Source organism: Pseudomonas sp. W17, assembly GCF_040268305.1.
In the GTDB taxonomy this organism is placed as follows: Bacteria; Pseudomonadota; Gammaproteobacteria; order Pseudomonadales; family Pseudomonadaceae; genus Aquipseudomonas; species Aquipseudomonas protegens.
Window position 1 is genome coordinate 4294818 of sequence record NZ_CP158490.1, and the last position, 57671, is coordinate 4352488.

49 protein-coding genes, 1 tRNA gene and 1 pseudogene (2 of these 51 cut by a window edge) are annotated in these 57671 nt (G+C 61.9%); 25 read left to right on the plus strand and 26 right to left on the minus strand.

Going from position 1 to position 57671, the window contains the following annotated elements:
* The 3 genes from ABCR88_RS19740 to ABCR88_RS19750 form a co-directional block, all read left to right on the plus strand.
* Positions 1–747 carry the 3' portion of a carboxynorspermidine decarboxylase gene (locus ABCR88_RS19740; protein ID WP_232643286.1) on the plus strand. The gene continues 351 nt to the left of window position 1, outside the view, so only the last 747 of its 1098 coding nucleotides appear in the window; the start codon falls outside the window, past its left edge; the stop codon is at positions 745–747.
* A 30-nt stretch (positions 748–777) separates the two neighbouring features.
* Positions 778–2022, plus strand: a complete 1245-nt coding sequence (locus tag ABCR88_RS19745; protein WP_011061818.1) for a saccharopine dehydrogenase family protein — start codon at positions 778–780, stop codon at positions 2020–2022.
* Between the two features lie 200 nt (positions 2023–2222).
* On the plus strand, positions 2223–3962 hold the full coding sequence (locus ABCR88_RS19750; protein WP_350022861.1) for a dipeptidase: 1740 nt from the start codon (positions 2223–2225) through the stop codon (positions 3960–3962).
* Positions 3963–4017: 55 nt separating this feature from the next.
* Here ABCR88_RS19750 and ABCR88_RS19755 read toward each other — a convergent pair whose 3' ends face one another.
* Genes ABCR88_RS19755 through ABCR88_RS19780 form a run of 6 tightly spaced genes read right to left on the minus strand, consistent with a single transcriptional unit; the run spans position 4018 to position 9601 of the window.
* Positions 4018–4983, minus strand: coding sequence for a fatty acid desaturase family protein (locus ABCR88_RS19755; RefSeq protein WP_350022862.1), 966 nt, complete (start codon positions 4981–4983; stop codon positions 4018–4020).
* The gene (locus ABCR88_RS19760) at positions 4970–5593 is read right to left on the minus strand and encodes a phosphatase PAP2 family protein (RefSeq protein WP_350022863.1); all 624 of its coding nucleotides are present in this window, start codon (positions 5591–5593) and stop codon (positions 4970–4972) included. Before ABCR88_RS19760 ends, ABCR88_RS19755 begins: the two co-directional genes overlap by 14 nt.
* A gap of 51 nt (positions 5594–5644) precedes the next feature.
* Positions 5645–6736, minus strand: a complete 1092-nt coding sequence (locus ABCR88_RS19765; RefSeq protein ID WP_350022864.1) for a hypothetical protein — start codon at positions 6734–6736, stop codon at positions 5645–5647.
* The gene (locus ABCR88_RS19770) at positions 6733–7467 is read right to left on the minus strand and encodes a diiron oxygenase (protein WP_232643291.1); all 735 of its coding nucleotides are present in this window, start codon (positions 7465–7467) and stop codon (positions 6733–6735) included. The genes ABCR88_RS19765 and ABCR88_RS19770 overlap by 4 nt, the downstream gene beginning before the upstream one ends.
* Complete coding sequence (locus ABCR88_RS19775; RefSeq protein WP_350403189.1) at positions 7464–8486, minus strand: hypothetical protein; 1023 nt, start codon at positions 8484–8486, stop codon at positions 7464–7466. Before ABCR88_RS19775 ends, ABCR88_RS19770 begins: the two co-directional genes overlap by 4 nt.
* Positions 8487–8539: 53 nt before the next feature.
* The gene (locus ABCR88_RS19780; protein ID WP_350403191.1) at positions 8540–9601 is read right to left on the minus strand and encodes a glycosyltransferase family 2 protein; all 1062 of its coding nucleotides are present in this window, start codon (positions 9599–9601) and stop codon (positions 8540–8542) included.
* A gap of 299 nt (positions 9602–9900) precedes the next feature.
* Here ABCR88_RS19780 and ABCR88_RS19785 point away from each other — a divergent pair.
* From ABCR88_RS19785 to ABCR88_RS19800, 4 genes and pseudogenes are all read left to right on the plus strand, one after another.
* Positions 9901–10221, plus strand: a pseudogene (locus ABCR88_RS19785) (TetR/AcrR family transcriptional regulator); the annotation flags it as partial.
* Positions 10222–10506: 285 nt separating this feature from the next.
* Entirely contained in the window at positions 10507–11397 is an 891-nt protein-coding gene (locus tag ABCR88_RS19790; protein WP_350403193.1) for an amidohydrolase family protein, read from the plus strand.
* A gap of 47 nt (positions 11398–11444) precedes the next feature.
* Positions 11445–12674 (plus strand): MFS transporter, encoded by a 1230-nt coding sequence (locus ABCR88_RS19795; protein ID WP_011061835.1) that lies wholly within the window; start codon positions 11445–11447, stop codon positions 12672–12674.
* 98 nt (positions 12675–12772) lie between these two features.
* Positions 12773–14383 carry an amidohydrolase family protein gene (locus ABCR88_RS19800; RefSeq protein ID WP_015636006.1) on the plus strand — a complete coding sequence of 537 codons (1611 nt, stop codon included), beginning with the start codon at positions 12773–12775 and terminating at the stop codon, positions 14381–14383.
* 103 nt (positions 14384–14486) lie between these two features.
* Here ABCR88_RS19800 and ABCR88_RS19805 read toward each other — a convergent pair whose 3' ends face one another.
* Positions 14487–17555, minus strand: coding sequence for an FAD-binding and (Fe-S)-binding domain-containing protein (locus tag ABCR88_RS19805; protein WP_350022869.1), 3069 nt, complete (start codon positions 17553–17555; stop codon positions 14487–14489).
* Positions 17556–17715: 160 nt separating this feature from the next.
* On the opposite strand from ABCR88_RS19805, the gene ABCR88_RS19810 reads away from it, so the two are divergent.
* Positions 17716–18621 (plus strand): LysR substrate-binding domain-containing protein, encoded by a 906-nt coding sequence (locus ABCR88_RS19810; RefSeq protein ID WP_015636008.1) that lies wholly within the window; start codon positions 17716–17718, stop codon positions 18619–18621.
* Between the two features lie 209 nt (positions 18622–18830).
* Here the strand turns inward: ABCR88_RS19810 and ABCR88_RS19815 are convergent.
* From ABCR88_RS19815 to ABCR88_RS19835, 5 genes are all read right to left on the minus strand, one after another.
* Positions 18831–18906 (minus strand) — tRNA-Gly (locus tag ABCR88_RS19815).
* A gap of 65 nt (positions 18907–18971) precedes the next feature.
* Positions 18972–19532 carry a CDP-diacylglycerol--glycerol-3-phosphate 3-phosphatidyltransferase gene (pgsA, locus tag ABCR88_RS19820; RefSeq protein ID WP_011061839.1) on the minus strand — a complete coding sequence of 187 codons (561 nt, stop codon included), beginning with the start codon at positions 19530–19532 and terminating at the stop codon, positions 18972–18974.
* 32 nt (positions 19533–19564) lie between these two features.
* A complete protein-coding gene (uvrC, locus tag ABCR88_RS19825; protein WP_350024139.1) occupies positions 19565–21388 on the minus strand; it encodes an excinuclease ABC subunit UvrC in 1824 nt (607 codons plus the stop codon).
* Position 21389: 1 nt separating this feature from the next.
* Positions 21390–22031 carry a UvrY/SirA/GacA family response regulator transcription factor gene (gene uvrY, locus ABCR88_RS19830; protein WP_011061841.1) on the minus strand — a complete coding sequence of 214 codons (642 nt, stop codon included), beginning with the start codon at positions 22029–22031 and terminating at the stop codon, positions 21390–21392.
* 147 nt (positions 22032–22178) lie between these two features.
* Positions 22179–22541: a helix-turn-helix transcriptional regulator gene (locus ABCR88_RS19835; RefSeq protein WP_041120685.1), complete on the minus strand. Its 363-nt coding sequence runs from the start codon at positions 22539–22541 to the stop codon at positions 22179–22181.
* An 82-nt stretch (positions 22542–22623) separates the two neighbouring features.
* Here ABCR88_RS19835 and ABCR88_RS19840 point away from each other — a divergent pair, with 82 nt between their 5' ends.
* Positions 22624–22854: a DNA-binding protein gene (locus ABCR88_RS19840; RefSeq protein ID WP_011061843.1), complete on the plus strand. Its 231-nt coding sequence runs from the start codon at positions 22624–22626 to the stop codon at positions 22852–22854.
* A 22-nt stretch (positions 22855–22876) separates the two neighbouring features.
* Here ABCR88_RS19840 and ABCR88_RS19845 read toward each other — a convergent pair whose 3' ends face one another.
* Together ABCR88_RS19845 and ABCR88_RS19850 are read right to left on the minus strand one after the other, a co-directional pair.
* On the minus strand, positions 22877–23338 hold the full coding sequence (locus tag ABCR88_RS19845; protein ID WP_350022870.1) for a GNAT family N-acetyltransferase: 462 nt from the start codon (positions 23336–23338) through the stop codon (positions 22877–22879).
* On the minus strand, positions 23338–24093 hold the full coding sequence (locus ABCR88_RS19850; protein WP_350403199.1) for a carbon-nitrogen hydrolase family protein: 756 nt from the start codon (positions 24091–24093) through the stop codon (positions 23338–23340). Before ABCR88_RS19850 ends, ABCR88_RS19845 begins: the two co-directional genes overlap by 1 nt.
* Before the next feature lie 640 nt (positions 24094–24733).
* Here ABCR88_RS19850 and ABCR88_RS19855 point away from each other — a divergent pair.
* The 12 genes from ABCR88_RS19855 to ABCR88_RS19910 all read left to right on the plus strand — a co-directional run bounded on the left by ABCR88_RS19855 (position 24734) and on the right by ABCR88_RS19910 (position 41320).
* Positions 24734–25825, plus strand: coding sequence for a 3-deoxy-7-phosphoheptulonate synthase (locus ABCR88_RS19855; RefSeq protein ID WP_350403201.1), 1092 nt, complete (start codon positions 24734–24736; stop codon positions 25823–25825).
* Between the two features lie 214 nt (positions 25826–26039).
* Positions 26040–26321, plus strand: a complete 282-nt coding sequence (locus ABCR88_RS19860) for a peptidylprolyl isomerase (RefSeq protein ID WP_007924449.1) — start codon at positions 26040–26042, stop codon at positions 26319–26321.
* 152 nt (positions 26322–26473) lie between these two features.
* The gene (locus tag ABCR88_RS19865) at positions 26474–28336 is read left to right on the plus strand and encodes an extracellular solute-binding protein (RefSeq protein WP_041118784.1); all 1863 of its coding nucleotides are present in this window, start codon (positions 26474–26476) and stop codon (positions 28334–28336) included.
* Positions 28336–29400, plus strand: a complete 1065-nt coding sequence (gene yejB, locus ABCR88_RS19870) for a microcin C ABC transporter permease YejB (protein ID WP_350403205.1) — start codon at positions 28336–28338, stop codon at positions 29398–29400. Before ABCR88_RS19865 ends, yejB begins: the two co-directional genes overlap by 1 nt.
* Entirely contained in the window at positions 29400–30422 is a 1023-nt protein-coding gene (locus ABCR88_RS19875) for an ABC transporter permease (protein WP_350022873.1), read from the plus strand. The genes yejB and ABCR88_RS19875 overlap by 1 nt, the downstream gene beginning before the upstream one ends.
* Positions 30423–30436: 14 nt before the next feature.
* Entirely contained in the window at positions 30437–32011 is a 1575-nt protein-coding gene (locus ABCR88_RS19880; RefSeq protein WP_350022874.1) for an ABC transporter ATP-binding protein, read from the plus strand.
* 183 nt (positions 32012–32194) lie between these two features.
* Complete coding sequence (locus ABCR88_RS19885) at positions 32195–33613, plus strand: sigma 54-interacting transcriptional regulator (protein ID WP_350022875.1); 1419 nt, start codon at positions 32195–32197, stop codon at positions 33611–33613.
* A gap of 285 nt (positions 33614–33898) precedes the next feature.
* Positions 33899–35290 (plus strand): GntP family permease, encoded by a 1392-nt coding sequence (locus ABCR88_RS19890; protein ID WP_015636018.1) that lies wholly within the window; start codon positions 33899–33901, stop codon positions 35288–35290.
* A gap of 7 nt (positions 35291–35297) precedes the next feature.
* Positions 35298–36071 carry a 3-hydroxybutyrate dehydrogenase gene (gene hbdH, locus ABCR88_RS19895; protein WP_015636019.1) on the plus strand — a complete coding sequence of 258 codons (774 nt, stop codon included), beginning with the start codon at positions 35298–35300 and terminating at the stop codon, positions 36069–36071.
* A gap of 126 nt (positions 36072–36197) precedes the next feature.
* Positions 36198–38153 carry an acetoacetate--CoA ligase gene (locus tag ABCR88_RS19900; RefSeq protein WP_015636020.1) on the plus strand — a complete coding sequence of 652 codons (1956 nt, stop codon included), beginning with the start codon at positions 36198–36200 and terminating at the stop codon, positions 38151–38153.
* 299 nt (positions 38154–38452) lie between these two features.
* On the plus strand, positions 38453–40993 hold the full coding sequence (locus tag ABCR88_RS19905; RefSeq protein WP_011061855.1) for a PAS domain-containing protein: 2541 nt from the start codon (positions 38453–38455) through the stop codon (positions 40991–40993).
* A 51-nt stretch (positions 40994–41044) separates the two neighbouring features.
* The gene (locus ABCR88_RS19910; RefSeq protein WP_011061856.1) at positions 41045–41320 is read left to right on the plus strand and encodes a peptidylprolyl isomerase; all 276 of its coding nucleotides are present in this window, start codon (positions 41045–41047) and stop codon (positions 41318–41320) included.
* A gap of 353 nt (positions 41321–41673) precedes the next feature.
* Here the strand turns inward: ABCR88_RS19910 and ABCR88_RS19915 are convergent, their stop codons facing one another.
* From ABCR88_RS19915 to ABCR88_RS19930, 4 genes are all read right to left on the minus strand, one after another.
* On the minus strand, positions 41674–42582 hold the full coding sequence (locus tag ABCR88_RS19915; RefSeq protein ID WP_350403207.1) for a sugar kinase: 909 nt from the start codon (positions 42580–42582) through the stop codon (positions 41674–41676).
* A gap of 249 nt (positions 42583–42831) precedes the next feature.
* Positions 42832–44049, minus strand: a complete 1218-nt coding sequence (locus ABCR88_RS19920) for an amino acid deaminase (protein WP_019096140.1) — start codon at positions 44047–44049, stop codon at positions 42832–42834.
* Between the two features lie 47 nt (positions 44050–44096).
* Positions 44097–44861, minus strand: coding sequence for an IclR family transcriptional regulator (locus ABCR88_RS19925; RefSeq protein ID WP_350403210.1), 765 nt, complete (start codon positions 44859–44861; stop codon positions 44097–44099).
* 119 nt (positions 44862–44980) lie between these two features.
* Positions 44981–45370: a RidA family protein gene (locus ABCR88_RS19930; RefSeq protein ID WP_011061860.1), complete on the minus strand. Its 390-nt coding sequence runs from the start codon at positions 45368–45370 to the stop codon at positions 44981–44983.
* A 468-nt stretch (positions 45371–45838) separates the two neighbouring features.
* Between ABCR88_RS19930 and ABCR88_RS19935 the strand changes: the two genes are divergently transcribed.
* From ABCR88_RS19935 to ABCR88_RS19945, 3 genes are all read left to right on the plus strand, one after another.
* Positions 45839–47101 carry an AAA family ATPase gene (locus ABCR88_RS19935; RefSeq protein WP_162884066.1) on the plus strand — a complete coding sequence of 421 codons (1263 nt, stop codon included), beginning with the start codon at positions 45839–45841 and terminating at the stop codon, positions 47099–47101.
* Positions 47098–47973, plus strand: a complete 876-nt coding sequence (locus ABCR88_RS19940) for a DUF4435 domain-containing protein (protein WP_115580353.1) — start codon at positions 47098–47100, stop codon at positions 47971–47973. The genes ABCR88_RS19935 and ABCR88_RS19940 overlap by 4 nt, the downstream gene beginning before the upstream one ends.
* Positions 47974–48383: 410 nt before the next feature.
* Positions 48384–48656, plus strand: a complete 273-nt coding sequence (locus ABCR88_RS19945; RefSeq protein ID WP_350403212.1) for a hypothetical protein — start codon at positions 48384–48386, stop codon at positions 48654–48656.
* 572 nt (positions 48657–49228) lie between these two features.
* On the opposite strand, the gene ABCR88_RS19950 is transcribed toward ABCR88_RS19945, so the two are convergent.
* The 3 genes from ABCR88_RS19950 to ABCR88_RS19960 all read right to left on the minus strand — a co-directional run bounded on the left by ABCR88_RS19950 (position 49229) and on the right by ABCR88_RS19960 (position 52912).
* Positions 49229–49774: a hypothetical protein gene (locus ABCR88_RS19950; RefSeq protein WP_350403214.1), complete on the minus strand. Its 546-nt coding sequence runs from the start codon at positions 49772–49774 to the stop codon at positions 49229–49231.
* Between the two features lie 180 nt (positions 49775–49954).
* Entirely contained in the window at positions 49955–51388 is a 1434-nt protein-coding gene (locus tag ABCR88_RS19955) for an RtcB family protein (protein ID WP_350403216.1), read from the minus strand.
* A gap of 507 nt (positions 51389–51895) precedes the next feature.
* Entirely contained in the window at positions 51896–52912 is a 1017-nt protein-coding gene (locus tag ABCR88_RS19960; RefSeq protein WP_161466997.1) for a fimbrial protein, read from the minus strand.
* 307 nt (positions 52913–53219) lie between these two features.
* Between ABCR88_RS19960 and ABCR88_RS19965 the strand changes: the two genes are divergently transcribed.
* Positions 53220–53792, plus strand: coding sequence for a type 1 glutamine amidotransferase family protein (locus tag ABCR88_RS19965; RefSeq protein ID WP_152686276.1), 573 nt, complete (start codon positions 53220–53222; stop codon positions 53790–53792).
* 115 nt (positions 53793–53907) lie between these two features.
* On the opposite strand, the gene ABCR88_RS19970 is transcribed toward ABCR88_RS19965, so the two are convergent.
* The 5 genes from ABCR88_RS19970 to ABCR88_RS19990 form a co-directional block, all read right to left on the minus strand.
* Positions 53908–54375, minus strand: coding sequence for a DUF6368 family protein (locus ABCR88_RS19970; protein WP_015636028.1), 468 nt, complete (start codon positions 54373–54375; stop codon positions 53908–53910).
* A gap of 151 nt (positions 54376–54526) precedes the next feature.
* Positions 54527–54922: a hypothetical protein gene (locus ABCR88_RS19975; protein ID WP_015636029.1), complete on the minus strand. Its 396-nt coding sequence runs from the start codon at positions 54920–54922 to the stop codon at positions 54527–54529.
* 132 nt (positions 54923–55054) lie between these two features.
* The gene (locus tag ABCR88_RS19980; RefSeq protein ID WP_053159233.1) at positions 55055–56317 is read right to left on the minus strand and encodes an FAD-dependent oxidoreductase; all 1263 of its coding nucleotides are present in this window, start codon (positions 56315–56317) and stop codon (positions 55055–55057) included.
* A 10-nt stretch (positions 56318–56327) separates the two neighbouring features.
* Positions 56328–57416, minus strand: a complete 1089-nt coding sequence (locus ABCR88_RS19985) for a polyamine ABC transporter substrate-binding protein (protein ID WP_228102360.1) — start codon at positions 57414–57416, stop codon at positions 56328–56330.
* 51 nt (positions 57417–57467) lie between these two features.
* Positions 57468–57671, minus strand: partial view of an FAD-binding oxidoreductase gene (locus ABCR88_RS19990; protein WP_015636032.1) — the final stretch only. Its footprint extends 1098 nt past the window's final position; only the last 204 of its 1302 coding nucleotides appear in the window; its start codon lies beyond the right edge, outside the window — the gene reads right to left on this strand; it ends in the stop codon at positions 57468–57470.

The window sequence follows — 57671 nt, forward strand, 5'->3', positions numbered from 1 at the left end:
CTGCGGGTCAATCCCCAGGTCAGCAGTTCGGACTACCTGCTGGCCGACCCGGCGCGCCCGTTCAGCCGCCTGGGCGAGTGGGACCCGGCCAAGATCGAGCAGGTCATCGAGCAGATCTCCGGCTTCATGTTCCACAACAACTGCGAGAACGGCGACTTCGGCCTGTTCGACCAGATGCTGACCACCATCGAGGAGCGCTTCGGCCACCTGCTGCACAAGGTCGAGTGGGTCAGCCTCGGCGGCGGCATCCACTTCACCGGCGAGGACTACGCCCTGGACGCCTTCTGCGCGCGCCTCAAGGCCTTCTCCCAGCAGTACGGCGTGCAGGTCTACCTGGAGCCGGGCGAAGCGGCGATCACCCAGAGCGCCTCCCTGGAAGTGACCGTGCTCGACACCCTGTACAACGGCAAGCACCTGGCAGTGGTGGACAGCTCCATCGAAGCCCACATGCTCGACCTGCTGATCTATCGCCTGAACGCCAAGCTGTCACCCAGCGCGGGCGAACATACCTACATGGTGTGCGGCAAGTCCTGCCTGGCCGGGGATATCTTCGGCGAATACCAATTTGATCGTCCGCTGGCCATCGGCGATCGACTGTCGTTCATTGATGCGGCGGGTTACACCATGGTCAAGAAAAACTGGTTCAACGGTCTGAAAATGCCGTCCATTGTCGTGAAACAACTCGATGGCAGCATCGAGGTGGTACGCGAGTTTGGTTTCGAAGACTACCTGTCCAGCCTTTCCTGAGCGGACAGGTCACGAGGAGAAGTAAATAAATTGAAGAAGAATGTTCTTATCATTGGTGCAGGAGGTGTCGCCAAGGTGGTGGCCCACAAGTGCGCGCAGCACAACGACGAACTCGGTCGTATTGCTATCGCGTCGCGCAACATCTCCAAATGCCAGGCCATCATCGACAGCGTCAAGGCCAAGGGCAGCCTCAAACAGCCCGCTGAAATAAAAGCCTATGCGCTCAACGCGCTGGACATCGAGGCAACCAAGGCGCTGATCCGCGAGACCGAGTCGCAGATCGTCATCAACGTCGGTTCCGCCTTCCTCAACATGTCGGTGCTGCGTGCCTGCATCGATACCGGGGTGGCCTACCTGGACACCGCGATCCACGAAGAACCGGGCAAGATCTGCGAGACCCCGCCCTGGTACGGCAACTACGAGTGGAAGCATCTCGAAGAGTGCCAGCAGAAGAACATCACCGCGATCCTCGGCGTCGGCTTCGACCCGGGCGTGGTCAACGCCTATGCGGCCCTGGCCCAGCAGGAACATTTCGACCGCATCGACTCGATCGACATTCTCGACGTCAATGCCGGTTCCCACGGCAAATATTTCGCCACCAATTTCGACCCGGAAATCAACTTCCGCGAATTCACCGGACAGGTGTGGAGCTGGCAGGACAGCCAGTGGACCAGCAACACCATGTTCGAAGTCAAGCGTACCGACGACCTGCCTGTGGTCGGCTCGCAAAACCTGTACTTGACCGGCCACGATGAAGTGCACTCGCTGTCGAAGAACCTCGACGTGCCCAACGTGCGGTTCTGGATGAGCTTCGGCGAGCACTACATCAATGTGTTCACCGTGCTGCGCAACCTGGGCCTGCTCTCCGAGCAACCGGTGAAGACCGCCGAAGGCCTGGAAGTGGTGCCGCTCAAAGTGGTCAAGGCCGTACTGCCTGACCCGGCCTCCCTGGCCCCGGGCTACACCGGCAAGACCTGCATCGGTGACCTTGTCAAGGGCAGCAAGAATGGCCAGCCGCGCGAAGTCTTCATCTACAACGTGGCCGACCACGAAGAAGCCTACGCCGAGACCGACAGCCAGGGCATTTCCTACACCGCCGGCGTACCGCCCGTGGCCGCCGCCCTGCTGGTGGCCCGTGGCGAGTGGGACGTGCAGCGCATGGCCAACGTCGAGGAACTGCCGGCCAAGCCGTTCCTCAAGGCGCTGGACCTGATGGGCCTGCCGACCCGCATCAAGGACGAACAGGGCGACCGCCCATGGGACGCCAAGGCTTGATGCACTAGCCACCACAGGAGGCGCCGATGCAGGCGCCTCCTGCCTGGACGAATGTTTCGTTTGTGCGTCGCTTTTGCGTTTCTGTGCGACAGATCCCACTTCAGGGGCTCCCGCCCTGCTCCTTCGCAGTGTTAGCTTGGCAAGGTTTCTGACCAACAGCTCAGATAATCCTTACCCCCTGCAAAGGAATGCCCTCCGCAATGGATTTTTCTCTCAAGCACCTGGCTGCGGCTACCCTGATGCTCGCCAGCCTGTCGTCCTACACCTCGATCGCCCAGGCCAACATTAGCCCGCAACAAAGCGCGGCCATCCTCAAGACCTTCAATGACGCCACGGTCACGGATTTCCGCCAGTTCCTCGGCACCCTGGCCAAGAGCCCGCTGGCCAAGAGCGACCAGCTCGCCCCGACCATCGAGGCCTTCCTGGCCAACAAGCCCCTGAACGCCGAACAGCAGAACGAGATCCACCGCCTGCTGGGCCTCTACGCCCGGATCAAGTACGGCAAGGCCGCCACCGAAACCCTGCGCGAGCTGGTGGCCATCCCCACCTTCAACATCGACGGCGTGCCGCAGTACAAGAACCCCGAGTTCCTCAAGATCGCCGCCAAGATCCAGGACCTGGCCAAGGCCTTCAACCTGAACTTTCGCAACATCGACAACCGGGTCTACGAGATCTCCCTGGAAGGCAGCGGCGATGAAGTCGTCGGCATCCACGCCCACGCCGACGTGGTGCCGGTGACCCCGGAAAACTGGGTGCTCGAAGACGGCACCCGCCTCGACCCGTTCAAGGTCACCCTGATCGGCGACCGCATGTATGGCCGCGGTACCGAGGACGACAAGAACGGCATCGTGGTAGCGCTCTACGCGATGAAGATCATCAAGGAAGAGAAGCTGCCCCTGGCGCGCAACTTCAAGCTGCTGGTGGACACCACCGAGGAAACCAGCGGCGATGCCATTCCCTACTATTTCGAACACAACCCGACGCCCAACTACAACCTGGCGCTGGACGGCGGCTACCCGGTGGTGATCGCCGAGAAAGGCTACGGCACGGTGATGGCCAGCTTCGCCCGGCGCGCCGCCGAGGGCAAAGGGGCGGAGATCACCCACCTCACCGGTGGCCTGGCCACCAACCAGATCCCCTCGACCTCGGTAGCCACCCTGGTCGCCGAGCAGCCTGCGGAACTGGCCGCCAGCCTGCAAAAGGCCGGCGCCGAATATGCCAAGCAGCACGGCGGCAACTTCCAGGTCGCGGCCAAGGTGGTGGGCAAGGATGTGCAACTGACGGTCACCGGCGTCTCGGCCCACTCCTCCGAGCCCGAGTCCGGGGTCAACCCGGTGGCGCGGATGCTGGACTTCATCAACAGCCAGGACGGCAAGATCGCCTTCAAGCACAACGCCTTCACCGATGGTGCCCGCTACGCCGCCGACAACTGGGGCCTGGACTACCTGGGCAACAAGCTGGGCATCGGCTTCTCCGACGACTTCATGGGGCCGCTGACCACCTCCCTGACCCAGGTCAGCGTGGATGACAAGACCTTCAAGCTGGCGGTCAACCTGCGGGTACCCAAGGGCAAGACCCCGCAAGTGCTGAAGGGCGAAATCACCGACAAGCTGGCGGCCTGGAGCAAGAAGACCCAGGTAGCGGTGAACATCGACACCAAGATCGCCGAACCTATGTACCGCAACCCCGAGGGTGAATGGGTCAAGGCACTGCTGGCGGTGGCCAGCGAGAACCTGGGCATGGCGCACAAGTTCGGCACCTCCGCCGGCGCCACCTCGGTGCACGAGTTGCCCAACGGCGTGCAGTTCGGCCTGGCGCGGCCCGAGGTCAAGTACACCGGCCACACCGACAACGAGTTCAAGACCGTGGAGCAGTTCCTCCTGGACCTGCAGATCGTCACCGAGATGGTCGGCCGCATCGGCCAGTTGCCCAAGCTCTGACCGCCCTCACGGGCCCGCCACCCATGGCGGGTCCGCTCTCCCCTTGCTCCACGCCTCAGCGCACCGATGACCTCCAGTCAGGGTCGCTGACATCTCGCAATACCCCGCCATACCCCTGGTAGAGGTTGCCCTCGGGCAGCAACTGCGCCGTGGCCAGTTGCCGGTGCAGGCCGCCCAGGTGGTAGAACGGCACACGCACAAAGAGGTGATGCTCGATGTGGTAGTGGATGGCGTGGGGGCCGAACAGGAAGGTCTGCACGCTGGGCCGTACGATGCTGCGGGCGTTGCGGCTCTGGTCGGCGGCAACCGGCAGGCCGGCATGCTCCATGATGGCTCGCACCCGGCCCAGCAAGGGCAGCAGGGTAATCGCCGGCAACAGCCACAACCCCAGGTACAGCCAGGGGTGGCCGCTCCAGGCCAGCAGGCCGAACAGCAGGCCGTTGCTGACCAGCATGGACAGCACTTCCTCCAGGGCCTGGCGCGGCGACTTGTCGACCCGGGGCATGATCGCGCGGTAGTCACCCCGGGCGAACCTCAAGGCGCTGATGAAGTAGCCCACCCCGCACAGGTCCGCCAGCAGGCGCAGGGCCAGCTTGCCCCGAGGCAAGGGGTAATCCCCCAGGCCGAAGACCGCCACCACCGGGTCGTCATGCTCCATCGGATGCAGGTGATGCTTGAGGTGGCCGGCGCGGTAGGTGCAGAGGGACAGGAACAGCGGGCCGGCGGCCAGCCACTGGCCCAGCCGATCATTGGCTTTCTGCCCGCGCAGCAGCAGGCCGTGGGCGCTCTCGTGCATCAGCACCGCCAGCGCCAACTGGCTGCGGGCGATCAGCAGCGCGGCCAGCAGGTAGGTGACGGGGTGCGGCCAGAGCGCGGCGCAGGCGAATGCCGCGGCGATCAGCCCCCAGTCGACCAGCAGCGCCAGGCCACCGATCCAGGGCTTGAGCAGGAACAGCCCGGCGTCGGGGCCAAAGGCACGCAGGGCCCGATTCTCTCCGGCACGGGGTTCAGGTTGGGACACGGGCAGGGTTTCCTTGTCGTTGGGTGGCCAGGGCACAGGCCAGGGCCAGGAACAGGCCGCCCGCCACATCGATCAGCGTGTGCTGCTTGAGGGTCAGGGTCGAGAGGCAGATCAGCAGGCCGATGACAGCGCTCAGCTCTTTGCAAGGACGGCGCCAGAGCGCGCGACAGGCCAGGCAGGTGACTGCCACATGCAGGCTGGGAAAACCGTTGCAGGCCAGGTCCAGCTGCCACATCCGGCCCAGCCGCTGTTGCAGGAAGCCATTGTCGAGGGCGGCGATATCCGGCCTCGGCACATATTCGGGGAACAGCCAGAAGCACAACAGCGCAACGGCGAAGGCCATGCCGGTGGCGTTGCGCAGGGCCCTGAAGCCCTCCTGGCTGGCATAGGCCGCCGCCAGCAGCACAAAGGGAAAGAACAGCACATAGACGAACCAGGACTGGGCGATAAAGGGGATCTGCTCATCCAGTGGCGTGACCCAGTTGTAGCGCGGTGTCACCAGGCGCTGCAGACCCATGAACGCGCCCAGCCCCAACAGCAGGGCGAACACCGCAGCCAGGGCCTGCCGAAGGTTGGCGGCGGCTATCAGGCGCTGCAAGGTGCCGGTCATGGCTGCTGGCCTGGGGCGGGCATGGAGCGGTGACGACTCACGGCCGCGCCCTCACAAGCCGAGCAAGCGGCTGGCCCAGGCATCGATCCGTGCCTGGGCCCGCTGGTTGCCCGAGATCACGTCGGGCGCTGGCGCCGCCGCGCTCAACTGCCGCGCCGCCTCGGCCACCTGACGGCGAAAATCGGCAGGGTCGCCGCGCCAGGTCACCACCCGGTGCAGCAACTGCAATTGCCGGGCCCGGGCGGCGTTGCTGGTCTGTTCCGGCTGGTCGCTCACCACCAGGATGATCGGCCGCTGGTAGACCCGGGCGATGGACAGCGCCGCCATGCCCGGTGCCGAGACCAGGAGTTGCGCCCGGGCAGCGCGGCTGGCCCAGAGCGGATCGACCTGCAGCCAGCCACTGCGCCCGGCATAACCCTCGCCCACGCGGTGAGCGTCCAGGCCCGCATCCTCCAGGCCACGGCTCAAGGCATCGGCCAGGTCGGGCTCCCGAAAATGCGGGTTGAGGTACACCGCGGCGCCCACGGCGGCCTGTTCCGGCAAGGCTTCGGCCAGGGCCACCGGGGTCGGCAGGCGATACAGTGCCGGGGCCCGGGTATCGTCGACTTCATAGGCGAAATCGTGCTCGATGCGCGCCCGCGCCGTATCGATCTGGCGCCCGACAATCCAGCCGAACAGGCGCCCGAACTGGCGCGGCCACATGCCGGCAAAGTTGTTCAGCAGCGCCACCTTGAGGCTGGCCCCGTACACGTGCACCACCTGGCGTCGCCAGCCCGGGAGCATGCCCATGTAGAGCAGCGCCGGGTGGAAGGAATCGTTGATCACCAGGTCCACGCCGCGCAGCCGGCGCCGCAGTTGGAGGATGTCCCGCAGCATGCGCCCGGGGCGGAACAGGTAGTGGGCGACATTGCGGTTGGTGGCCTGGCGCAGCATGTTCTGCTGGCTGTCGAACTGCACCGCGTAATGCAGCGAGAGAATCTGCGCCGCAATGCCGAAGCGCTGCAGGAAGTCCTGCCCCTGCTGCGAGGTGGTCAGCACCTCGACCTCGGCCCCGGCCGCACGCAAGGCATGTACCAGCAGTTGGGCACGCATCAGGTGCCCGCGGGCATCGGCGGTCGCCAGGTAAAGAATCCGTGCACTCATCGCCCCACTCGGCCCCGACCACCGAGCAGCCAGCCGGCACCATACATCGCCAGGGCACCGGTCACGCCAAAGCTCGCATCGACGCGGCGAATGTCCTTGAGCAGGCGCGCCAGATGGCCCGCCTCATGGGGCGCCACGATGCGCCGCAGGGTGTTCTGGCACAGCCGCACGTGGGCTTTCTCGTCGGCCAGCACCCGCGCCAGCAGCGGATACAAGCCATGCCCGGCATCCAGCACCGCACAATGGCGGGTCAATACCCGCTCGGCCATCTGCTCGGCACACAGCCCGGTGGCATAGGCCGGCACCAGCAGGCCCTGTTCGAAATGCCCCGCATAACGACGGGCCAGGCGCTGCCAGCGCTGGATCTTGCGCCGGCTCAGCCAGTCCGGCTCCAGGCGGGCTTGAGCGTCGTCGCCCCGCTCGCGCAGGGCCTCGGCAAACAGGGTCACGTGGCGCTGCTCATCGGCCAGGTGCTGTGCTACCTGCCGTTCGAGCCAGGGTGGCGACTGCGGCAACAACTCATCGAGCAACGCACGCTCGGTGGCATCTTCACCGGCCAGGTACATGCGCAACAGCAGGCGTTCGCCTCGCGGGCTGCGGTGCAGGCGCAACAAGGCGGCGCGCTTGATGCGGTCCACCAGCCGCGCCTGCAGCGCCCCCAGACCCTGGGGCCGGGGCATGCTCAGGCAGTCGAAGTTGGCCTCGCCGGCAACCACTGGCCCCGCATTCATTGCGCGGGCTGCGCGGCGCTGGCGGTGGCCGTCCTGGCCCCGTGGGAATGGCGCTGCCAGGCCAGGATCAGGCCGATAAAGCTGTCACGCATGAAGGCCGTGCCGCTGGCCGCAGCGCCGGGAAAGCTCTCCTCCTGGCCGTTGTAGCGCAGGTAACCCTGGCCGTTGACCGCGCCCAGCTCCAGGCTGTCGCCCTTGTTCAAACCCCGCTGACGCACCTCCCTGAGCAACGGGCTGTCCTCCAGCGCAAAGACAAACAGCTGGCGCTGCACCACCCACAGTGGGATCTGCCCGCTCAGGGCCTGCAGGTCGAGGTTCCAGGTGCCCTGCTGCAACACCTGCTCCAGCGCTTCGCTGCCCGGCTGCCTGGTACTGAAGCTGGCACGCATCAGCGACTTCGACACTCGGCCGACGCCCAGGCCGATGGTGATGTCGCCCGCTGTCGGGTGCTGCGCATCGCTGGGGCGCACCACCACGAAATAACTGGCCAGGCGCGCCGCGATCGACGGCTGGGCCAATACGTTGCGCGCCTGTTCGGGGCTGAACAGCACGCGCTCACGGGTGCCTTCACGGACGCTGATCTGATAGGGATCGAGACTGATGTCACGGAACTTGCCACGCACCGGTGCGTGCACATAGGTATCGGATTTCCACACCTTGCCCGAACGGCGCAGCAGCACCTGCAGGCTCAGGGGCACACGCTGGCCGTCGCTGGCGATGCCGCTGCCGTGCAGCAGAATGTCGCCGATCACGGTCTTGCTGTCGTAGTTGCTGTCGGCGTCGATGACGATGGCATGGGTTTGCCGGTCGACACTGGCCCGCGCATCACTCACGTCCAGGGCGATGCGGTTGCAGTCGAGGTTGCTGGAGGCGAACGTGGCGCAGCCACTGTCCGAAGCGAAGTGGTACACCCCGCGACCGGCGAACTCGCCGGGAGCGGCCTGGGCCTGGGCACCGAGTGCCAGCAAGGCCAGGCACGCCAGGGAACGGCCGAATGAGGCAAGAGAAGGGTTCTGCATGGGGACTTCCTCTGGGCACGCGAACGGCGTGCGACGATACGGCGCGACGCGGATCAATCCAGGTTGCGGTGGTAGGACAACGCTTCACTGTGCCGGGCACTGGAGCGGCCGATGGACAGCCCGCAGCCACGCACCACTGCGCCGGCAGTGTCGAGCAACGAGATGGCAGTGACCATGGCCATGGCCCCCAGGCGCCGGGCTCCGTGCAGGGGCGGCAGGTCCTGGTGGTTGAGGGCCCGCAGGCTGTAACCCAGGCGCCCGACCATCACGCACAAAGGCCCCAGCGGCCCACTGCGCCCGAGCCATTGCAACCAGCCCGGCATGTAGGCGCGCACCAGATACGGGGTCAGGCCGACGCTGTCGCCGCCCCTGAGCCAGCGCAGCTTGAACACCTCGCCCTGGCTGTCGGGCAGCCGGTGCTCGGTGTGTGCCGCCGGCGCATAGGCCACCGCCACCCCCGCCGCTTGCAGGCGCAGGCCCATGACCTGGCAATGGGCACGATAGATGCCATCCAGGGGCTCGTAGCGATACTGCTCGAAGGTGGCACAGCGAAAAGCCACGTTGTTGGCGTAGAAGTTACGCGTGGCGCCGTGGCGCAAGGGGCTGGGGAAATACATGAAGTCGATGGCGGTCAGTGCGCTGCCGGCGACGCTCGGCGCGTAGCTGGTGCGCCCGGCCACCGCCACGGGCGCCTCGGGTTGCACAAAGGGCAGCAGCAACTCTTCCAGCCAATGGGCATCGGGCAGGCAGTCGGCATCGGCGAATACCACGTACTGGCAGCGCGCCTGGTCGACGCCATCGAAACCGACATTCTTGGCATCGTAGTAACCGGTGCCGGCATCGATCTCGATGAACTCCAGCGCACAGCCGGCCAGGCTGCACAGCGCCTGGCGCGCCTCAAGGTCGAGGCCGTCATGGGTGATGATCCACTGGGCAAAAGCCTGGGGCGCCAGACTTTGCAGGGCCAGCCGGGCAATCAACCGCTGGAGGCTGCTCAAGGCTTCGCCTGCATTCTTGCCGCCGCGCAGATTGTTGGTTTCCAACACCAGTGCGGTCTGGGCAGCAATCCCTTGCAGGCGCGTGAACAGGTCATCGCCGGGAGGCAACTGCGACATCCTGGCTGTCGTTTCTTGGCTATCCATTTCGCGGTGTCTCTGAAAAAAGCAGGGCCGCCCGGGGGCGTGACGGGCGCAATCACAGCATTATTCCGAGGATTATTCAAACACCGGCTGCGTCGGCTGTGATGCCCCGCGCAATCGCTTCTGGCCACCCATGTCATCCGCCAGGTAAGCCGCTGTCTGGCATCGCTGCAACGATTGAGGCTCTGACGGCAGAACTCGCTCCCCCCTAGAAGCGCGCCGCCAGCTGCTGATACAGCGCCATGGGCAAGCTGATTCCTTCTATTTGCGCCCGGGCCGAATTGTTCGATTCACAATTCGAGTTCGCCATGCGCAGCTGGGCCCTGCAATCCCCCGAAGTGGCGCACGAGATCCGCCAGGCCGATGCACAGCGGGTGCAGGCCCTGGCACAGATGTTCGACCGTTTCGGTTTCGCCCATGACGCCGCCGTCACCCGCGCGCGCTCGATCTACCTGACCCAGATCGGCTACATCAGCATGAACACCCAGAAACCGATGGCGCAGCGCATGCGCTACATCCCCGAGTACTTGAAGATCTTCACCGGCGTGGAGCCCCTGCCCCGGGAGCTGGACCGGTTCTTCCAGCGCAACGGTTTTTTCAGCGGCCGAGCTTTAGAACTGAGGCGGGCCGCCGCTTGGCCCGCCGGCGTTGCTCAATACCCTGTTCAGCCTGGGCCGGTTCGGCTGGGGGCTGAGCAATCTCGACCAGGCATCCCGATGACGCCCCCAACCCCGTGTAAAAAACCACGCCTGCACGCATTGACAAGGCAGAGTCAAAAACTCAACATGCCAGCACTTGTAGGACAACCAACAACCAACAACTAACAAGTGCCGCTTTTCAACCGTGATGACGCGCGAAAGGCTGTCGAGGGGATGAAATCCATGTCTCACTTGCGACCCGCCACCGACTCGCCGCCTTTGTGCGCGCCCCCTGGAGCAGAGGTCCGCGCCCCGAGCTTCGTACTGCCGGCCGGGGCATGCGACACCCATGCACACGTAATCTCCGGCGATCTTGAGCGCTATCCACTGGTACCCGACCGTAGCTACACCCCGCCTCCGGCACCTGAGGCGCTGTATCTGGAGGTGTTGCGGGCGATGGGGATGCAGCGAGGGGTTTTGGTGCAGCCGAGCGTCTATGGCACCGATAACCGGTACATGCTCGAAGTGTTGCAACGTCATCAGGAGCAACTGAGAGGGGTCGCGGTAGTAGACGAACACGTTGGCGACGACGAACTGGCGAATATGCATGCCTTGGGTGTGCGTGGTGTTCGCATCAACGTTCTGTTTCGAGGCGGAGTGAATCTGGACTTGATGGAGCACCTGGCCCATCGAATTGCCGACCTTGGCTGGCATATGCAGTTTCTGATTGATGTTCGGCTTCTAAGTGAGATTGAGGCTCGGATGGCCAAGTTGCCTTGCGCTGTCGTGATTGATCACTTCGGGCACTTCCCGGCCCATCTGGGCATTAAGGAACCGGGGTTTGAGTTGCTGCTGAGGAACGTGGCGGAGCACGGTTGGTGGGTCAAGTTGTCGGGCGCTTACCGCCTGAGTGATCAACGTCCGGACTATGCCGATACAGATGCGCTCGCCCATGCCTTGCTGGCCGTTGCCCCGGAACGAATGGTGTGGGGCAGCGACTGGCCTCACGTAGCACTCGAAAGTACGCCCGACACAAGTTCATTGCTGGATCGCTTGCTTTCATGGGCGCCCAGCGAACGCCAACGACAGAGCATTCTGGTTGATAACCCTGGCGCCCTGTACGACTTCAAATAACAAAAACAATAACCAAGCAGAACTGCGGTGCTGCCCGGAGAATAATAATGAGTTGGTTTAGCGAACTTAATACCGTTGAAAAACGCACCTTCTATTCCGCATTTGGTGGCTGGGCCTTGGACGCCCTGGATTTCATGGTGTTCACCTTTGTCATCGCCTCGCTGATGACCCTTTGGCACATTGACAAGGGTTCAGTGGGGCTACTGAGTACCGTGACGTTACTTTTCTCGTCCATTGGCGGATGGGGAGCGGGCATTCTGGCAGACCGATACGGTCGTGTGCGGTTGCTGCAGATCAGTATTCTGTGGTTCTCGATCTGCACCGTATTGATCGGCTTTGCGCAAAACTTCGAACAGTTATTTGTCCTTCGGGCACTGCAGGGGCTCGGGTTCGGAGGTGAGTGGGCCGTGGGATCGGTACTGATCGGCGAAATGGTTCGAGCGCAACATCGCGGCAAAGCCGTGGGTATCGTGCAAAGCGGATGGGCCATTGGCTGGGGCGCCGCCGCACTGCTCTACACACTGTCTTTCAGCTTGCTTCCCGAAGATATTGCCTGGCGGTCGCTGTTTTGGATCGGCATCGTTCCGGCACTTCTGGTCCTCTACATTCGTAAATATGTACCAGAGCCCGAGGTATTCCTGCGGACTAAAAAGCACCAGAGCGAAACAGGCAACTCGGTTCCTTTCTGGCACATTTTCTCACCCTCGCTCCTGCGCACCACGCTGCTATCTGCCCTGCTCTGCATGGGCGTTCAAGGTGGCTACTACGCAATCACCACGTGGTTGCCAGCCTATCTGAAACTGGAAAAGGGCCTGTCGGTCTTTGGCACCGGTAGCTATCTGATGGTCGTCATCATCGGTTCATTCTTTGGTTATGTCTGCGGCGCCTTCCTGTCTGACCGCCTGGGGCGGCGCCCCAACTTCATTATCTTCGCCGTTCTGTCGGCCATCAGTGTGGTCTGCTACATGCAGCTGAACTTGACCAACACTCAAATGCTGTTTCTCGGCTTTCCACTGGGCTTCGCAGCTTCAGGTATCTACAGCGGCATGGGCGCCTTTTTGACTGAGCTTTATCCTTCAGCAGTGAGGGCCAATGGCCAGGCATTCTCCTATAACTTTGGGCGAGCGGTAGGCGCTCTGTTTCCCGGACTCGTAGGCTTTATAAGCGCCAAATACAGCCTCGGCACCGCCATCGCGATCTTCGCGGGAGGAGCCTACTGCCTTGTCCTGGTGGTGACCTTCTTCCTCCCGGAAACCAAGGGCAAGCAATTACACTGAGCCAGCCATCATTTGTTAGAGTAACGCCCACGCAATGTTCGTTACGTGGGCGTTTGACGTTTCAAGCTTTTGAAACTGACATTTGATGACTGAGTAAAATGACTATAAAAGCAATTGGCCGACGCGATCACTTCTCGGTTGAAATTTTTCGTCACCTGGAAAGCGAAATACGTGAAGGTCGACTCCGCCCAGGTGATCGCATCCCCACGGAAAGCCGGTTAGCAGAGGCTTTTGCCGTTAGCCGAAATGTAGTGCGTGAAGCTGTCGCTCGGCTCAATTCGGCCGGCCTCGTCGTCAGTCGCCAGGGGCTTGGGGTATTTGTTGCAACCGAAGCCAACCAAAGCAGCTTCCGGATTACTCAAGAGGAGCTCACCGATAGCACCAAGCTGCGTCAACTGTATGAGCTGCGCCTGGACCTCGAAGTCGCCGCGGCCGCCATGGCCGCCAGACGCCGGTCACTCAGTCAGTTGAACAAGATTGAAGCGGCACTGGACACCCTGCGCGCCAGTATCCAAAACCGTCAGGACATGGTGGAACACAGCCTGCAGTTCAAGCGCGCAATTGCCGATGCCACAGGCAATGAATACTTTCGCAACTTCATCATTTTTCTGTGCAGCCACGTCTACGAAGCGGCGTTACTGGAGAACCACCTGGTTCGCTCCAGCGACCTTGGCGAGACGCTACTGGCTGAGCATCAGGCAATCTTCGAAGCGATCAGGCTCGGCGATCCCGACCTTGCCAGACGAGTCACCTGGCAACAAATCATCAACTCCGCCGAACGCAACGGATTGCGAGGATTGCAAGGCTGGGAAATCACTCGGATGAGTTCGCTGGGAGAGACCTACGCACCGCAATGCGCAGGCCCGGACCCTGAACCTCGTACATTGCCACGCACCTTGCCTGACGGCGCGTGCGACTGCCACTTCCACGTTTTTGGTGACGAGAATGGCCAACCCTTCTCTCCTCACCGCTCCTACACGCCACCTCCCGCTCCACTGGAGGCATTTCAGCGCGTCCAAAAAACCCTGGGGCTAAGTCGCGGGGTCATCGTCCAACCCAGCGTCTATGGGGCGGACAACAGCACAACGCTCGCGGCACTGAAAGAAGCGGGCAGCGCATTCCGCGGCGTTGTGGTGATCGATGCCGATACCGATACAGAAACCTTGTGGGCAATGCATCGCCTCGGGGTGCGCGGCGTGCGCGTCAACCTGATCTTCAAAAGCGGTGTTGAGGTATCGGATGTTGCAGCGCTGGCAGAAAAAGTCGCGCCACTTGGCTGGCACCTACAGCTACTGATCGATATCACCGAGTTCGCCGACTTGTACGAGACCGTGGCCAGCCTGCCCGTCGCAGTCGTCATCGACCACATGGGGCACATGCCCACCAGTTGCGGGCTGGGCCATCCAGGATTCACCGACCTGCTGCGGCTGTTAAAAGAAGGTCGTGTGTGGGTCAAGCTTTCGGGGGCTTATCGCTTTACTGCATCGAAGGACTTCCCTTACGACGACGTAACGCCCTACGCTCGGGCGTTGATCGAAGCGAATCCAAACCGCTTACTGTGGGCGAGCGACTGGCCACATCCTTGTATACCGGTACCCATGCCCAACGATGCCAGTCTGCTGGAGATGCTGTTTAACTGGGTTGAAAACGATGACGCGCTCATCAAGCAGATTTTGGTTGATAACCCTGCAAAGCTCTATGGGTTCTGATACCGCTCGACGATCTGCGCACATCGGTTTTCGCTGGGCCGATGGCCTCCAATCAATACCTTAAGAAACGCGAGGCGACCAAGCCGCCTCAGGCTCGCGCCAATCAGCATCCTGAAGATGGGGCGGCGGTGTCGCGCAGGAACTTCAGCAACGCCTGGAGCGGGTGCAGGACAATCTGCCCGTCCTTGCGCTTGACCTGGCTTCGACACGAGTACCCATCCGCCAGCAGGCGCCCTGCCCCATTAAGACGGGCCACCAATGGCCCCCAGGACTGTCGGTAAATAACCTCGGACGTCTCGGCATTTCGTGTTTCGTGCCCGTAGGTTCCAGACATCCCACAACACCCACTGGCTTGCACCTGCAACCTCAAGCCGACTCGCGCATAGATCGTCTGCCATAGGCCCACACTGCCCGGCTCGTTGGTTTTCTCGGTGCAGTGCGGCAGGAAGTAGTAAGTACCTTCGTCGGCGCTCACCGCTGATTGCACAAGCACCTCCACAAGCCATTCCTGAGGCAGCAGAACCGCTGGGGCCTGATCCTCACCCAGGGTCTTGACGTACTCCTGGCGGTAAACCAAGGTCATCGCTGGATCAAGCCCCACCAACGGAATCTGATATTGATGCAGTTCGCGAAGCGATCGGGCGTTGCAATGCGCGGCTTGTTCGAATGCCTTTAGAAAGCCCTGAACCTGCAGCGGCTTGCCATTGGCCGCGAACGGCGCGATGTACACCTCAAAACCGAGCCTGGAAATCAACTCGATCCAGTCCGCGAGCAGCGGTGTCTCGAAATAACGGGTGAAGGCGTCCAGCACGAGAATAACGCTGCGTTTACGCTGCGCCTCGCCCAGCCCTTCAAGAAGCGCTGGCGACGCCACGCGCACCTTCCAGCGGCGGCAGACGTCATCAAAATTCAGCAAGCTCAGCAGCGGGCTGTCGACCATACCGCCAACGCGCCGCAGAAACCCACCCACCACCCCAGAACCGATGATCCCGTTGTACAAGCGCGGCACACGGGCCAAGTAGGGAATCGTGTACTCCAGAGAACCGATGAGGTAATCCTTCAACGGGCGCAGATATCGGCTGTGGTATAGCTCGAGGAATCGCGAGCGAAAGTCGGGCACGTTGACTTTCACCGGGCACTGACCCGCACAGGACTTGCAGGCGAGGCACCCTGCCATCGCCTCGTAGACCTCATGGGAAAAGTCTTTCTGGCCCATCTTGTGCGCAACCGTATTGGCTGCACGCCTGGCGAAGCCGATCACCGTGGCCGCTAAAGGGCGAGCCCCTTGTGAAACCAACACATCGACACCTTGTTGCCCCTGCAAGCGCAGCCACTCCCGGATCAGAGAAGCGCGCCCCTTGGGCGAGTGAATTCTATTTCGAGTGCCCTTCCAGGAAGGGCACATGGCGTCATCGGGGTCGAAGTTGTAGCAGGCGCCGTTGCCGTTGCAATGGACCGCGGCGTCGTAATGCAACCACACCCGCTCATCAATCGTACGATCCAGCTCGCCGCGCAACGTGACCTCATCAACTCGAGTCAACCGAGCGTCAGGTAGCGTGTGTGGCGTGGCGATTTTTCCCGGGTTGAGTTGGTTGTACGGGTCAAAAGCCGACTTGAGTTCCTGCAGCGCCGGATAGAGTTCGCCGAAGTAGTCCGGCACATATTGCGACCTCAACCCTTTGCCATGTTCCCCCCAGAGCAAGCCACCGTGCTTTTGCGTCAGCTCAGCGACGGCATCGGAAATGGGCTGGATCAAGGCCGCCTGGGCGGGGTCTTTCATATCCAGAATCGGCCGCACATGCAGGACCCCGGCGTCAACGTGGCCGAACATGCCATATTCCAAACCATGGCTATCCAAAAGCGCCCGAAATTGCGCAATGAAATCAGCCAGGTTCTCGGGAGGAACCGCAGTATCTTCAACGAACGGCTGGGGCCTGGCGGAACCTTTGACATTCCCCAGCAGCCCCACCGCACGCTTGCGCATCGCGTAAACCCGCTTCAATGCCTCTGCACCGATGGCAAGGGTGTGCCCCAACCGCACCACACTGGTGTCCTGCTGAAGGTGCCGGACAAACTCATGAACACGCAGCTGAACCACTTCCTCATCGTCGCCGCTGAACTCCACCAGGTTGATTCCCAGGGTTGGCACATCGGGGTCTTGGGGAAAGTACTCGGCGACTCCATGCCAGACGATGTCGTTCATGGCCAGCCCGAGGACCTTGGAGTCGACCGTCTCGATGGACAATGGCTCAAGCTGCATCAACGCCTTGGCATCGCGCAATGCATCCATGAAGCCCGCGTAACGTACGTTGACAAGGATGGAGTACTTGGGAATGGGCAACACATTCAGCGTGGCTTCAACAATGAAACCCAGTGAGCCTTCGGACCCACACAGGACACTGTTCAGATTGAATCGGTCATTCGGCTCACGCAGATGCGCCAGGTCATATCCCGTCAAGCAACGGTTCAACTTGGGAAAGGTATGCTCGATGAGTTCGGCATAATCATCGGCGATCTGCGAAGCACATCGATAAATTGCCCCAACCTTGTCATCGCGATGCGCTTGCGCCTGCCAGCAATCTCGCTCCAGGACCGCACTATCGAGCCGCTCCCCGCCTATCAGAATGGTAGAAAGCGCCAGGACGTGGTCACGGGTTTTTCCGTAGGTACAGCTTCCCTGACCGCTTGCGTCGGTATTTATCATCCCGCCGATCGTAGCCCGATTCGACGTCGACAACTCCGGTGCAAAAAATAGTCCGTGCGGTTTCAACGCTGCATTGAGCTGGTCCTTGACCACACCGCTTTGCACACGCACCCAGCGCTCCTCGACGTTGATCTCAAGGATGCCGTGCATATGACGCGACAGATCCACCACAACGCCGCTCGTCAACGATTGGCCATTGGTTCCGGTTCCGCCGCCACGCGGCGTGAGTACCACCGAACTGAACGACGCCAGCGCCGCAAGACGGGCCAAGAGCTCGACATCTTGCACATTTCTGGGGAACACCGCGGCTTGAGGCAGACGCTGATAGATCGAGTTGTCAGTTGCCAGCACTGTCCTCACAGCATGATCGCGCGCAATTTCACCCTGGAATCCTTCTTTCTCAAGACGAGCCAGGAACAACTCACAGGGTTCGTTTTTAGTTTCGTGGGGAGGCAACCTGGCAATCATGGTGGAATTCCTAGCGGCGATACGGCTAATCTGAGCATTCTCGTTATGTATGCTTCCTAGCCCGAGGCCTGGCTCAGGACAAAGGCCTTTCCGCCGATTTTGTGGGGACAAGACAATTCACACAAACGTAAAACCTGCAGCTTTTCCATGAGCTTTATGAATGAACCCACGAAGACTGACCCCCTCGATGTCCCTGCTGATCGCTTTCGAGGCAGCAGCCCGACATTGCAGCTTTACCAAAGCGGCAGACGAACTTGCCCTGACTCAAAGCGCTGTCAGCCGGCAAGTGCAGGCTCTGGAATCACAGCTTGAGGTCTCGCTGTTCAAACGTGAGGGAAGAAGAATCGAACTCACCGCTGCCGGCGCGCTTTACCAGCATGAACTCACTGCCGCACTGGGCCGAATTCGAAGCGCTACCCTGCAGACAATTGCCTTCAAGGAGGAAGAAGGTCCATTGAACCTCGCGGTACTGCCGACCTTCGGTTCAAAATGGCTGCTGCCCAAAATGCATGAATTTTATGCACGTCATCCCAGGAGCCTGGTGCACGTCCACTCGAGGATCATTCACGCCGACAACCCATCCAGCGTGAGCGACATGCAGGCCATCATCTACGCGGGAAAAGGCGACTGGCCGGGCTATGTATCGCACCTTTTGCTACAAGAAAAACTGGTGGTTGTCGCCAGCCCCAAAGCGCTGCCGGACAGCCTTGAGATGTCGCTCAACGATGTCACCAATCATTTGTTGTTGAATGTCGTTTCACGACCCAATAGCTGGTCTGATTGGTTTGACCTCAACAAGCTGGACCACCAGAAAATGCGGACAGGCCCAAGCTTTGAGCTCACGGCTCACCTTATACAGGCGGTATCCGCTGGCGTCGGCATTGGGCTGGTTCCCGATATTCTGGTGCAAGACGAAATCAAATCCGGGGCACTGGTAAAACTGTTTGGCCCTATGGAAAGCGGTCGCAATTACTATCTGACCTGCGCAGCGCGCTATCAGCATTATCCGGCGCTTGAAACATTCAGCGCCTGGCTGTTATCCGAGAGCGCCATCGTAAGTGCCTGAACAGGCCAGGGGCCGGATGTTCATCACCGCTCCAGCAACGAACCGATTCAGCGCTGCCCGGATTCAAGCCTTTTGAGAAGGACTCAATTCCTGGATTTGAAAGCGCTGGATGGTGCTGGATTTCAGTGAAACCCGCAGAAACGAAAAAAGGACCCGAAGGTCCTTTTTTCGATCGCTACAGAATTCGTGGAACTCTGCAACGCTATGTTTGGAGCGGGAAACGAGACTCGAACTCGCGACCCCGACCTTGGCAAGGTCGTGCTCTACCAACTGAGCTATTCCCGCAACGTCTTGGTGTTGCGCATTTTATAGAAATCCGAATGCGCGTCAAGCCTTTGATTCAAAAAAACTTATTTTTTCTCGTTGTCAGTTTTCAGGTGCGGCCAGGCGGCTCGCAGATACTGCAGCATGGACCACAGGGTCAGGCCCGCTGCCGCCAACAGCAAGGCGTAACCTACCAGCACCCAGAAACTGAAGTCCGAGGGATTGGCCAGCAAAATCACCAGCGCCAGCATTTGCGCCGCCGTTTTCCACTTGCCCATGTTCGATACCGCCACCTGCGCGCGGGCGCCGAGCTCGGCCATCCACTCGCGCAGCGCCGAGATGACGATTTCACGACCGATGATCACCGCGGCGGGCAAGGTCAGCCACAGGTTGTGATGCTCCTGCACCAGCAACACCAGGGCCACCGCGACCATCAGCTTGTCGGCCACCGGGTCGAGGAACGCACCGAACGGCGTGCTCTGCTGCAGGCGCCGCGCCAGGTAGCCGTCCAGCCAGTCGGTGGCGGCCGCGAAGGCAAACACTGAACTGGCGGCCATGTAGCTCCAGCTATAGGGCAAATAGAACAGCAAAATGAAAATCGGGATGAGCAGGACGCGTAGAACGGTGATCAGATTAGGGATATTCATCGGCACAACTGGCTACGAGGTGATTGGGCATTCTACTCGCTGTGCAGGTTTGCATAAATCAACTCTGCGAGCTTTTTACTGATTCCCGGTGCTTTGGCAATCTCGTCGATGCTTGCACGGGACAGTTCCTGCAATCCACCAAAATGTTTGAGAAGGTCCCGCCGACGCTTCGGCCCGACGCCCGCCACCCCTTCCAGGGTCGAGGTACGCCGGGTCTTGCCACGCCGTGCGCGGTGACCGGTGATCGCGAAGCGGTGAGCCTCATCGCGGATTTGCTGGATCAGGTGCAGCGCCGGCGAGTCACCCTTGAGGGTGAATTCATGGGCTGCGTCGTTCAGGTACAGGGTTTCGAAACCAGCCTTGCGGGTCGCGCCCTTGGCCACGCCGAGCAGGATCAGGTCCGGCACCGCCAGCTCATTGAGCACATCCCGAGCCATGGACAGCTGGCCCTTGCCGCCGTCCACCAGAAGGATGTCCGGCAGCTTGCCCTCGCCGTCCTTGAGCTTGCTGAAGCGCCGGGTCAGGGCCTGGTGCATGGCGGCGTAGTCGTCGCCAGCGGTTACGCCTTCGATGTTGTAGCGCCGGTAGTCGGACTTCAGCGGCCCTTCCGGCCCGAATACCACGCAGGAAGCTACAGTGGCCTCGCCGCTGGAATGGCTGATGTCGTAGCACTCCAGGCGCTGCGGCGGCTCGTCCAGGTTCAGCACCTCGGCCAGGGCTTCGAAACGTGCGGCCACGTGCTGGCGGTTGGCCAGGCGCGCGCTCAGGGCCTGCTCGGCGTTGGTTACCGCCAGTTGCTGCCAGCGGGCGCGGGTACCGCGTACCCGGTGGCTGATGGTCAACTCGCGCCCGCGCAGCTCGTCGATGGCGGCGATCAGGGTCGGGAAGTCCTCATGGACCACGTTGACGATCAACTCGGAAGGCAGGTCGCGTTCCGGGCTACTGACAAAATACTGGCCGAGAAACGCCGACATGACTTCGGCCACGTCCTCCTCGATACCCACCTGCGGAAAGAAGTTCTTGCTGCCCAGTACCCGGCCGCCGCGCACGCTGATCAGGTGCACACAGGCGCCGCCCGGGTTGACGAAGGCCGCCACCACATCCACATCGCCCGTGCCACCTTCCATGCTCTGCTGGTCCTGGACCCGTCGCAGCAGGGAGATCTGGTCCCGCAGTTCGGCGGCCTTTTCGAAATCCAAGGTGCTGGCGGCGGCTTCCATGGCGGTGGAGAGCTCGTCGGTCAGGGCATTGCTGCGCCCTTCCAGGAACATCACCGAGTGGCGCACGTCCTCGGCATAGACTTCAGGCTCCACCAGGCCGACGCAGGGCGCCTTGCAGCGTTTGATCTGGTACTGCAGGCAGGGCCGCGTACGGTTCTTGTAGTAGCTGTCCTCGCACTGGCGGACCATGAAGGTCTTCTGCAACAGGCTGAGGCTTTCGCGGATGGCGCCGGCGCTGGGATAAGGGCCGAAATACTTGCCCTTCTGCTTCTTCGCCCCGCGATGAATGCTGAAACGCGGAAAGTCGCCGTCCGAAAGAAACACGTAGGGGTAGGACTTATCGTCGCGCAGGAGAATGTTGTACGGCGGCCGCCACTCCTTGATCAGCGTCTGCTCCAGCAGCAGCGCTTCGGTTTCATTGGCGGTGATGGTGGTTTCGATCTGCGCGATGCGCGCCACCAGGGCGGCGGTCTTGGGCGCCTGGCCGGTCTTGCGGAAATAGCTGGAGAGCCGGCTCTTCAGGTTCTTGGCTTTACCGACGTAAAGCAGGCGTGCATCGCTGTCGAACATGCGATACACACCGGGGCGGCCACTGCAGGTAGAAAGAAAGGCACTGGGATCAAACTGGTCGGTCATTTCAGAGGCTGGCATCAACCATGCCGTGACGAACCGCCAATAGCGTCAACTCGACATCGCTGCTGATCGAGAGTTTCTCGAAAATGCGATAGCGGTAGGTGTTCACGGTTTTCGGCGACAGGCACAGCTTGTCGGAGATGATCTGCACCTTCTGGCAGCCGACAATCATCAGCGCAATCTGGATCTCCCGTTCCGACAGGGCGTCGAACGGTGAATCACTGGAAGGCTGGAATGACTTGAACACCAATTGCTGAGCGATCTGCGGGCTGATATAGCGCTGGCCGGCAAATACCAGGCGGATGGCCTGGACCATTTCGTTCAGACCCGCGCCCTTGGTCAGATAGCCCGCCGCGCCCGCTTGCAGCAAGCGGGTAGGAAAGGGATCTTCCTCGCAAACGGTGACCGCCACGACCTTGATGTCCGGATGACTGCGCAGCAGTTTGCGCGTGGCTTCGAGGCCGCCGATGCCTGGCATCTTGACGTCCATCAGGACCACATCGGGCTTCAGCTCCCGCGCCTTGAGCAGGGATTCTTCCCCTGACTCCGCCTGCCCGACTACTTGCAGGCCATCGATGTCAGCCAACATTCGTGTAATGCCCGTACGAACGAGATCATGGTCATCGACTACTAGCACCCTTATCAAGCAGACACCTCGCGATATGGTCTTTACAGGTTGCCCGACACCTTAGCAAAAAAGCGGCGTACAAACCTAATCACAAGCGCTATATAAAAAACATCCGGGCGCAATAACGGTCCAACCGCCGTGCGCCTCGAAAGAGGCCAGCGCCCCTCACTCTCGTACCTGGGCCTTTCGCCTCTCGCCCTGGATCGCCGAAAGCTCGGCCAGGGTACTGGTCAGGCGGCAGATAGCATCCTGATCCTCCTTGAACAGCGCCCGATAGCAATCCAGGACCTTTTCCTCGGTCTGACTCAGCCCGCCGCTCTGGATCGGGATCCGGCTGCCGGTCAGCACATACAGCACATCCACCCCTTTTGCCGCCACCCGGGACAGATAATCCGCCTTGGGTGCACGATCACCACTTTCATATTTACCCTGGGCGTTGGCTTCAACCCCGCCTATTTCACCAAAAACTTTCTGCGACAGTCCCAGGCGTTCTCGCTCCTGCCTCAACCGCGAACCGATTCCACTCATTTGGATGTATGATCCCATCTGATACACCCCAAGGGGGTGTCATACTCTTCAAGCATTGAACAAATTTGAACGGTTTTGAACTATGCCCGGTATCCGCACTGCCGCACAAGCCAAGGCCTGGCTGGAACATCAAGGTAAATCGGTTCAACAATTTGCTCGTGAACACGGGGTTGACCCGGCCACTACCTATCAGGTGCTGGCAGGCCGCAAGAAAGGCAAACGAGGGGAAGCGCACAAGGTCGCGGTGCTACTGGGAATGAAGGACGGCATCATCCTCGAGGATGCGCCCGCGATAGATCCCAACGCACAGTAAAGCCTGCGGAACGGCGTTGTGCTCAGGCGTCGCCAAGCCTTCCGGCAAGCGAATCAGACAAGCGCTCCATGCGCCAGAAGCAATCATCCTCTCCCACCACCCGCAACCCCATCCGCTCATACAACCGCTGTGCGGGATTGCCCTTGAACACGGTCAGGCGCAACAGACCTCGGCGCTCCTGGCGAGCCAGCTCCAGCACCTGCTCCAGCGTCCAGGCACCGGCGCCCTGCCCCCGAAAAGCCTCCAGCACATGCAATTCGCGGACATACAGCGCCTGCGCATCCCGGCTCAGGCTGACAAACCCCAGCACCCGGGCACCCTGGCAGATCAGCAGGTTCCTGCGGCCGGCCCAGGCCACATCGAAGGCTTCGTCCTGCCACAGCAAGTCGTTGCGAATGTAATAGCCGAGCATGGTGGAACGGGTCAGATCGCGGGCGAACGCCAGGTCCGAATCAACCGCCGGGCGTAATGAAAAGCCGCCCATCAATGGCTCACCTCCAGCACCTGCGCCAGCCACTGCCCAGTACCACCCCGGACAATCAACAAAGCCTCGCCCACACCCTCGACGGCGCCCAGCAACCGGCCCCGGCCATCCCAGGCTGCGCTGCGTCCGGCGCAGGCCCAACCGCCGCTGGGGCCGCCGTGGTTGGCCATCAGCACCAGCATCCCGTGTTCCTGGGCGTATCCCTGAAGCTGCGCGCTATCGGCGGCGTAGCCACCTTCGCTGATCAAGACCCCGGCAACATAGATCCCGGCGCCGGCATCGACCGCCGCCTGCACATGGCTGGCGTGGCAGAAGTCCGCACAGACCGCCAAAGCCACGGTTTCGCCACCGATATGCAAAGGGGTGCCGCCCTGGCCTGCGACAAAAGCGCGCTCTTCTCCTGCATGCAGGTGCTGCTTGGTGTAGACCGCCAGCGAACCGTCGCCGCCCAGCACCAGAGCGCCAATCAGCACCGGCCCGTCAACAGACAGGCGGATCGGCATCCCCACCACCGCCGTCAGTTCCAGCTCCCGGGCCAGATCCCGCAGTGGCTGCAACTGCGGTGCATCCGGCATCAGTGCCAGTTCGGCTGCCAGTTGCGGTTCGTAGCCGGTCAGCGACAGCTCGGGAAACACCAGCAACTGCACGCCCTGCGCCGCTGCCAGTTGCATCAACCGCTGATGCCGGGCCAGGTTGACCGGTAGATCGCCTGCGATGGACACCGTTTGGGCAGCAGCGAGGGTCAGCACGGACATGAACATTCCTTGGAGGGCGAACAGGCGGGAGCAGCGAGTGTGGCATAAATCCCCTGCAGGCTTAATCCATAACCGCCGCGTGCTGCGCCGATAGAAATTACTGATTGAATCCCGGCACTGGCCTCTAGTAAGCTCGCCCCCACTTTACGGAGAAACCCATGTTGTCCAAGACCCCTTCCCTGCATCGCCACACTGCCAGCGCACTGCGCTCGGTCGCGGCTGCCTGGGTCAACGGCACTCGGGCTCCGGCCAGCTTTTATTTTGGGTATTGGTTTAGCCACTGGCGCGCCTGATACCCAACCGGCGCCCACTTCAACGGGTCGCCTACCAGAGAAATCTCAACCCCCGGTCGGCCTCCCGACCGGGGGTTTTGTTTTTTCCGGCACTGCATTTTCAACCACGACTTTCAGCGACACACCGAACTTACTGAGGATTGCTCCATGAACTACGCCACCTATTACCGCTACGACATGTTCTCCGCCTGGCGATTTAGCAGCCTCCGTTCGGGACAGCCTGCCGCCTCCGATCGGTCACCTACCGGTGGCAATTGCACACTTATGGCCAGTACGGCCAATTGTCGAACACCCCAGTAGGGCCGCGTGCGGGGAAACCACCCGCCGCCCGCCCAGGAAGACCGCACATGAACTCGTCCGTATCCGCTCTGCCCCTGTCCGCCCACGTCAGCGCCAATGAAACCCTGACCCGGCGCCTGCCCAGCTCCCTGGAGCTCAAGCAGCAATTGCCGCTATCCCTGGCCCTGAGCCAGCAAGTCGCCGCCCACCGCCAGGCGGTACGCGCCATTCTCGAAGGCCGCGACCAGCGCCTGCTGGTAGTGGTCGGTCCCTGCTCCATCCATGACCCGCAATCGGCCCTGGAATACGCCGCCAACCTGGCCCACCTGGCCGAAGAAGTGAGCGACCAGATGCTGCTGGTGATGCGCGCCTACGTCGAAAAGCCCCGCACCACCGTGGGTTGGAAAGGCCTGGCCTACGACCCGGACCTGGACGGCAGCGACGACATGGCCGGCGGCCTGACCCTGTCCCGGGAACTGATGCGCCACATGTTGCGCCTGGGCCTGCCGATTGCCACCGAACTGCTGCAGCCCATGGCCGCCGGTTACTTCGAAGACCTGCTGAGCTGGGTCGCCATTGGTGCGCGCACCACCGAATCGCAGATCCACCGCGAGATGGCCAGTGGCCTGGACATGCCCGTGGGCTTCAAGAACGGTACCGACGGCGGCGTCGCCATCGCCTGTGACGCCATGCGCTCGGCGGCTCATCCGCACCGCCACTTCGGCGTCGACAGCCAGGGCCACCCGGCAATCATCCAGACCCCGGGCAACCCCGACACCCACCTAGTACTGCGCGGTGGCCATCGCGGGCCGAATTACGACCACCAGAGCGTGGCCCAGGTGCGCCAGGAGCTGCAGAAACTGAAGATCCCGGCGCGGATCATGGTCGATTGCAGCCACGCCAACAGCGGCAAAGACCCGTTGCGCCAGCCGGCGGTGTTCAACGAGGTACTGGAGCAGCGCTTGCAGGGCGATACCTCACTGATGGGGGTGATGCTGGAAAGCCACCTGTTCGAAGGCTGCCAGCCCCTGAGCGCGAACCTGCGCTACGGCGTTTCGGTGACCGACGGCTGCCTGGGCTGGGACGCCACCGAACAATTGCTGCGCAATGGCGCCCAGCAACTGCAGCGCGCGCACAAGGCCGCAGCCGTCCCCGCCTGAGCATTAGCGCCCCCGTAGGAGCTGGCTTGCCAGCGAAGGCGTCCTCAAGAGCAGCGTCTCTTCCAAGGACCTCTTCGCCGGCAAGCCGGCTTCTACAGGCCCCTCACCACTCATCCCCCGCAGGCGCCAGGCGGCAATGCCTTGAAGGAACTTTGAGAAGAAATAGCCACCTGAATCCGGTAGGCTCTCAACTTTCTTGAAAGGAGCAACATCCATGGCCAAAGCCACTGCCCGTCACATCCTGGTTGCCAGCGAAGCCAAGTGCAACGAACTCAAAGCCGAAATCGAAGCCGGCGCCGACTTTGCCGAAGTCGCGAAAAAGAACTCCACCTGCCCTTCCAGCCGTGACGGCGGCAACCTGGGCTCCTTCGGCCCAGGCCAGATGGTCAAGGAATTCGACACCGTGGTGTTCAGCGCTCCGGTAAACGTGGTGCAAGGCCCGGTGAAAACCCAGTTCGGCTACCACCTGCTGGAAGTCACCAGCCGCCAGGACTGATCCCCAAGCGCCTGCGTCTGCTCAACGGCCCGCCTTTTGGTGGGCCGTTGCGCATGGGCGCCAGGCTCTGCCCAAAGCGGATGCGGCTGGCCAGTCACGCGCCGCTAGCGTACAAATCGTGGTCATCGATCACCCGGCTCCTAAGGCTGACAATGCGACTGCTTTCCTCCACCGTGCTTTTCACCGCCCTGCTGTTGGGCGCCGCGGGTGCCCAAGCCGCACCGCAACACGCCATGACCGTCTATGGCGAACCGGCCAAGTACCCCCAGGGTTTCAGCCACTTCGACTACGTCAATCCCCAGGCCCCCAAAGGCGGGACGTTGCGCCGCTCGGCCATCGAAATCGGCCGCTTCGACCACGTACTGCCCTATATCGACAAGGGCATCGGTGTCTCCCAGCTCGACGGCCTGGTCTATTCGCCCCTGGCCCAGCGCTCCCTGGACGAGCCCTACACCGTCTACGGCCTGGTGGCCGAAAAGATGGAGCGTGCCGAAGACGGCCTGTGGCTGCGCTTCTACCTCAACCCCAAGGCGCGCTTTGCCGACAATACGCCGATCACCGCCGAAGACGTGCGCTACAGCTATGACCTGCTGATGACCCAGGGCAGCATGCGCTACCGCACCCAGTTCGAAGACGTCAAAGGCGTCACCGTGGAATCACCACGAGTGGTGCGCTTCGACTTCAAGAACAACGAAAACCGTACCCTGCCCCTGGATATCGCGACCCTGCCGGTGTTCCCCGAACACTGGTGGAAGAGTCGCGACTTCGCCAATGGCGGCGGCTATGAAGCGCCCCTGGGTAGCGGCCCCTACCGCGTGGCCAAGGTCGACTCGGGCAACAGCATCACCTTCGCCCGCAACCCCGACTGGTGGGGCAAGGACCTGCCGGTCAGCCGCGGCCTGTACAACTTCGATCATTTCAGCGTCGAGTATTTCGGCGATATCGACGTCGCCCGCCAGGTGCTGCGCGGCGGCGCCTACGACTACAACCGCGAGTTTTCCGCCACCGGCTATTCCATCGGCTACGACAGCCCGGCGCTGAACGACGGCCGCCTGCAAAAGGCCCACCTGGCGCAATCGGCGCCGCAACCGGCCCAGGGCTATGTGTTCAATCTCGACCGGCCGGTGTTCCAGGACCGCCGGGTGCGCCAGGCCTTGGCCATGCTCTGGGATTTCGAATGGAGCAACCGGCAGATGATGCGCAACCTCTACATCCGCCAGCAGAGTTTCTTCTCCAACACCGCCCTGGCGGCCCGCAGCCTGCCGGATGCCGAGGAGCTGAAGATCCTCGAACCGCTGCGCGGGCAGATCCCCGACGAGGTCTTCACCCAGGTTTTCGAGGCACCGAAAACCGACGGCAGCGGCGTGATCCGCGACAAGCAACTGCAAGCCCTGGCCCTGCTGGAACAGGCCGGCTGGAAGCCCGAGGGCGACAAGCTGGTGAACGCCCAGGGCGAGCCCCTGAGCTTCACTTTCCTGATCACCCAGGGCTCCATCGAACGCCTGCTGCTGCCCTACAAGCGCAACCTGGCGCAGATCGGCATCAGCCTGAACATTCGCCGCATCGACTCCGCCCAGTACGTCAACCGCCTGATGGCCCGGGACTACGACATGATCGTCACCGGCTACCCGGTGACCACCTCGCCGGGCATGGAGCTGTACAACTACTTCGGCTCCGCCGCGGCCAACGACCCCGGTTCCAACAACTACATGGTGCTCAAGAACCCGGCCGTCGATAGCCTGGTCAACGGCCTGGTGAAAGCCACCAGCCAGCCGGAGATGCTGCGCTACGCCCATGCCCTGGACCGGGTGCTGCAGTGGAACTACTACTGGATTGCCAACTACTACCCGCCCGGCACCTCCACGGTGTGGTGGAACCGCTTCGGCATCCCCAAGGTGCCGGCGAGCAACGATGAAGCCATCGAAAGCTGGTGGGAAGTCAGCAGCAGCGCGCTGACCGACGAACAAATGGCCGCCGAACTGATCCGCCGTGGCAAACCCGGAGGGCGCCACTGATGCTGGCCTACATTCTGCGGCGCCTGCTGCTGATCATCCCGACGCTATTGATCATCCTTCTGGTGAACTTCGTCATCGTCCAGGCCGCCCCCGGCGGCCCGGTGGAACAGGCCATCGCCCGCCTGCAGGGCATCGGTGGCGGCGCCGCTGTCGGCGGCTCCGCCGATGCCATGAGCAGCAGCGGCTCCCGGGCCAGCCGCGGCCTGGACCCCAAGCTGATCCAGGACATCGAGAAACAGTACGGCTTCGACAAGCCGGCCCATGAACGCCTGTGGCTGATGCTCAAGAACTACGCCCGGCTGGACTTCGGCAAGAGCTTCTTTCGCGGCGCCATGGTCACCGACCTGATCCTGGAAAAGATGCCAGTGACCATTTCCCTGGGGCTCTGGGCGACCCTGATCACCTACCTGGTGTCGATCCCCCTGGGGATCCGCAAGGCGGTGCACCACGGCAGCCATTTCGACATCTGGAGCAGCACCGCGATCATCATCGGCTACGCCATGCCGGCCTTCCTGTTCGCCATGTTCCTGATCGTGCTGTTCGCCGGCGGCACCTCGCTGAACTGGTTTCCGGTGCGCGGCCTGGTCTCGGACAACTTCGAGCAGTTGAGCACCCTGGGCAAGGTCGCCGACTACTTCTGGCACCTGGTACTGCCGGTCAGCTCCCTGGTGATCGGCGGCTTCGCCACCCTGACCATCCTCACCAAAAACTCCTTCCTCAACGAGATCACCCGCCAGTACGTGGTCACCGCCCGGGCCAAGGGCCTGAGCGAGCGCCGGGTGCTGTATGGGCATGTGTTCCGCAACGCCATGCTGCTGGTGGTCTCGGGCATTCCCCAGGCCTTTATCAGCGTGTTCTTCGCCGGCTCCCTGCTGATCGAGGTGATCTTCTCCCTCGACGGCCTGGGGCGCATGAGCTATGAGGCCGCGGTGTCCAGGGACTACCCGGTGGTGTTCGGCTCGCTGTTCATCTTCACCCTGTTCGGCCTCTTGATAAAACTCATCGGCGACCTGTGCTACACCCTGGTCGACCCGCGCATCGACTTCGCCGCGAGGAACGCCTGATGCTCAAGCTTTCTCCTTTGGCGCGCCGGCGCTTCGACCGTTTCAAGAAAAACCGCCGCGGCTGGTGGTCGCTGTGGCTGTTCATCGGCCTGTTCATCCTGACCCTGGGCGGCGAGCTGATCGCCAACGACAAGCCGCTGGTGGTCAGCTACCAGGGCTCGCTGTATTTCCCGGTGCTCAAGCGCTACACCGAACAGGAATTCGGCGGCCAGTTGCCGTTCCAGGCCGACTACCGCAGCGACTACGTGCAGCAACTGATCCGCAAGGACGGTGGTTGGCTGCTGTTCCCGCCGGTGCCCTTCAGCGAAGACACCCCCAACTACGACCTGACCCAGCCAGCCCCCAGCCCGCCGAGCAAGGTCAACTGGCTGGGCACTGACGACCAGGCCCGGGATGTGCTGGCACGAGTGATCTACGGCGCCCGGGTGTCAATCCTGTTCGCCCTGGCCCTGACCGCCATCAGCGCCCTGATCGGCATCGCCGCCGGCGCCCTGCAGGGCTACTACGGCGGCTGGGTCGACCTGCTGGGCCAGCGCTTGCTGGAGGTCTGGTCCGGGTTGCCGGTGCTCTACCTGCTGATCATCCTCTCGGGCTTTGTCGAGCCGAACTTCTGGTGGCTGCTGGGGATCATGGCGCTGTTTTCCTGGCTGGCCCTGGTGGACGTGGTGCGCGCCGAGTTCCTGCGTGGGCGCAACCTGGAGTACGTCAAGGCTGCCCGGGCCCTGGGCCTGAGCGACCGCAAGGTGATCCTGAGGCACATCCTGCCCAACGCCATGAACGCCACCCTGAGCTACCTGCCGTTCATTCTCACCGGGGCCATCTCGACCCTCACCGCCCTGGACTTCCTCGGCTTCGGCATGCCCGCCGGCAGCGCCTCCCTGGGCGAATTGATCGGCCAGGGCAAGCAGAACCTGCAGGCGCCGTGGCTCGGGCTGACGGCGTTTTTCACCCTGGCGCTGATCCTCTCGCTGCTGGTGTTCATCGGCGAGGCGTTGCGCGATGCCTTTGATCCTCGATCTTGAAGCGGACTGTAGAAATGACTGAAAACCTGATCGAAATCCGCCAGCTCAATGTCGCCTTCGGCGTGCAGACCGTGGTCCGCGACCTGAGCCTGGATATCCGCCCCGGCGAATGCCTGGCCCTGGTGGGGGAATCCGGCTCGGGCAAGTCGGTGACCGCCCATTCGATCCTGCAACTGCTGCCGCAGACCGGCTGCAGCGCCACCGGCAGCGTGCGCTATCGCGGCCAGGAACTGATCGGTGCCAGCCCGGCGACCCTGCAACAGCTGCGGGGCAATCGCATCGCCATGATCTTCCAGGAGCCCATGACCTCCCTCAACCCGCTGCACAGCGTGGAAAAACAGATCGGCGAAACCCTGCTGCTGCACCGCGGCCTGGGAGGCAAGGAGGCCCAGGCGCGGATCCTCGAACTGCTGGAGCTGGTGGGCATCCAGAAGCCCAGGGAACGGCTCAAGGCCTACCCGCATCAACTTTCCGGCGGCCAGCGCCAGCGGGTGATGATCGCCATGGCCCTGGCCTGCGAACCGGAACTGCTGATTGCCGACGAACCCACCACCGCCCTGGACGTGACCGTGCAGCGCAAGATCCTGCTACTGCTCAAGTCCCTGCAACAGCGCCTGGGCATGTCCCTGCTGCTGATCAGCCACGACCTCAACTTGGTGCGGCGCATCGCCCAGCGGGTGTGCGTGATGAAAGCCGGGGAAATCGTCGAGCAGGCCGACTGCGACACCCTGTTCAACGCGCCAAGGCATCCCTACAGCTGCGAACTGTTGCACGCCGAACCCGAAGGCGAGCCGCTGTGCCGCGACAGCCGGGAAACCGTGCTGGAGGTGGACCACCTACGCGTCGAATTCCAGATCGGCGGCGGCCTGTTCCGGCGCAAGGAGTACCTGCGGGCAGTGGACGGCATCAGCCTCAGCGTGCAGCAAGGCAAGACCCTGGGGATCGTCGGCGAGTCCGGTTCGGGCAAGTCCACCCTGGGCCAGGCGATCCTGCGGCTGCTGGATTCCGAAGGTGGCATCCGCTTCCAGGGCCAGGCCCTGGACGGCCTCAATCAGAAACAGCTACGGCCCTGGCGCAAACAGATGCAGGTGGTATTCCAGGACCCCTTCGGCAGCCTCAGCCCGCGCATGTCGGTGGCGCAGATCATCAGCGAAGGCCTGGAAGTGCACAGCCAGTACGACGCCCGCCAGTGCGATGAACAGGTGATCCGCGCCCTGGAGGAAGTCGGCCTCGACCCTGACAGCCGCCACCGCTACCCCCACGAGTTTTCCGGCGGCCAGCGCCAACGCATCGCCATCGCCCGGGCCCTGGTGCTCAAGCCGGCGCTGATTTTGCTGGACGAACCCACCTCGGCCCTGGACCGCACCGTGCAGAAGCAAGTGGTGGCCCTGCTGCGTCAGTTGCAGGAAAAGTACGGCCTGACCTATCTGTTCATCAGCCATGACCTGGCGGTGGTGCGAGCCCTGGCCCACGACATGATCGTGATCAAGGACGGCCAGGTCGTGGAGCGCGGCGCCAGCCACGAGGTGTTCGAAAACCCCCAGCACCCCTACACCCGGGAACTGCTGGCTGCCGCCCATCCCGGCTGACCCAAGGGCCCCTTCGCCGGCAAGCCGGCTCCTACACGGGCGAACACATTCACCGCCACCGTAGGAGCTGGCTTGCCAGCGAAGACGCCCGCAAGATCACCGCCCCACCCAAAGGCCTCTTCGCCGGCAAGCCGGCTCCTACAAATCGGGCATAATCCCTGCGCCCATTTCCAGGATGCCGCCATGAACGACAGCGAAAGCCTCAAGGACTACCAGCGCGTGCGCCAACTGGCGATCCGCTCGCTGTTCGAGATCATCGAGCAATCCAGCGAAGGCACGGTGATCGTCGACCGCGACGCCAATATCGTCTGGATGAACGAGCGCTACGCCCGGCGCTTCGGCCTGGAATCGGCGGCCTTCGCCATCGGCAAGCCCTGTGAAAGCGTGATCCCCGGTAGCCTGCTGCGGGAGGTGGTGCGCACCGGCCGCCCCATCCTGCTGGACATGCAGGACACCCCCAAGGAACCCCTGGTGGTGATGCGCCTGCCGATCCACGACGACGCCGGCACGGTGATCGGCGCCATCGGTTTTGCCCTGTTCGATGAACTGCGCAGCCTGTCGCCGATGCTCAAGCGCTACCTGAGCATGCAGGAAGAATTGGCCTCTACCCGCTCCCTGCTGCGGTCCCGGCAGACCAAATACAACTTCGCTCACTTCATCGGCACCAGTGCCGCCAGCCTGGAGGTCAAGCGCCGCGCCCGACGCGGGGCCAGCGCCGAGTCGCCGATCCTGCTGCAAGGCGAAACCGGCACCGGCAAGGAGCTGCTGGCCCAGGCCATCCACGCCGCCTCGCCACGGGCGCACAAGCCCTTTGTCAGCATCAACAGCGCAGCCATTCCCGAGGCCCTGCTGGAGGCGGAATTCTTTGGCACCGCCCCCGGCGCCTTTACCGGCGCCGACCGCAAGGGCCGCCCGGGCAAGTTGCAGATCGCCCAGGGTGGCAGCCTGTTCCTGGATGAAATTGGCGACATGCCGCTGCCCCTGCAAAGCAAGCTGCTGCGGGTGCTGCAGGAAAAAGAGTTCGAGCCGGTGGGCTCCAACGAGGTGATCCACAGCGATGTGCGGATCATCGCCGCCACCTCCACGGACCTTGAGGCGGCGATTCAGCGCGGCGAGTTTCGCGCCGACCTGTACTACCGGCTGAATGTGCTGCCGATCCAGGTGCCAGCCTTGCGCGAACGCCTGGACGACCTGCCGGCCCTGAGCGAAGGGATTCTCGAAGAACTGCGCAGCCAGCATGAACTGGACCGCGATGCCCTGGCCCTGCTGGCGCAACATGCCTGGCCGGGGAACATCCGCGAGTTGCGCAACGTCCTGGAACGAGCGGCGCTGCTCAGCGACGACCTGATACTCAATGCCTCGGATATTCGCGCGGCGATTGGCAGCTTCAGCCCGGTGCAGCGTAACGAAGCCCTGGTGCCGGGCGATTCGCCAAACCAGGAAACCTTCGCCGCCGCCCGAGAGCGTTTCGACCGGCAACTGATCGGCGCCACCCTGGCCCAATGTGCCGGCAAGGTGGACGAAGCGGCCCGGCGCCTGGGGCTGGGGCGCTCCACGCTATACAAGAAGATGGCGGCCCTGGGGATTGTTGAGTCTCCATAAAGAGATATCAATCTCCATTTAGAGAAGTTACCGGCGTGCTCCGCGCTTTTCGCTGGCAAGCCAGCTCCTACGGCGCTCCGAACGATCTCTGTAGGAGCTGGCTTGCCAGCGAAGAGGCCGAGCAATCCAAAAAAGTCTCAAAAAAGAGACAGTCAACTCCGAACCGCCCCTAGAAAAATAAAAATACTCATATATTTCAATAACTTAAGTAGATGGCACAGTTCTCGCTATAACGCTCTCCACACGCAACACCCGACAACAATAACAATCCTGGAGAGACACACCATGAGTGTGATCATTGCCTTGGCAGCCCTGGCGCTGCTGATGCTGGCTGCCTACCGTGGCTACAGCGTCATCCTCTTTGCCCCCATCGCCGCCCTCGGCGCGGTCCTGCTCACCGACCCGTCCGCTGTGGCGCCCGCCTTCACCGGGGTGTTCATGGAAAAGATGGTCGGCTTTATCAAGCTGTATTTTCCGGTGTTCCTGCTGGGCGCGGTGTTCGGAAAGCTGATCGAGCTGTCGGGCTTTTCCCGCTCCATCGTCGCCGCGGCCATCCGCCTGCTGGGCACCCGCCAGGCCATGCTGGTGATCGTACTGGTCTGCGCGCTGCTGACCTACGGCGGGGTCTCGCTGTTCGTGGTGGTGTTCGCGGTCTACCCCTTTGCCGCCGAGATGTTCCGCCAGAGCAACATCCCCAAGCGCCTGATCCCGGCGACCATCGCCCTGGGGGCGTTTTCCTTCACCATGGACGCCCTGCCCGGCACCCCGCAGATCCAGAACATCATCCCCAGCACCTTCTTCAATACCACCGCCTGGGCCGCGCCCTGGCTGGGGGTGATCGGCACCATCTTTGTGTTCTGCGCGGGCATGCTGTTCCTCCAGCGCCAGCGCAACAAGGCGCAGAAAGCCGGTGAAGGCTACGGCACCGAGCTGCGCAACGAGCCGGAAACCGCCGAAGACCTGGAACTGCCCAACCCCTGGCTGGCGCTGTCGCCGTTGCTGCTGGTGGGCATCATGAACCTGCTGTTCACCCACTGGATTCCCCAGTGGTACGGCAAGACCCACAGCCTCAGCCTGCCGGGCATGGCGGCGCCGGTAACCAGCGAAATCGCCAAGCTGACCGCCATCTGGGCGGTGCAGGCGGCGTTGCTGGTAGGCATCCTGATGGTGCTGGTGTGCGGTTTCTCGGCGATTCGCAGCAAGCTCGCCGAGGGCAGCAAGAGCGCGGTCAGCGGCGCCCTGCTGGCGGCCATGAACACCGCCTCGGAATACGGCTTCGGTGCGGTGATCGCTTCCCTGCCGGGCTTCCTGGTGCTGGCCGACTGGCTCAAAAGCATCCCCAACCCGCTGGTCAACGAAGCCATTACCGTGACCCTGCTGGCGGGCATCACAGGTTCGGCCTCGGGCGGCATGAGCATCGCCCTGGCGGCCATGTCCGAAAGCTTCATCAGCGCCGCCCACGCTGCCAACATTCCCCTGGAAGTGCTGCACCGGGTGGCCGCCATGGCCAGCGGCGGCATGGACACCCTGCCCCACAACGGCGCGGTGATCACCCTGCTGGCGGTCACCGGGCTGACCCATCGCGAGGCCTACAAGGACATTTTCTGCATTACCCTGATCAAGACCCTGGCGGTCTTCGTCGTCATCGCCACTTTCTACGCCACCGGCATTGTGTGAGGTATTCATGACCACTCTTTCTGGCAAGACCGCCCTGGTCACCGGCTCCACCAGCGGCATCGGCCTGGGCATCGCCCTGGTGCTGGCCAAGGCCGGGGCCAAACTGATTCTCAACGGTTTTGGCGATGCCTCGAAGGCGATCGCCGAGGTCGCACAATTCGGCGGCCAGGTCGGCCATCACCCGGCGGATGTCAGCGACCCTGCGCAGATCGCCGAAATGTTCGCCTACGCCGAACGGGAGTTCGGCGGCGTCGACATCCTGGTCAACAACGCCGGCATCCAGCATGTGGCGGCGGTGGAGGAGTTCCCCGTGGAGCGCTGGGATTCGATCATCGCCATCAACCTGTCGTCGGTGTTCCACAGCACCCGCCTGGGGCTGCCGGGGATGCGCGCCAAGGGCTGGGGGCGGATCGTCAACATCGCCTCGGTGCACGGCCAGGTGGGCTCGGTGGGCAAGGCCGCCTATGTGGCGGCCAAGCACGGGGTGATCGGCCTGACCAAGGTGGTAGGCCTGGAAACCGCCACCAGCAACGTCACCTGCAACGCCATCTGCCCGGGCTGGGTGCTGACCCCGCTGGTGCAGAAGCAGATCGATGATCGCGTCGCGGCCGGCACCGACCCGCAACAGGCCCAGCATGATCTGCTGGCGGAAAAGCAGCCGTCCCTGGCGTTCGTCACCCCGTCGCAACTGGGGGAACTGGTGCTATTTTTGTGCAGCGAAGCCGGCGCCCAGGTGCGTGGTGCGGCGTGGAACATCGATGGCGGGTGGCTGGCGCAATGACGCGCGTCTCTGGCTGACGTCTTCGCCGGCAAGCCGGCTCCTACACGGCTGTGCTGGCCCGCGTAGGAGCTGGCTTGCCAGCGAACAGCCCCCCAAAAAAACAACAATAAGAACACGAGGCCTTGCATGTCCGACCTACTCTGGCAACCCAGCGCCGAGCGCATCGGCAAGACGCGGATGGATGCCTTTCGCCGCTTCGTCAATCAGCGCCACGGCCTGAATCTTCACGACTACCCCGCCCTGCACCAGTGGAGCATCGACCAGCGAGAAAGCTTCTGGCAGGCCATCGTCGACGTCTTCGACGTCAGCTTCCACCAGCCTGCTGAATGCGTGCTGCGCGAAGGGCCGCAGATGCCCAGCGCGCAGTGGTTTCCCGGCGCCACCCTGAACTTCGCCGAGCACCTGCTCAAGCGTCGGGATGACAGCGTCGCGGTGGTGGCGATCAACGAAAACGGCCAGCGCGAACAATTGACCCACGCCGAACTGGCGGCCCAGGTGGCCGGCCTGCAACGCAGCCTGAGGGCGGCCGGGGTCGGTCTCGGCGATCGGGTCGCGGCATGCATGCCCAACACCTGGCAGACCCTGGTGGGCATGCTCGCCAGCACCAGCCTCGGGGCCGTGTGGTCCAGCTGCTCGCCGGATTTCGGCACCCAGGGGGTGGTCGACCGCTTCGGCCAGATCGAGCCCAAGGTGCTGATCACCTGCGCCGGCTACCGCTACGCCGGCAAGGACATCGACCAGACGGCCAAGGTCAACCAGATCCTCGAGCGCCTGCCGTCCCTGGAGCAGTTGCTGATCGTGCCCTACGCCCGCTCGCAGGCCCGGGCCGAGGACTACCGCACCCCGGCCAGCGTCAGCCTGTGGGACGACTTCTACCGCCCCGGCGGCGAGCCCGAATTCACCCTGGTGCCCTTCGCCCATCCGCTGTACATCCTCTATTCCAGCGGCACCACCGGGGTGCCCAAGTGCATCGTCCACGGCACCGGCGGGGTGCTGCTGCAACACCTCAAGGAGCACGGCCTGCACGCCGACCTGGGCCCCGGCGAGCGCCTGTTCTACTACACCACCTGCGGCTGGATGATGTGGAACTGGCTGGTCTCGGCCCTGGCCACCGGGGCCAGCCTGGTGCTCTACGATGGCTCGCCGTTCCATCCCGGCAACGAGCACCTGATGGACCTGATCGACCGCGAAGCCATCAGCGTCTTCGGCACCAGCCCCAAGTACCTGGCGGCTCTGGAAAAGGCCGGCAGCCGGCCGCGCCAGAGCCACCGCCTGGAGAGCCTGAAGACCCTGCTGTGCACCGGCTCGCCGCTGTCGCCGCAGAGCTACGACTACGTGTACCGGGAGATCAAGAGCGAGCTGTGCCTGGCCTCGATGTCCGGCGGCACCGATATCGTCGCCTGCTTCGTCGCCGGCAATCCGATACAGCCGGTGCGCCGCGGCGAGATGCAAGGCAAGGGCCTGGGCATGGCCATCGAAGTCTGGAACGACCAGGGCCAGCCGGTGATCGGCGAGAAAGGCGAGCTGGTGTGCACCCGGCACTTCCCCAGCATTCCCGTGGGCCTGTGGCACGACCCGGACCAGAGCAAGCTCAAGGCCTCGTACTTCAGCCTGTTTCCCGGCGTCTGGGCCCAGGGCGACTACGCCGAACAACTGGCCGAGGGTGGCTGGCTGATCCATGGGCGTTCGGACGCCGTGCTCAACCCCGGCGGGGTGCGTATCGGCACCGCGGAAATCTACCGCCAGGTGGAAAAGCTGGAGCAGGTCCTGGAAAGCCTGGCCATCGGCCAGAGCTGGGAGCAGGACGTGCGGGTAGTGCTGTTCGTGCGCCTGCAAGACGGCGTGGAGCTCGATGAAGCCTTGCAGGAACACATTCGCCAGGTGATTCGCAGCAACACCACGCCGCGCCATGTGCCGGCGAAGATCCTCGCGGTCACGGACATTCCCCGCACCATCAGCGGCAAGATCGTCGAACTGGCAGTGCGCAACGTGGTGCACGGCCTGCCGGTGAAGAACACCGACGCCCTGGCCAACCCCGAGGCCCTGGAGCAGTTTCGCGACCGCGAGGAACTGCGCAGCTGACCCCGCCCCTTGCAGGAGCCGGCTTGCCGGCGAAGGCGTCGCCCAGGTCGGCGCGCTCGGCAATGGCCACTTCGCTGGCAAGCCGGCTCCTACGGGCTACCGCATCCCCAACGCATCACTCTGATAACCGTTCAGCCCCTCTAGACTGGTCATCCGCCACAAAAGCGGGTGAAAATGTGCGCGCCGAAAACGCCTACAATCCATCCGTTTGAATATGCACCGCATGTCCATGCGACTTTTCGAGTGCGCGAGCCTGTGGCGTCGCCGCGTAATACCGCACCACCCAGGACACCTTCGACATGAATGGCCCCCACTCCGGCAGCGAAGCCGCCAACCTGATTGCCCGCCTGGACTGGTCGGCCACTCCCCTCGGAGAATCCGGCCACTGGCCCCAGAGCCTGCGCACCGCCGTGGACATCGTGATCCATTCGCCGATGCCGATGCTGCTGCTGTGGGGCGCCGAGCTGACGCAGATCTACAACGACGGCTTCGCCCTGCTGGCGGGCAACAAGCACCCCAGTGCCTTCGGCCACCCGGCGCACCTGACCTGGCCGGAACTGATGGACTTCACCGACCCGATCTACCGCGCCGTGCTCAACGGCCAGGTGCGCACCTTCAGCGAACAGCGCTTCAGCCTGCAACGCACCAACGGCAGCGAATACGACCTGTGGCTGGACCTGACCTACAGCCCGATCCGCAACGAACGCGGCGACGTCGCCGGAATCCTGGTCACCGCCATCGAGACCAACGAGCGCCGGCGCATCGCCCTGGAACTGCAGCAGCGCTCCGACGATAGCCTGCGCGCCCAGCACGAGACCGAAGAGCGCCTGCAACTGGCCCTGGCGGCCACCGACGCGGTGGGCACCTGGGATTGGGACATCGGCGAAGACCGCTTCATCGCCGACGCGCATTTCGCCCAGTTGCACAGCGTCGATCCGCAGCAGTCCCGGCAACTGCCCATCAGCGAATACCTCAAGGGCGTGCACCCGGAGGACCGCGGCATGGTGGCCCGGGGCATCAAGCACTGCATCACCCACGGCACCGAGTACGCCGAGGAGTACCGCCTGCAACTGGCCGACGGCCAGCTGCGCTGGGTGTTCGCCCGAGGCCGCTGCTACAAGGACCACCATGGCCGGCCGACGCGTTTTCTCGGCGCGGCCCTGGACCTCACCGAACGCAAGCAGATGGAACAGGCGCTGCGCCAGAGCCAGACCGAGCTGCAACTGATCATCAATGCCATGCCCGTGCTGATCGGCTATGTCGACCACGAGGAACGCTTTCGCCTGAACAACAGCGCCTACCTGGACTGGTACGGCCTGACCCCGCAGGAACTGTACGGCAAGAGCATCCGCGAAGTGGTCGGCGACGAGATCTACGCCACTCGCGCCGAGAACATCAAGGCCGCACTGGCCGGCAAGCCGTGCAGCTTCGAGGCCAACTCGCCGCACCGCGACGGCCGGCCGCGCCATGCCCTGATGAAGTACCTGCCGCGTTACGGCGCCGACGGCGCGATCAATGGTTTCTACATCTTTGTCATCGACGAAACCGAGCGCCGGCAGACCGAAGAAGCCCTGCGCAATCTCAACGAAACCCTGGAGGAACGGGTCAACCAGCGGACCGAGGCCCTGGCCACTGCCAACCAGCGCCTGCAGAACGAAATGTTCGAGCGCGAACGCGCCGAAGACGCCCTGCGCCATGCGCAGAAGATGGAAGCCGTGGGCCAGCTCACCGGCGGCATCGCCCACGACTTCAACAACATGCTCACCGGCATCATCGGCAGCCTGGACCTGATGCAGCGCTATATCGACAACGGCCGCGGCGCCGAGATCGGCCGCTTCACCGAAGCGGCCATGTCCTCGGCCAAACGCGCGGCGTCCCTGACCCACCGCCTGCTGGCGTTCTCCCGGCGCCAGTCCCTGGACCGCCAGCCCCTAGACCCCAACCAGCTGGTGCGCTCGCTGCAAGAGCTGTTCAACCACACCAAGGGCGAGCACATCGAGCTGCAGATGCAATTGGCGGACGGCGTGTGGCCGGTGAACACCGACGCCAGCCAGCTGGAAAATGCCCTGCTCAACCTGGTGATCAACGCCCGCGACGCCATGCCCGACGGCGGCAGGCTGCTGATCGAAACCGCCAACAGCTACCTCGACGGCAGCGACATCAGCACCCTGGAACCGGTCAAGGCCGGAGACTACGTGATGCTCGGCGTCAGCGACAACGGCGCCGGCATGAGCCCGCGGATCCTGGCCAAGGCCTTCGACCCGTTCTTCACCACCAAGCCCATCGGCCAGGGCACGGGCCTGGGACTGTCGATGATCTACGGCTTCGCCCAGCAGTCCGGCGGCCACGTGACCATCAGCAGCGAACCGGACCAGGGCACCTGCGTGCGCCTGTACCTGCCAAGGCTGTTCGCCGCACCACTGGACAGCGCCGAACCCGCCACCCTCAACCAGGCGCCCCAGGCCATCGCCGGGGAAACCGTGGTGGTGGTGGAAGACGACCCGGCAGTGCGCATGCTGGTGCTCAATGTCCTCGCCGAACTGGGCTACCGCGCCTTCGAGGCCGAAGATGCGCGCAGCGCCCTGCCCTTGCTGGAATCGCCGATGCGCGTCGACCTGCTGGTGACCGATGTCGGCCTGCCGGGCATGAATGGCCGGCAACTGGCGGAGATCGCCCGCCAGCAGCGGCCCGGGCTCAAGGTGCTGTTCATGACCGGCTACGCGGAAAAGGCGGCCGAGCGCCAGGGCTTCCTGGAGCCGGGCATGGACCTGATGGCCAAGCCGTTTTCCATTGAGGAAATGGCCCAGAAGATTCGTCAGATGATCGGCCGCGCGTCCTGAATTCAGGCATAATCCGCGGCCGCCGATTTCCCGCTACAAGGTCACCCGCCCATGAAAGCCCAAGCCCGCCACATCCTGGTGAAAACCGCCGAAGAGGCTGAACAGCTCAAGCAGCGCATCGCCAAGGGTGAAGCCTTCGACGTACTGGCGAAGAAATACTCCACCTGCCCATCCGGCAAGCGCGGCGGCGACCTGGGGGAAGTGCGCCCGGGGCAGATGGTCGGTGCCATCGACCAGGTCATTTTCAAGAAGCCCCTGCGCACCGTGCATGGCCCGATCAAGAGCAAGTTCGGCTATCACCTGGTGCAGGTCTTCTTCCGCGACTGACCCCGGGCCCTGCAGGAGCTGGCTTGCCAGCGAAGGCGCCCGCAAGGTCAACGCACGGTTCAATGGCCTCTTCGCCGGCAAGCCGGCTCCTACAACCTCCACCTGCCCTGTAGGAGCTGGCTTGCCAGCGAAGGCGCACGCAAGGTCATCGCCCGGTTCAATGGCCTCTTCGCCGGCAAGCCGGCTCCTACAACCTCCACCTGCCCTGTAGAAGCTGGCTTGCCAGCGAAGGCGCCCGCTAGGTCAACGCACGGTTCAATGGCCTCTTCGCGGGCAAGCCGGCTCCTACAACCTCCACCTGCCCTGCAGGAGCTGGCTTGCCAGCGAAGGCGCACGCAAGGTCAACGCCCGGTTCAATGGCGGGGTATCAGGGCGCCGGGATGCTGGATGACCTGGCTCGCCAGCCGGTGCCCGGCCTCTGCCGCTTGCACCGGGCTGCCGCCCAGCAGGCGCCGGGCCAGATAGGCTGCGCTGAACGAATCCCCGGCCGCCGTGGTGTCAACTACCTGCTCCACCCGCTGGGCCGGCACCTCGAAAGCACCGCCCGCCATGCGAATCAGGCAGGGCTCGGCGCCCCGCTTGAGCACCACTTCCGGAATGCCCTGATACGCCGCGAACACCGCTTCGGCATCCGCATAGGCAAACAGCGCTTGCTCATCCTCCAGGGTCAGCAATGCCAGATCCACCTGGGGCAATACTTCGCGGTACGCCGCCCGGGCCTGTTCGACCGACGCCCACAGGCGCGGCCGGTAGTTGTTGTCGAAGACTATCAGCGCCTGGCGCTGGCGCGCCTCGGCCAGGGTCTGCAACAACTTCCCGCGCCCCACCTCCCCCAGCACCGCCAGGGTGATGCCGCTGAAATACAGCACATCGTAATGCTTCAGCGCTTCGAGGATCGGCCCGGCCGCCACCGTGGTGAAGCAGTCGCGCACTGCCGCCTCGTTGCGCCAGTAGAGAAAGCGCCGCTCGCCCCGGTCGTCAGTCTGGATGCAATACAGCCCAGGCAGGCGCCCCGGCAAGCGCTGCACCCGCTCCAGGCCGATGCCCTCCGCCGCCCACCCCTGGCACATGGCATCGCTGAAGCTGTCATCGCCCAGGGCAGTGACGTAATCCACCCGCCCGGCCTCGCCCATTTCCCGCGCGAGGTACACCGCGGCGTTCAGGGTGTCGCCGCCAAAGCTCTGTTGCAGGCTGCCGTCATGATGCTGCTGCAACTCGATCATGCATTCGCCGATGGCCGCGATGCGTTTCTTCCTGTCCATGTTCCTGACCTCCCCTCAAAGCACATTCCACCGGGTAGGAGCTGGCTTGCCAGCGAAGGCGCCCGCAAGGCCTGCGCACCATCCAGAGGCCTCTTCGCCGGCAAGCCGGCTCCTACAGACCCAACATCTCCCCAGCCCCGTAGGAGCTGGCTTGCCAGCGAAGGCGTCCGCACGGCCTGCGCACCATCCAGAGGCCTCTTCGCCGGCAAGCCGGCTCCTGCAGACCCTGCATATCCCCGGCTCCGGCGATCAGAAACAGGTTTCCAGGTTCTCGATCACCTGCAGGCGCTCATCCACCAGCAACCCGGTGCGCCATTTGTCGAAGGTCAGGCAGGGGTGCGAAGTACCGAAGGAAATGATGTCGCCAATGCGCAGCTCCACTCCCGGCGCCACCGTGAGAAACGCATGCTGGTCCATCACCGCAGTGACCTTGCACGCCCCCACGTCATCCCCGGCACTGGCCTGGGCCCCGGCGCGATAACGCCGCAGCGGTACCGGCAGGCCGGCGTCATAGGCCACATCGCGCTTGCCCAGGGCCACCACGGCAAAGCCCGGCTCCGGCAGCGATTGCACATGGGCCCAGACCTCCATGGCCGGGCGCAGGCCCTCCTCCAGGTCGGCGCGGCGATCCAGCACGCAGCACTGCGCCTCTTTATAGATGCCATGGTCATGAGCCACGTAACTGCCCGGACGCAGCACACTGAGGAAGCGGCCCTTGGCGTTGTGGGTCTCGAAGGATTCGGCAATCAGGTCATACCAGGCTGACCCCGAGGCAGTGATAATCGGCCGCTCGATGGCGAACAGCCCGTCGTTGTGCAGGTCCACCGCCAGGCGCACCAGGGAGTCGGCGAACTGGCGGATGCCGCTGATGGCCTGATCGCCATGGATCACCCCTTCATAACCTTCGATACCGCACAGCGCCAGGGCCGGCTGCGCCTGGATCGCCTTGGCCAGGGCCAGCACCTCTTGCTCGGTGCGGCAACCGCAACGCCCACCGACCACGCCGTACTCGATCATCACCTTGAGCGTGACCCCACGCTGGGCGAAAAACGCCCCCAGGTCGGCGACGCTGTCCGGGTGATCGACCATGCAATAGAAATCGAAATCCGGGTCCGCCAGCAGCTCGGCGATCAGCGCCATGTTCGGCGCCCCCACCAACTGGTTGGCCATCAACACCCGGCGCGCGCCATGGGCATAGGCAGCGCGAGTCTGTACCGCAGTGGCCAGGGTGATGCCCCAGGCGCCGGCGTCCAACTGCCGCTGAAACAGCGCGGGCATCATGCTGGTCTTGCCGTGGGGCGCCAGCTCGGCACCGCTGTCACTGACGAACTTCTGCATCCAGCGGATGTTGTGTTCCAGGGCCTCGCGGTGCAGCACCAGGGCCGGCAGGCTGACGTCTTGCAACAGGCTCGCGCCCTGGGCAGCGGCGCCCTTTTCCACCAGTGGCAGGTTCAATACGGAAGACATCTTGGCACTCCTTATCAAGGCAGCTGCGCACAGCCGCGAAACAGTCATCAATCGTTGATACGCCGGGCCAGACGGTTGGCGCTGTCGATCAGCACCCGGCGATATTGCTGGTAATTGCGCTGGGCATCGGCCCTGGGCGCGACGATGCAGAGCGTGCAGATGCACACCCCGAGCTCATCGCGCACCGGTGCGGCAAAACAATGGGTAAAGGTGTCGGCCACGCTGTCGAAGGAAAAGAACCCATCCTCGGTGGCCTGACGGATTTGCTTGAGAAACGTCTCCAAGGGCAGACGCTCACCGTCGGGCAGAACGAAGTCCCGTTCATCGATCAGGTCGACAATCTGCCCATCGCTCAAATGCCCCAATAGCAACCGCCCGGAAGCGGTCCAGGGAATCGGCGCGTTCTCGCCGATATTCGAGGAAATGCGGAAGTGCCGCTCGCCCTCCTTCATCAGCGCCACCGTGTATTTGCGCCCGTTGAGCAGGCACATCTGCGCGGTTTCCTGGGTCTGGCGGACGATTTCCTGCAAGGCCTGATCGGCCTCGCGGCTCAGGTCGAAATGACGCAAATGGGCCTGGCCGAGAAAGTACAACTGGCGGCCCAGGTACACATGCCCCTCCTGGCCCACCGGTTCCAGTACCCGCCGCTCCAGCAGGGAAGCCACCAACTCATAGACCGTGGACTTGGGGCCGCCAATGCCCTTGGCGATATCATTGGGCCGCAACGGCTGGCCGATCTCCTTGAGGAAATCGAGAATATCGAACGCCCGATCCAGGCCCTTGGCCCGACGCTTGATGTTGTCTTCGCTCATCTACCTGCGCCCCCTCTATCGACCCGTAGGAGCCGGCTTGCCGGCGAAGAGGCCCTCAAGCCTTGTGCCACCCTCAGGGGCGCCTTCGCTGGCAAGCCAGCTCCTACAGACCGTGGCCATCAGGCCTTCTTCTTGTAGGCCACGCAATCGATCTCGACCTTGCAATCCACCATCATGCTGGCCTGCACACAGGCCCGGGCCGGCGCGTGTTCGGGCTTGAAGTACTCACCGAACACCTTGTTGAAACTCCAGAAATCCCGCGGGTCTTCCAGCCACACGCCAACCCGCACCACATCCTCCAGGCCATACCCGGCCTCTTCGAGAATGGCCACCAGATTGCGCAGCGTCTGATGCGTCTGCTCGACGATCCCACCGTGAATGATCTCGCCATCCAGCGCCGGCACCTGGCCGGACACATGCAGCCAGCCATCGGCCTCGACCGCGCGAGCGAAAGGACGCGGCTGGCCACCGCCTGCGGTGCTGCCGGTGCCGTAACGGGTGATGCTCATGAGCGATTCTCCTGGTTGAAAATGAAAAGTTGAGAACTTTGTGTTCATCAGAAACCCGACCAGAAGAAAAGACTGGTCTGCCAACAACTACCGCTTAGTACTCGCGCCTAGGCTTTCAACTCTCCATTTTCACCTAAGCAACACCTCAAAGGATGCAACATCCGCCGCCAACAAATCCGTTATAGCGGAATTGAATTTCAAATAGCGGAATGACTAGGAGTGTGCCATAAGAATTGCGAGACCAACAAGTCAAAGCTAAATACTAATAAAATCAAAATGATAGAGTCGAAAAACACATGACATCGGGGATGGGAATCGCAGAGATGAAAGTAGAGACCATTTCAGACCCATAAACCTCACGCACATCTAACGAAAGTAGGGAAGACAAGCTAAGGACTAGCATCTAGTATAGGCCATGTGCCATCAAAAAAAATCCAACCAACTATTAAAATGGACTTAATAGCATCAATGAACATTATCGAAAGCGTTTACATTAATGGGTTCTGGGGCGATCACGAAGTTCACATAAAAACAAACGACTCTTACAACTTCATAATAGGCCCCAATGGCTCAGGAAAATCCACCGCTTTGAAATTGATTGCAGGAGTACTCCTGGCGGATAGACACTACCTATCCACACTTGACTTCTACCAAATTCGAATCACATTAAAAGAACCAGGCTCTAGAAAGAAGCCATACATTGAAGTTTCCAAAAGCAGGGAGACACCTTTCTTCCATTGTGATTACAAAATATTTGAAACCTCTTCAGAAAAACCATACTCCTATATTCTCAGTGAAACAGATGCTTATGAAAACGCTTTAAGAGGCACCTACTTCCTCAGAACAAAACTAGCAGGAAAAAATGCCGCAGGAAAAACATTAACGAGCCACCTACAAGAGATGACTTCGTTAACATGGCTATCCGTACAACGCATAAACAATGTAGAAAATGAAATACCCTCCGACCCACTAGACTCCAGACTAGAAGATTTCTCCAACAGGTTAGTACGCTACCTTTCAGCCTTAAGTAAAAAAGTAAACTTGCTACATGAAAAATTTCAAGAGCAAGTTTTTTTATCTCTCTTAGTAAAAGATGAACAAAAGCAACTCCCTACCCCTTTCGAATCAAAACTTGAAAGTGAAAAATCAGCGCTCATCCAAATATTTTCCGAATTTCGTGTAGACAAGAAAAACTACTCAAAAAAAGTTGACACACACTTTGCAATCCTAGAAAGACTGCGAAAAAAAATGGAACTAGATCAAAGCCTAACCAGTACTGAAATACTAGCTTTATTCTCACTTCACAGAATTGAAAGCACAGTCGATTTCTGGGAGGACATCACATCAAACAAAAGGAAATTATTAGCCCCAAAAGATTTATTTATATACCTCCTTAACAATCTGATGCAGAGAAAAACCCTGCACATCAATGAACGCAACGAAATAGTAATTACCACAACCTCAGGGAAAACTCTAACCCCGAGCGAACTATCATCTGGAGAAAAACAAATACTTATTATCTTAGGTGAAGCACTACTACAAGAAGGCAATACATTTATATACATGGCTGACGAGCCTGAAATCTCCCTTCATGTTGCATGGCAGGAATCTCTTGCAAAAAATATAAAAAGTCTAAATCCATCTGCACAAATTATTTTTGCAACGCACTCGCCCGACGTAGTTGGTGAACATCAAACCAGCTTAATCAATATGGAGCGCTGCATAAAATGATATTTTCAAGAACAAACTCCGGACTATCTAACTTTCACGCATTCTGTGACGTCGACTTTTTAGTTTATTCGGAAGGTGGTACTCCCTCAGACTTTAAAAAAGACGATGAATGCACTTGGTCTATTGACTCAGTTTTCTGGAAAAGTGTTTTTTTACGATTTCTTCCCAATATAAAAATCAAAATAAAATCCTTAGGTTCAAAAGAATTTGTGCGCCCATACGCAGAGAAAATTGCAGAAAACTCTGTCAGTAACTCAATCGCTGTATTCGATCGAGATTACGACTCACATAGAGGCGATCTCATTAAACACCACCGAATCCTTTACACTCACGGCTATAGCTGGGAGAACGATGCTTGTAGATCAGAACTATTAATATCAATACTAAACTCAGTGCATCCTGATGGCAAAATTCCAGAAAAGCACATCCAAAACATCAAACTCAGATACAGCAACTTTCTAAAAAGCATAAACCGTGTAGTGATCATCGATCTTCTTTGTGGACTCGTAAGAATAAAGGGAGTCGACAGAGAACGTTTCTGGTCTTTAGTGGACACTTCAAACTCACCAGACTACAAGATAAAAAAAGAACAACTAAAAAAATTAATAAAAGAAATAAAAAGCAGAAGAACCGCACCTCTTCGATATTTAGGAAAAGAGCGAATCTTACCGGCCACAGACTGTTACGGAAAAATGATATCCATGTTTTGCTACTCTATATTCTGTGAATATTATAAAGAAATCACTGGATGCAAGAACGTACCAAGACATTTTGCAGACAAAATGATCGCCGAAGCGATTAAAACGGCAGATCTAGGTGAAGTCCCTCAAATAAAAGAACACTATGAAAAGATAATGTCCAGCATACTATAAACACCCCTATTAAAACTTAGATACGGTAACTTCCTATTACCCCTCACACCACAACTCCAAACTCCCAATAAACATCATTGAACACTGTGAATACAATGCCAATTATCACTCACTAACACCGAGCATTACACGCAACTTGCATTGCCCAGTCATCCAACTTATAGTCCAGCCCGTCGCTGCCAATTCAGCGACCTGACTTGGCCGTCAGCATCCTAAGCGCACAGGCGCTCCCCATAACAAGGCAAGCGCTTTTTTTGCGCTCGCACGTTCGTGTTATGGCGACTGTGCGTGGGACACCTTCGGGTGTGCCGGGATGCTTAGGCCCGGTCGGCCAACCCGCGTACAGTTGCCACCCTGCTTCGCTTGGCCGCGATTGGTGGTAGCTACCTAAGTTATGGAGCGTCACTGATATGGATTACCAACCGTTCACTTCCTCCAGTACCACCGACCACCCCGTCGCCTTCATCAACCCACAAGCGCCGCTGCTCGACCTGCTGACTTACGCCGGCCTGCGCATCCGCGCCGCCCGGGACATGCTGGACAGCGTTACCGACATGACCAGCCGCAATGCCGATCACCTCGACCTGAAGCGCTTCTCCAGCGTGGCGACCCTGCTGTTGCAGGACGGCTGCGATGTGTTGCAAGTGGCGGAACAACAAGCGCTGCAACTGCCGGAGCCCTAACCCAAGGTACAGCCTAGGCTCTCGCTCTGCTTTGCTTTGGCTTTTGATCCTGGGGGCCCCGTTAACCACGATGGCCGAACGCAGGCATTGAGCCGTGGGTAACCCGGCAGGACGCCGGGTTAGCCGCCATCCGGCCATGGATGGCCGGTGGCGGCGGCCCACGGATCAATGCCGGAGAGAGGGCATGCCGAGCCTAGGCGAGGCACCGAGTGGAGGGGCAAGCGTTTTTGCTTACTTTTTTGGCGTTTGAAAAAAGTGAGTCGCCGTAAGGGCGAAACCGCCAGTGGCCCCACCCGCAGCAACGGATATGTACACCTGCTAAACCAGGGACTCCGATTTACAACCACTGCACGCCGGAACGCCGGCCGACCAATCGGGAGCAAGCTCCCTCGCCACAGTGTTTGCGACCATGGCAAACAGCACAGTAACCACTACCTACAACACACAATCCAGTGGCGCCCTCGATGCCGCCTTCGCTGGCAAGCCAGCTCCCACCCAAGAAGTCCCATCGTGCGTGTCACCCATGTGGCTGAACGGCTTCCCTCCACAAATAGCCTTGCGCCCAAAGGGCCTCAATCAACATCAGCCACGCACAACACCCACCACAGATTCCGCGCCCCCTGGCAGGCGACATAGGCAGAAGAAATAGCCGCCCCCCTGGTCAACTCACACCAATCAGGACTATCGAACCGATACACCACCAGCTCGGAAAACGGCGCCGGAAACACAGCATCCAGCGCTTCGGACACCACCTGGCGGGCATTGGCCACGGACCCTCCACGGCTGGACGAATGACAATCGCCCCGCAGCAGCGTCGCCAGCAACGAGCCCTCGAACTCGTATCGATTGAGCATGGAAAAGGGCCAGAACTCAGGCTCGATCTGCCCGATGGCCGTCGAGCTGGCGAGGCCGCTGAAACGTTCGAGAAACTCCGTCAGTCGCGGCCTCTCACCCAACACCTTGATGGCGGGATCAGGCTTGAAGAAGCAGGACACCACCTCGCCACACTGGGCAAGCACCGCAAGCAGTTCGGCAAGGGGCTGCTTGTCGACGACAAACTCGCTGGCAGCGGTCAATGGCGCTAGCGCATCGTGCTTCAGGTTTTCATCTTGATTCATGCTTAAGCACCGAAGGTTGATCACAAACAGACAAACACCCCAGCGGCTACCGCATCCTGGGCTTTTGCGACCGCAGACAACTGCAACGGCACCGCTCGGAGCGAACAGGCCGGGAGGGGCGACAATGTATCGGCCGCACCGTTGCACGGCAAACCCGAAAACCATCCCCGCCCAGCGCGCTTACGCCTTGAAGGTCAGAATCGGCGAAAACCGCGCCATCACCGACACCGTGCCCTCTTCCACCTGGGACTGGATCACCTGGCCAATTTCCTTGTAGGCCCCCGGTGCTTCTTCGATCATCCGCTCTTCCTTGGTGGTGATGCACTCCACGCCCTGCAGGCCGAGGAAGGCCTTGTCCTTCTTGGCCTTGAACACCACCTCGCTGCGCGACATGGAGCGTCCGGCGCCGTGGCTGGCCGAGCGCAGCCAGCGTTCGTTGCCCAGACCGGTGAGCAGGTAGGAGTCATGCCCCATGCTCCCCGGAATCAGCAGCGGCTGCCCGGCATAGGCCGGTGTGGCGCCTTTGCGGTGGACGTTGCCGCCTTCCTCGCGCAGTACGATGTTGTGCGGTACATCGACAATCAGCGGCGCTTCGATGCCCGCGCCGAACACCTGCCGAGTGCGCTGGCGCACCATTTCGGCGATCAGTGCGCGGTTGGCGTCGGCGTAGTGCGCGGCGCTGTGCATGGCCAGCAGGTACTCATCGGCCATCTCGCCAAACAAGGCGAAGATCTTCGAATCGGGATGCTTGATCCCGGCCGGCCACAGGGCCTTGGCCTTGTCCATCCAGCGTCGGCCTACATAGAAGCCCACGTCGCGAGAGCCGGTGTGGATCATCATCACCACCTGCCCCACGGACAGGCCCTGGGCGAAACAGGCCTGGCGATCCACCAGTTCAGTGACCACCTGGATCTCGACAAAGTGATTACCACCTCCCAGGGAACCCAGGCCCGGGTCGCGAAGGATCTTGCGCGAAAGGTCCTGCAGGGCCTCCGGTGCATAGTCGGCGCTGCCGCGGGCAAAGGACGACTCATGCAGGCCCGAAAGCTCACGCTGCAACTGGGCGAAATCCGCCCCGGCAAACAGCCCGATCGGGTCCTGTTGCTGTACCTGAGCCCAGAAATCCCCCAGCCCCGAAGCAAACAGTGCGCTCATGGCCGTGGGGCTGGTGGGAATATTGCGCGTGCCTTCCAGCAGATCGCCACGCACCAGGGCGGTCCACTTGGCCTTTTGCGCCATGAACTGCTCGTAGTTCAGCCCCAGCTTGTGCAGGCGCATGCCGCAATTGATGTCGGTGCCGATAGCTTGCGGCACCACCATGTCGTGGCTGGTGACGATCACGCTGCCCACCGGAATCGGGCTGCCGGTATGGAAATCCGGCGTGGCGCAGGCGCACTTCACTTCGCCGCCATGGGGGTGGGCGACCTTGGCGAAATCCATCAGTTGCAGGATGGCTTTCTCTTCGATGGCAAAACTGTCGGGCAGCAGCAGATCCACCTTGAGGCCGGCGTCATTGGTGGACGAGATAGAGAGGGAATTGGAATTCAGGCGTTCGATGGCCACCCCGGAACGGGCGAGCTTGTGCTGAATTCTTTTCAGAGGAGTCTTGGTCATTTTTCAACTGCTTTTCTTGGACGCAACAAAACAACCACCCCTTTGGTGGCTGGAATTGTCTGGTCAGCAGCGAAACTTAGACGGCGCGAATAATGGGGGAATGACGCTGTGGATGTAAATAGCCGGGGAGAAATTATTTAAGGAGGCGCCTGGCGAGACGCCTTCGCCAGCAAGCGGGCTCCTACAGAGCTGCGTGGGGTCAGAAGTCGAAGCGCACGCCCTTGATCTGCACCTTCTGCGCCTGGCAGTTGGCGGCAGGTGGGCCAGGGTCTGCTGCCAGAGGAAGCGGCCCTGGGCATAGCTCTGGGTCTTGAGCCGTAGTAACTGCTGTTGCTCGGGGGGCAGACTTGGGGCGGGGAAAATCAGAGTGGCAGCCGGCCAGGGCCAAACTGCTTCTACCTGAACGAACCAGCAGGCGTTCGCTACAGGCCGGCGCGGATTATCCTTGCCCGCTACATGAGATGAAAAGGCCCCAGCGCATGCCGAGACCCTGAACGGCGAAACCGTTCAACGATAACTCATCGTCAAGGTCGCCATCCCACTGACCGTTCCTGGGGTGACTCGCGAAGCGGTCTGGACATAACGTGCGGTCAGTGGAATGTCGTAGCTCGAGACCCCAGCGGAGATATTCCCCGCCCACCATCGATTGACAGAGCCCGAACCGTAGCCGAGAACAGTCGCTCCCTTGAGGATCTGCACCCCCACTCCCGAGGCAGTCGACCCGGCGCTCAGCGACAAGGTGCTGCCCTGGTTAGCCCAGTTGTTCACATCTATGAACGAGACATAAGCCCCGATCGAAGCCCCCGCATCCCCTCCCGAACATGACAGGTTTATTTTGAAGGGCACCGCTTTGGAGGTACTCCCCACTCCGGAAAAGGTCATGTTCGATGTTCGCCCCAGGGGCACTGAAATCTGCGAGCTGGACACATTGCATGTCGGTACTCTGAGCTGCACCGTCACTGCGCTTTTGCCGCTGGTGTAGACCGTCCAGCCTTTGGAGTTGCAGATACCAACGCAGTTGAACGCAACGTTCACCGACCCGTTACCAGCCAAGGTCCCACTCTGGATGTCGCCGATCTTTATGATTTCCAGCCACATGGATTGCTTGTAGGCATCACCCTTGACCCATCTGAGTTTTACGAGTGACTTTCCACTCCCCACCAGATACTGGCTGGACCCGGACTGATTTTCACGCCATCTCCATTTGGCGTTCCACCTGAATCCGACTCCAGCCACATTGCTCAAATAGACATTGTGGTAACCGGGGGCCAGCGTAGCGCCTTGAAGCTTGTAGACCATGGGCTCGGAACTGAATATTTGCGGCCATGGATCCCTCATCGTCGAGTCCACCTCTGCGGTGGTCGCAATGACGTCGCCATTCATGGTTCCTGCACTGATGTAAATGCTGGCAGGCAACTGAATGATCGATGACTCGGGAGAGAACTCCCCGCCGGCATACGCCGGGCCCCCACCCCATAGCGACAACAACAGGACAAGAGCCGAGAGCAGAAGGTTGCGCTTCATGAAAGTACGGTGCCTGTTCAAATGTCCACGACGTTTGGCGCTCTTTCCACTGAGGACGAGGCGACCCAAACTTCGACTTTAAGCCCCCCCGATCACGGCACCTATCAGCCCGAACACAGAACGTTGTCGATAAATCCTCAGGAGCCAAGGACTTATCCTACAAAGCGCTGTTGCAGGGGTCAGCAACACGCCAACGACAGCAGCCCTCCCCCCCTTGCCCAGCAACGAAATGTTCCATTGAGTCGCTGAAATCGGGCTATTCTGCGCGCCCTCCAATACTCATTCGCCTCAGCAAGGACAGCTGCCCATGACCCGCGCCATTACCCTTGTCTGCGACAATTTCGCCGACTGGGAAACCGCCCTGATCAACGCCACCGGCCGTGGCTACTATGGCTTCGACTGCCGTTACGCCTCACCCAAGGGCGCCATCGTGACCTCCATGGGCGGCCTGCGGGTGACCCCGGACCTGGCGTTGGAAGATATTCGTCTGGATGAGGTGGACCTCTTGATGGTCTGCGGCGGGACGGTCTGGCAAAGCCCCCAGGCGCCGGATATCCGCGAACTGCTACGCGCGGCCAAGGAGCGCAAGCTGGTCCTCGCCGGCATCTGCGACGGCACCCGCGAACTGGCCCGGGCCGGGGTGCTGGACCAGCTCAAGCACACCTCCAATTCGGCGGACAACCTGCTGGCGGTGGGTTATGCCGGCGCCGCGCACTACCAGGATGTGCCCCATGCGGTAGCGGACCAGCGCGTGGTCACCGCCCCGGGCAGCGCTCCAGTGAGTTTCATGGCACAGATTCTCGGCGCCCTGGGCATCAGCGACGACAACCTGACCTTCTACCTGGGCCTGCACGCCGCCGAGCACCGCCAGCAAGCCTGACCCTCCCCTGTAGGAGCCGGCTTGCCGGCGAAAGCGATCTCCCGGCCGCCTTGGCTGGCAAGCCAGCGCCTACGCAAGGTAGTGGGTGGGCGGCAGTGCGGGCGTGTGCCGTGGATTATTTCACCAGCCGAAAATTCCGGTGGCCCAACCATGCCGAAAAGTCCGCAGCGCTGAAAATGCTCTCGCCCTCATGCTCGAGGATCGCCAGCCCCGCCAGAAATTCGCTGTCCCGGGTGTAGGCACGGATGCTGGCGCCGAAGGCCAGCACGCCATCCAGGTGACGGGCCAAGGTCAGCGCCGCCTGCCCTAGGCGCTGGTGATCCGCCTGGTCTTTATCCATGGCCGCCAGGCTCAGAATGTCTTCAGGGAGCCATCCCAGTTGCCCGGCCAGCCCGGCATATTCCGCCAGCTCCCCTGGATATTCGGCCCCCATCCCAAACAGCATGGGGCTACCGCCAATGAAGAACGAGCTCGTACCGGCCCAGGGTTGATCCGCAATTGCGGCCAGACAGGCCCGCACCCGGTTTTCGAGCAAGCCATCGATCTGGCGCGGTAAAAGCACCCTGACAGTCGGCCCGGCCATTGAGTCACCTCCTCCAGCGCACCGCATCCGCATCAGGGATAACAGGCGAGCCCTTGTTCGCTGCATCAGCAGGCCTCAATGCTCAAGCCCGCTGCCGGTCAGTGCATTCACCGGACCGGGAGCATAAAAGCCCGTGGTGCAATAGCCAAGCTCAGCGCCTGGAACCATTGACCCCCAACACCTCTTCCAATCGCTTCGCCTCGCCCTCCGTCAACAAGGGCGCAGGCGGTTGAACAAGGCGCTGGCTGGACAGGGCGGGCACCGGGGCCGTTGGTTGGGCCGCCTTCGCAGTACGGCTGCGGCTCGCGCTGCTTTGCGGGTACAGCGCTTCATCCAGGCATTTGTCGCGCATGCCCTGGCTGGACAGGCCGTGGCAACCGGTGCCGTTGGACAGGGCGCGGGCGCCGCAGGTGGCCTTGCTGTCGGGGTCCTTGAGGTCGATGCAGCCCAGGGAACCAAAGCCATGGCCCAGTACCGAGGCGGGGTCTTCGGCGCAAGCTGCGCCGGCACACAGGAACAGGGAAGTCAGCACAAGTGCATTTCGCATAGGGGCGCGTCCATGGCTAGCGTAGGTCCCCCGACGCCTTTCCGGCCGCCGGGCAGGTCTGTCGAGGGAAAAAGCCGTTGTAGCAGATGAACATGACCGTTTCCCTTCTCCATAACCACCGCGGCTGCGTGACTAGCGGAAACGCCCCGCCAGGAAGGGTTGCAGGTTCACGCTCGGGGTCAGCCCGCTGGCCTGTTCCGCCACCAGTTGCCCACTGATGGCGGCCAGGGTCAGGCCAACGTGACCGTGGCCGAAGTTGTAGTGCACCTGGGGCAGCAGCCGCGACTGGCCGAGCACCGGCTTGCTGTCCGGCAGCGAGGGACGAAAGCCCATCCACCGGGAAACCGGTTCGTGGTGCAGGGTCAGGAAGCGTCGCGCCGCCCGGGCCAGGTAGTGATAGCGGCGCGGGTCCGGCGCGGCGTCGAGGCCGCCGAACTCCACCGTGCCCGCCACCCGCAGCCCTTGGGCCATGGGCGTCAGGTAGAAACCGCCGGCGCCCCAGCACACCGGGCGGCTGAGCAAGCCGCCAGCCTGATCGAACAGCACGTGATAACCGCGCTCGGTGTCCAGGGGAATCTCGTCCCCCAGGCTCTGCGCCAGGCGGCGGGACCAGGCGCCGCTGCACAACACCAGGCGTTCGGCGGGCAGTTGCTCGCCACTGCCGAGGCGGGCAAGCACCCGCTCGCCGTCCTGGGCGCTGCGCTCGACCCCCTGCAACTCATCGCGGCGAAACACTCCGCCGCGCTCGACGAAGCACCGCAGCAAGCGCTGGCTCAATGCGAAGGGATCGAGGGTACGGCTGACCTGGGGCAGTTCCAGCGCCAGGGCCGCACGGGCGTTGAGGGCCGGCTCCATGGCCCGTAGCTCCGGCCCTTGCACCAGGCGCATGGGCACCTCGAACCCCTGGTGATAGGCCAGCATGTCGATAGCGCTCTGCCGCTCGTGGGCCTCGAAGATGTACAGCGAGCCGTCATGGCGCACCAGGTCGTTGGCCCCGGCATCGTCGAACAACGCCTGCCAGGCGCCCATGCAGGGCTTGAGCAGGCTGTGCAGATCATGACTGATGGCCTTGACCCGCGGCTCGCTGGAGCTTTGCAAAAAGCGCCATAGCCAGGGGGCGATCCGTGGCAGGTAACCCGGGCGGATCGCCAGCGGGCTGTCGCGCCGCAACAGCATGCCCGGGGCCTGGCGCCAGATACCGGGGGTTGCCACTGGCTCCACGGCATAGGTGGCGAAGGTACAGGCATTGCCGAAGGAAGTGCCGCTGCCCGGCGGCTGGCGGTCCAGCAGGGTCACCCGCCAGCCCAGGCGCTGCAGCCACAGGGCGCTGGCCAGGCCCACCACCCCGGCCCCCACCACCACGGCGTGGCCGCGTTGTTGCTGACTTGCAATCATGCCGTGCTCCTCATGTGCCGCTGACCACCCGGGTCCACAGTCGAGTGCTCAGGCGCATGCCGGCCGGGGTCATGGTCTTGATCGGGAACAGCGTATCGAGCACCGACTGCGGCGGGTAGGCCGCCGGGTTGCTGCGCAACTGCGGTTCGATGTAGGGCAAGGACGCCGCATTGCCGTTGGCGTACTGCACGAAGTTGCTGATGTTGGCGATCACCTTGGGGTCCAGCAGGTAGTTCAGGTAGGCGTAGGCGTTGTCCAGGTGCGGGGCGTTCCTGGGAATCACCACCATGTCCATGGCCACGGTGGAGCCTTCCCTGGGAATGCTGTAGCCGAGGTTCACGCCGTTTTTTGCCTGCTGGGCGGTGGCCATGGCTTGCAGCACGTCGCCGCTGAAACCCACGGCCACGCAGATGTTGCCGTTGGCCAGGTCGCTGACGTACTTGGCCTGGTGGAAGTAGAGGATCGAGGGGCGAATCGCCTGCAGCGCCGCTTCGGCCTTTTTCAGGTCCGCCAGCTGTTCGCTGTGGGGGTCCAGGCCCAGGGCATTAAGGGTGATGGGCACCATCTGTGTCGGGTTGTCGAGAAAGGCCACGCCGCACTGCTTGAGCTTCTGGATGTTCTCCGGCTTGAACAGCAGCTGCCAGGACTGGGTGACATCGGTGTCGCCGAAAATCGCCTTGATCTTGTCGACGTTGTAGCCGATGCCCACGGTCACCCACATATAGGGGATGCCGTACCTATTGCCCGGGTCGCTGGTTTCCAGCAGCTTCATCAGCTTGGGATCGAGGTTGTTCCAGTTGGGCAGCTTGCTGCGATCCAGGGGCTGGATCGCCCCGGCCTGGATCAGCCGCGGCAGAAAGTGGTTGGACGGGCTGGCCAGGTCATAGCCGCTGCCGCCGGTCATCAGCTTGGCCTCGGTGGTCTCGTTGCTGTCGATCACGTCGTAGGTGGTCTGGATTGCGGTGCGCTGGGTGAACTGGGCCAGGGTGTCCGGAGCGATATAGCCGCTCCAGTTGGCGATGCTCACGGTCTCGGCCGCCTGGACGCTTGCGGCGCACAAGGCCAGGGATAACAGTGCCGTAGTGGTGCGATTGATCATGTTGCCGCCCTCTGTGCTCTTATTATTGCGGCGTTTCATTCGCCGCGACGGTTAACGTTCGTGTCGCGCGCGCTGCACCTCCCAGCCCATGCGCAAGCTTGCTCCAATGTCAAAAAACGGTCGGGGTGGCAGGTAGCCGGGCCGGGCCTGGGACAGCACGTCCCGCAGCAGCGAGGAGTCGCAGCCGGCGGCCATTTCAACCAGCAGCCGGCCCCACAGAGTGCCCCGCGCCACCCCCGAGCCGTTGCAGCCGGC

What these genes read in the sequence shown, in the direction of transcription:
- ABCR88_RS19750 (WP_350022861.1), top strand. Translation starts at nt 2,223, where the DNA reads ATGGATTTTTCTCTCAAGCACCTGGCTGCGGCTACCCTGATGCTCGCC.
- ABCR88_RS19760 (WP_350022863.1), bottom strand. Translation starts at nt 5,593, where the DNA reads ATGACCGGCACCTTGCAGCGCCTGATAGCCGCCGCCAACCTTCGGCAG.
- ABCR88_RS19765 (WP_350022864.1), bottom strand. Translation starts at nt 6,736, where the DNA reads ATGAGTGCACGGATTCTTTACCTGGCGACCGCCGATGCCCGCGGGCAC.
- ABCR88_RS19770 (WP_232643291.1), bottom strand. Translation starts at nt 7,467, where the DNA reads ATGAATGCGGGGCCAGTGGTTGCCGGCGAGGCCAACTTCGACTGCCTG.
- ABCR88_RS19775 (WP_350403189.1), bottom strand. Translation starts at nt 8,486, where the DNA reads ATGCAGAACCCTTCTCTTGCCTCATTCGGCCGTTCCCTGGCGTGCCTG.
- ABCR88_RS19780 (WP_350403191.1), bottom strand. Translation starts at nt 9,601, where the DNA reads ATGTCGCAGTTGCCTCCCGGCGATGACCTGTTCACGCGCCTGCAAGGG.
- ABCR88_RS19790 (WP_350403193.1), top strand. Translation starts at nt 10,507, where the DNA reads ATGTCTCACTTGCGACCCGCCACCGACTCGCCGCCTTTGTGCGCGCCC.
- ABCR88_RS19795 (WP_011061835.1), top strand. Translation starts at nt 11,445, where the DNA reads ATGAGTTGGTTTAGCGAACTTAATACCGTTGAAAAACGCACCTTCTAT.
- ABCR88_RS19800 (WP_015636006.1), top strand. Translation starts at nt 12,773, where the DNA reads ATGACTATAAAAGCAATTGGCCGACGCGATCACTTCTCGGTTGAAATT.
- ABCR88_RS19805 (WP_350022869.1), bottom strand. Translation starts at nt 17,555, where the DNA reads ATGATTGCCAGGTTGCCTCCCCACGAAACTAAAAACGAACCCTGTGAG.
- ABCR88_RS19810 (WP_015636008.1), top strand. Translation starts at nt 17,716, where the DNA reads ATGAACCCACGAAGACTGACCCCCTCGATGTCCCTGCTGATCGCTTTC.
- pgsA (WP_011061839.1), bottom strand. Translation starts at nt 19,532, where the DNA reads ATGAATATCCCTAATCTGATCACCGTTCTACGCGTCCTGCTCATCCCG.
- uvrC (WP_350024139.1), bottom strand. Translation starts at nt 21,388, where the DNA reads ATGACCGACCAGTTTGATCCCAGTGCCTTTCTTTCTACCTGCAGTGGC.
- ABCR88_RS19835 (WP_041120685.1), bottom strand. Translation starts at nt 22,541, where the DNA reads ATGAGTGGAATCGGTTCGCGGTTGAGGCAGGAGCGAGAACGCCTGGGA.
- ABCR88_RS19840 (WP_011061843.1), top strand. Translation starts at nt 22,624, where the DNA reads ATGCCCGGTATCCGCACTGCCGCACAAGCCAAGGCCTGGCTGGAACAT.
- ABCR88_RS19845 (WP_350022870.1), bottom strand. Translation starts at nt 23,338, where the DNA reads ATGGGCGGCTTTTCATTACGCCCGGCGGTTGATTCGGACCTGGCGTTC.
- ABCR88_RS19850 (WP_350403199.1), bottom strand. Translation starts at nt 24,093, where the DNA reads ATGTCCGTGCTGACCCTCGCTGCTGCCCAAACGGTGTCCATCGCAGGC.
- ABCR88_RS19855 (WP_350403201.1), top strand. Translation starts at nt 24,734, where the DNA reads ATGAACTCGTCCGTATCCGCTCTGCCCCTGTCCGCCCACGTCAGCGCC.
- ABCR88_RS19860 (WP_007924449.1), top strand. Translation starts at nt 26,040, where the DNA reads ATGGCCAAAGCCACTGCCCGTCACATCCTGGTTGCCAGCGAAGCCAAG.
- ABCR88_RS19865 (WP_041118784.1), top strand. Translation starts at nt 26,474, where the DNA reads ATGCGACTGCTTTCCTCCACCGTGCTTTTCACCGCCCTGCTGTTGGGC.
- yejB (WP_350403205.1), top strand. Translation starts at nt 28,336, where the DNA reads ATGCTGGCCTACATTCTGCGGCGCCTGCTGCTGATCATCCCGACGCTA.
- ABCR88_RS19875 (WP_350022873.1), top strand. Translation starts at nt 29,400, where the DNA reads ATGCTCAAGCTTTCTCCTTTGGCGCGCCGGCGCTTCGACCGTTTCAAG.
- ABCR88_RS19880 (WP_350022874.1), top strand. Translation starts at nt 30,437, where the DNA reads ATGACTGAAAACCTGATCGAAATCCGCCAGCTCAATGTCGCCTTCGGC.
- ABCR88_RS19885 (WP_350022875.1), top strand. Translation starts at nt 32,195, where the DNA reads ATGAACGACAGCGAAAGCCTCAAGGACTACCAGCGCGTGCGCCAACTG.
- ABCR88_RS19890 (WP_015636018.1), top strand. Translation starts at nt 33,899, where the DNA reads ATGAGTGTGATCATTGCCTTGGCAGCCCTGGCGCTGCTGATGCTGGCT.
- hbdH (WP_015636019.1), top strand. Translation starts at nt 35,298, where the DNA reads ATGACCACTCTTTCTGGCAAGACCGCCCTGGTCACCGGCTCCACCAGC.
- ABCR88_RS19900 (WP_015636020.1), top strand. Translation starts at nt 36,198, where the DNA reads ATGTCCGACCTACTCTGGCAACCCAGCGCCGAGCGCATCGGCAAGACG.
- ABCR88_RS19905 (WP_011061855.1), top strand. Translation starts at nt 38,453, where the DNA reads ATGAATGGCCCCCACTCCGGCAGCGAAGCCGCCAACCTGATTGCCCGC.
- ABCR88_RS19910 (WP_011061856.1), top strand. Translation starts at nt 41,045, where the DNA reads ATGAAAGCCCAAGCCCGCCACATCCTGGTGAAAACCGCCGAAGAGGCT.
- ABCR88_RS19915 (WP_350403207.1), bottom strand. Translation starts at nt 42,582, where the DNA reads ATGGACAGGAAGAAACGCATCGCGGCCATCGGCGAATGCATGATCGAG.
- ABCR88_RS19920 (WP_019096140.1), bottom strand. Translation starts at nt 44,049, where the DNA reads ATGTCTTCCGTATTGAACCTGCCACTGGTGGAAAAGGGCGCCGCTGCC.
- ABCR88_RS19925 (WP_350403210.1), bottom strand. Translation starts at nt 44,861, where the DNA reads ATGAGCGAAGACAACATCAAGCGTCGGGCCAAGGGCCTGGATCGGGCG.
- ABCR88_RS19930 (WP_011061860.1), bottom strand. Translation starts at nt 45,370, where the DNA reads ATGAGCATCACCCGTTACGGCACCGGCAGCACCGCAGGCGGTGGCCAG.
- ABCR88_RS19935 (WP_162884066.1), top strand. Translation starts at nt 45,839, where the DNA reads ATGAACATTATCGAAAGCGTTTACATTAATGGGTTCTGGGGCGATCAC.
- ABCR88_RS19940 (WP_115580353.1), top strand. Translation starts at nt 47,098, where the DNA reads ATGATATTTTCAAGAACAAACTCCGGACTATCTAACTTTCACGCATTC.
- ABCR88_RS19945 (WP_350403212.1), top strand. Translation starts at nt 48,384, where the DNA reads ATGGATTACCAACCGTTCACTTCCTCCAGTACCACCGACCACCCCGTC.
- ABCR88_RS19950 (WP_350403214.1), bottom strand. Translation starts at nt 49,774, where the DNA reads ATGAATCAAGATGAAAACCTGAAGCACGATGCGCTAGCGCCATTGACC.
- ABCR88_RS19955 (WP_350403216.1), bottom strand. Translation starts at nt 51,388, where the DNA reads ATGACCAAGACTCCTCTGAAAAGAATTCAGCACAAGCTCGCCCGTTCC.
- ABCR88_RS19960 (WP_161466997.1), bottom strand. Translation starts at nt 52,912, where the DNA reads ATGAAGCGCAACCTTCTGCTCTCGGCTCTTGTCCTGTTGTTGTCGCTA.
- ABCR88_RS19965 (WP_152686276.1), top strand. Translation starts at nt 53,220, where the DNA reads ATGACCCGCGCCATTACCCTTGTCTGCGACAATTTCGCCGACTGGGAA.
- ABCR88_RS19970 (WP_015636028.1), bottom strand. Translation starts at nt 54,375, where the DNA reads ATGGCCGGGCCGACTGTCAGGGTGCTTTTACCGCGCCAGATCGATGGC.
- ABCR88_RS19975 (WP_015636029.1), bottom strand. Translation starts at nt 54,922, where the DNA reads ATGCGAAATGCACTTGTGCTGACTTCCCTGTTCCTGTGTGCCGGCGCA.
- ABCR88_RS19980 (WP_053159233.1), bottom strand. Translation starts at nt 56,317, where the DNA reads ATGATTGCAAGTCAGCAACAACGCGGCCACGCCGTGGTGGTGGGGGCC.
- ABCR88_RS19985 (WP_228102360.1), bottom strand. Translation starts at nt 57,416, where the DNA reads ATGATCAATCGCACCACTACGGCACTGTTATCCCTGGCCTTGTGCGCC.